This window comes from Neobacillus sp. MER 74, assembly GCF_023714155.1.
Genome location: NZ_JAMAUV010000024.1, coordinates 1 through 52289 on the forward strand (window position 1 = coordinate 1; position 52289 = coordinate 52289).

A 52289-nucleotide genomic window follows, 5' to 3' on the forward strand; every position below is an offset into this window, starting at 1 on the left:
ATTAAATAGTCTGGCAGCAATGGCGAGAAGGTCACACCCGTTCCCATACCGAACACGGAAGTTAAGCTTCTCAGCGCCGATGGTAGTTGGGACACGCGTCCCTGTGAGAGTAGGACGTTGCCAGGCATATCAAAGACAACCTGAAAAGGTTGTTTTTTTGTGTTTTCTTAATAAGGACAATAACAATAGTAAAAAGTACGAAGTGTTTTTAAAGAAATTACGAATAGACATACACCCAATCGTGAACTGTTACATACTATATTAATTAAGATGGCGCGAAAAGATTATTCGAAAAATTGCATACAATTAAAATTTTCCGGGCAGAATGGATGTATGGAGGTGGAGGGATTGAGTTCATTTTTAGCACAGAAATATCATCAGGAAATGTGTGTTATATGTGAGAATTTAAAACCAAAAGGCATACATCTATATACTTCATTTATTTGTACAGAATGTGAAAATGATTTAATACAAACAGATACAAAGGATCCAAAATATAAATATTTTCTTAAACAGCTGAAAAAAATAACCACGCCAGAAATTTTTTCATAAAAGTCCATTATGGGCTTATTTTTTTTCAGTCAAATGAGAAAGGGGATCGTTTTTTTGTTAGAATAAATTAGACACTAAGAAGGAAGTAAATGAATGAATAATCAATCAAAAACACCATTATATGATGCTTTGAGTCAACACATAAATAAAAGACCAGTTTCCTTTCATGTTCCTGGACATAAATATGGGGAAGTGCTTCAACCCAAAGCTCACCGCTATTTTCAGAAAATCCTAGAAATAGATGCGACTGAATTATCGGGATTAGATGACTTGCACTCACCCGAAGGGGCGATTCTAGAGGCAGAAGTACTATTAGCGGACCTCTATCAAACGAGAAGAAGTTATTTTCTTGTGAATGGTTCAACTGTCGGAAATCTAGCAATGATTATGGCAGCATGTGAGGAAGGGGCAAAAGTTCTCGTCCAAAGGAATTGTCATAAGTCTGTTCTGAATGGTCTAAGTTTGGCGAAGGCCAATCCTATTTTTCTAGAGCCTGAATATAACCAAGAGTGGAAAATTCCCTCTGGAATCAGTTTAGGAACAGTCAAAGAATCTATCAGTCTATATCCTGATGCGAAGGCACTCATTCTGACCTATCCCAACTACTATGGTTTGGGATATGCATTACAAGAAATAATAGATGAAGCGCATCGGCACAATATCTTGGTACTAGTGGATGAGGCTCACGGGCCGCATTTCATCCTTGGCGATCCCTTCCCGTCTTCCGCTCTTCAATTAGGTGCAGATATTGTGGTTCAATCCGCGCATAAGATTCTCCCAGCAATGACAATGGGCTCCTACTTACATATTAATAGTGATTTAGTTAATCGCAATAAGCTGGAGGAATACCTCGCTATGTTCCAATCAAGCAGCCCGTCCTATCCAATTATGGCATCTCTGGATTTGGCGAGGAATTATTTAAGTGCCTATACGCATGAAGATGTAACCTTTCTTTTAACGGAAATCAGACGTTTTAGGGACGAGTTGGTGAAGATTCCGGCCATTAGGGTGCTTGACTATCCTAACGAGAGCGGCGACCCTCTAAAAATAACGATTCAGTCCCGGTGCCATTTAAATGGATTTGAACTTCAACGAAGGCTGGAAGAGGCAGCGATTTTTACAGAATTAGCTGACCCGAATAATGTGCTCCTTATTTTACCTTTACTTAAAGAGGGGCAAAGGTTCCCTTTTGAAGAAACACTTTTGAAAATAAAAAAGGCACTGGCTGGCTTGCCAGTACATACTCCTCATGAGATATTTGAAACAGTCAGGCAGAAAATCTCCACTTTAGCCATTCCCTTTAAAGAAATGGAGAATTTAGAGATAAAGGAACTACCAATAACTAAAGCGCTAGGAGAGGTATGTGCCGAAACCATTATTCCATACCCGCCAGGTATCCCTTTGCTATTAAAGGGAGAAAGAGTCACAAAAGAAAGGCTCAGGCAGCTTAGCCTCCTAATACAAACCGGGGCAAGGTTTCAAGGAGAATCTTCGTTAAAAGAAGGTTACATAAAGATTTATTGCACAGCCTAAAAGAGCAAGATACAGTTTTGGAGGATTATATAAATGAACAATGGATTATTTATTACATTTGAGGGACCGGATGGTGCAGGTAAGTCTACGATTATTGATATGGTAGCAAATCAGCTTGGAGATGTCCTTCTTACCCGTGAACCAGGTGGTATTGATATCGCAGAACAGATTCGAACAGTCATATTAGCAAAAGAGAATACGGCCATGGACCCTCGGACGGAAGCGTTACTCTATGCTGCTGCTAGAAGACAGCATTTAATAGAAAAGGTAAAACCGGCACTAGATGAAGGGAGAATCGTTTTGTGCGACCGGTTCGTTGACAGTTCTTTAGCATATCAAGGTCATGCACGCGGATTAGGGATTGATGAGGTGTTTGCGATCAATCAATTTGCCATTAAAAATTTGATGCCAGAGTTAACTATCTACTTTGATATCGAGCCAGAGTTGGGTCTGCAGCGGATCAATAAAAATAAAGGCCGGGAAATCAATCGTTTAGATTTGGAAAACTTGGAGTTCCATAAAAAGGTAAGTGAAGGATATCATCTATTAATTGACCGTTTTCCAGAGAGAATACGATGCATTGATGCTTCGGGTACGGTGGAAGAAGTTTTTCAGCAAACGATAAAGGTCATTGAAGAAACACTAACAACAAGGAAGCCTTCACTGTAGGGCTTTTTTTTATCCTAAAGAATCTGTCATTACGAATGTAAGGAGCTCTGTTACCTGTTATAATATAAGAAACGAAACTAGTAATAAAAAAGGAGAGGGTGGTTCGGATGAAAATGATCATAGCTGTCGTACAGGACCAGGATAGTAATCGATTATCAAAGGCACTAGTAGATAATAATTTTAGAGCAACCAAATTAGCTAGTACAGGTGGATTTCTTAAGTCAGGTAATACGACCTTTATGATTGGTACAGAGGATATCCGCGTGGACCGGGCCCTCCAGATTATTAAGGATAACTGCAGGGCAAGAGAGCAGTTAGTTGCCCCAGTATCGCCCATGGGCGGGAACGCTGACTCCTATGTTCCTTATCCAGTAGAAGTGGAAGTAGGCGGAGCCACCGTATTCGTCCTGCCAATCGAACAATACATGCATTTTTAAATATTTATAGCACATTGCTGATAATGACACTCTGTTGATTGGAGTGGAAGGCACGAAGACTCCTGCGGGAGAACGGACCAGGGAAGACCCCGCAGGAGCGAAGCGACGAGGAGGCTTCCCGGACCGCCCGCTAACCGCTTGTGCCTGGCGCGGAAGTCAACAGACAAATAACAGCGCTTTAATATTAAACAATAGATCCGTTATTATAATAAGGTTAGTGGGTGATGAACTTGGGAAAATCATGGGAGCAACTAGAAGAGCTTCAGCCAACTGTATTAAAAATGCTAAAAAACAGTTTAGTGAAAAATCGAGTGGCCCATGCATACCTTCTTGAGGGCATCAGAGGGACCGGGAAGCGAGAAATCGCGTTGTTACTGACAAAATCGCTATTTTGTGAAGCAATCGTAGATCAGTACCGGCCATGCGAGGAATGCAGCAATTGCCGGCGCATCAACCATGGGAACCATCCCGACGTACATATTGTCGAACCAGAGGGGTTATCCATTAAGGTTGACCAAATTAGAAACCTACAGGTAGAGTTTTCTAAAAAGGGATTAGAATCTCTGAAAAAGGTTTATTTACTTGTCCATGCCGATAAAATGAGTGTTAGTGCGTCCAATAGTTTACTAAAATTCTTAGAGGAACCTAATCCCGGGACGGTTGCCTTTCTCTTAACAGAACAGCCGCAAAAAATATTACCAACCATCCTTTCGAGATGCCAAATACTTACATTTCATCCCTTATCACCACAAGTGATGATTAAACAATTGGTGGAAAACGGCGTAGAACCCCAAAAGGCTCCATTGCTAGCACAATTGACCAACAGTTTAGAAGAAGCCCAAAATTTAAATGTCGATGAATGGTTTGCACAAGCCCAAAAAATAGTGGTAAAATTATATGAGGTGTTGAAAAAAAATCCGCTAGAGGCAATGGTAACGCTTCAGGCTGACTGGTTCTCACACTTTAAAGAGAAAGAACAGATACATCGTGGTTTAGATCTTTTACTTCTTATTTTTAAGGATTTACTATATATACAATTAGATAGGCAGGAGCAAATTGTTTTTCGAGAGGAAAGTGAACGGCTGCGACAATTTGCCCTGCATACATCTGGACGGCGCATATCGGATCAAATGTCAGCTATCCTTGATGCAAAGAGGAAGCTGGAGAGGAATATGAATCCTCAGCTGATGATGGAACAGCTTGTGTTAAAATTGCAGGAGGGATCTTCATTTGTATGATGTTGTAGGAGTACGCTTTAAAAAAGCGGGGAAAATCTATTATTTTGATCCAGGAGAACTCTCCATTGAAAAAGACGACTTTGTCATTGTCGAGACAGTTCGTGGAGTGGAATATGGCAAAGCAGTAATTGCTCGCAAACAGGTTGAGGAGCATGATGTTGTCCTTCCACTCAAAAAAGTGGTTAGAATTGCCGACCCGAAGGATAAGATGATCGTTGAAGAGAATAAGCAAGCCGCCAAAGAAGCTTATGAGGTTTGTAATGAAAAAGTGAATGAGCATCAGCTGGATATGAAACTAGTTGATGTTGAATATACATTTGATCGAAACAAAGTGATTTTCTATTTTACGGCTGATGGAAGAGTTGATTTCCGTGAGCTTGTAAAGGATTTAGCAGCTATCTTCCGGACGAGAATTGAATTACGCCAGATTGGTGTTCGGGATGAAGCGAAAATGCTTGGCGGTATTGGTCCATGTGGCAGAATGTTATGCTGTTCCACCTTCTTAGGGGATTTCGATCCTGTTTCGATCAAAATGGCAAAGGACCAAAACCTGTCATTAAATCCTACAAAAATATCCGGATTATGCGGCAGATTAATGTGCTGTTTAAAATATGAAAATGATGAATATGAATCTGCAAAAGCATTGCTGCCGGATTTAGGAGAAATCATTGAAACACCGCAAGGTAAAGGAAAAGTAGTAGGATTAAATATATTAGAGCGGGTACTACAGGTGGAACTAAAGGAACAGGAACGTGTTCTGGAGTATACCTTGGAGGAAATCAATAAAGAAGGTGCCTTTTCTATACAATCCACAGATTAATGAGGTGGAAGACGTGGATAAAAAAGAAATATTTGAATCAGTAAGTAATATGGAAACACAAATTGGCCATCTTTACCAAAAGCTAGGAGAATTAAAGCAGCATTTAGCCGAGATACTAGAAGAGAATCATTATTTAAAGCTAGAAAATGAACATTTGAGACGCCGTTTAGATGTAACAACCGAAGAGGAAAAGAAAGAAGCAGAGAATAAAAAAGGGTCCTCTGTGCCTGAGGCTTCTGGTGTAAAGCCATTTGATGTAGGGGAAGGATATGATAACCTTGCCCGTCTATATCATGAAGGTTTTCATATTTGTAACCTTCATTTTGGAAGTTTACGCAAAGAAGGCGATTGCTTATTCTGCCTTTCCTTTTTAAATAAGAAATAACTTTAAGAGGCTGAAAATAATCAGCCTCTATTTTCATACACTTTGTTGGAGGATGGAAACCTTGGTTAACTTAAAGGAAGATGAACGGTTAGATTATTTGTTAGCAGAAAACTTACGGATTATTCAAAGTCCATCCGTTTTTGCCTTTTCCCTTGATGCTGTTTTACTTGCACGATTTGTCTATGTTCCGATTCAGAAAGGTAACTTAATTGATCTATGCAGTGGAAATGGTGTGATCCCTTTATTTTTAAGTGCACGTACGAAAGGGCAAATAACCGGTGTCGAAATACAGGAACGATTGTACGATATGGCCGTTCGAAGTATTGAATATAATCAGCTAGAGAATCAACTGAAAATGATTCATGGTGATATTAAGGAGATTCCTAAGCAACTGGGGTATGGCAAATTTGATGTTGTTACATGTAATCCACCCTATTTTACTACACCTTCTAAGGAAGAAATGAACCCGAATGAACATCTAGCCATTGCTCGCCATGAAATTCTTTGCAAATTAGAAGACGCGGTTAAAGCCTCGAGTCAATTAGTGAAACAAGGCGGAAAGGTCGCCTTTGTCCACCGGCCTGGACGACTGTTGGACATCATTACACTGATGAGAGAATACCGGCTTGAACCAAAACGGATTCAATTTGTCTATCCGAAGAAAGGAAAAGAGGCAAATACTCTTTTGATTGAGGCAATCAAGGATGGTAGTCCAGATTTGAAAATTCTTCCACCGTTATTTGTCTATAATGAAACTAATGAATATACTTCAGAAATAAAAGAGATTCTATATGGAGAAAAATGAACATTTTTTTTATGTGCTTACCTGTAAGGACGGTAGTTTGTATGGTGGATATACGAATAATCTGGAAAAGCGGATCAAGATGCATAATGAAGGAAAAGGCGCAAAGTATACACGGGGCCGAGGCCCAGTCGAACTTACATACTATCAATGTTTTGAAAATAAAGGGGATGCGCTCCGGGCAGAATATAATTTTAAGCGGCTAACAAGAAAGAAAAAAGATGAGTTTTTAAGTCGCGAAAAGGGTGATTATGATGTGGCAGCAAAAGAGCTTTGAAAATGAAGCAACAAAGGGGATCTTATATTTAATTCCTACCCCGATAGGAAATTTAGAAGATATGAGTTTCCGAGCAATTCGATTATTAAAAGAGGCAGATCTAATTGCAGCTGAAGATACAAGAAATACAAAGAAACTGTGTAATTACTTTGAAATTGGAACACCTGTGGTCAGTTATCATGAGCATAATAAAGAAACAAGCGGTGATAAATTGATTCAAAAGGTAAAGGAAGGGTTAAAAATAGCCCTTGTAAGTGATGCGGGTATGCCTGCAATTTCTGACCCTGGTTATGAGTTGGTACTAGCTGCTACACGGGAAAAGGTAACAGTCGTTCCTTTGCCAGGTGCAAACGCTGCATTAACCTCATTAATTGCTTCAGGTTTGTCGTGTCAGCCCTTTTACTTTTTTGGATTTTTAAATCGAAATAAGAAGGAGAAGCGTTTGGAATTAGAAGCTTTAAAGTGGCAGTCGGCAACGTTAATCTTCTATGAATCTCCGCATCGGTTAAAAGAAACCTTATCCATTATGGCAGATGTACTGGGAAACCGGAATATGGCCATATGCAGGGAATTAACGAAAAAGTATGAGGAATTTATTCGAGGAACAATCAATGAAGTAATCGCTTGGACTCAACAGGATGAAATCCGCGGGGAGTTTTGTTTGATTGTTGAAGGGACAGACCAGCTGCAGGAGGAAGCACCAAGCTGGTGGCAAAACTTAACGCTTGAAGAACATGTAAATCATTATATTTCTGAAAAAAATATACCTTCGAAGGAAGCCATTAAGTTAACGGCAAAAGACCGTGAAATGAATAAGAGAGATGTGTATCAGGCCTATCATGTCGAATAATTAAATCATCATATGAATAGTATAAAAGCTCCAGCAAATATGCTGGAGCCTGTTCTTATTTTACTAATTCAAAGTTGTTTTGGATTTCTTTAATTAATTGTTCTGCACCTTCGCGGCTTAGAATCAATTTACCGCCAGCAAGAGATAGATTATCATCTGATACTTCTCCTGTTACTTGGCAAGTCATATTTGGCTTGTATTTCTTTAAGATGATACGCTCGTCATCCACATAAATTTCAAGAGCATCTTTTTCTGCGATACCAAGAGTACGTCTTAATTCGATTGGAATTACCACACGGCCTAACTCATCAACTTTACGAACGATACCTGTAGATTTCATTTTTGTAGCTCCTCTCATATTATGAACATATTTTTCTCTATCTATTTATTCGTCAATATTCGACAAAATTTTCATAACCTTATAATACAAGATATTCCCATATCCGTCAATTACTAAATCTTGAAAAATAATACTGGTATTTTTTAGGCTAGAAAAGTGTTGATGTGGCGACGTTTTATCTGGCAATTATCTAAATTATACCAATAAATAGTATAATTAGCCTTTGAGGAATCGTTTGTTCATCCTGATGTTATTCGACAAATTCCTGCATATTTTGATACTATTGAACTACAAATACTTCGAAGGTAGTAAAGCGATTATGGGTGTAAGCGGTAATATTTTTATAAAACCGGAAGTGAACGACAGCGTGTCTCCTTGCACAAAAGTTGATTTTTAGGTATATTTTGATGATAGAGACGGGAAAAAACAGGCAATAATGGTTTAATAGGGTTGTGCGCTAGCCAACTATTGGAGGTATACAAATGGAGAATAAATTAAAGACTTTTTACCTGACAACACCAATTTACTATCCTAGCGGAAATTTACATATTGGGCATGCTTATACTACCGTTGCAGGTGATGCAATGGCACGTTATAAGCGGATGCGCGGCTATGATGTTATGTACTTAACTGGGACGGATGAGCATGGACAAAAAATTCAACGGAAGGCAGAAGAGTCGGGGATTACTCCGCAGCAGTATGTTGATGATATTGTTGATGGTATTCAAGAGTTATGGAATAAACTTGATATTTCCTATGATGATTTTATACGAACAACCCAGGAAAGGCATAAACAAGTTGTCGAAAAAATCTTCGCAAGACTCCTTGAACAAGGCGATATTTATCTCGATCAGTATGAAGGCTGGTATTGTACACCGTGTGAATCCTTTTTTACTGACAGGCAATTAGTGGATGGGAATTGTCCAGATTGTGGAAGACCAGTTGAAAAAGTGAAAGAAGAATCCTACTTTTTTAGAATGAGTAAATATGTAGATCGTCTCCTGCAATATTATGAGGAAAATCCTGATTTCATCCAGCCTGAATCTCGTAAGAATGAGATGATTAATAACTTTATCAAGCCAGGTTTAGAAGACTTAGCGGTATCGAGGACTACGTTTGATTGGGGAATTAAGGTGCCGGGAAATCCAAAGCATGTTATTTATGTTTGGATTGACGCTTTATCCAATTATATTACAGCGCTGGGGTTTGGGACAGAAAATGATGCCAAATACAAAAACTATTGGCCAGCTGATGTACATCTTGTTGGGAAGGAAATTGTCCGTTTCCATACCATCTATTGGCCAATTATGCTCATGGCTTTAGACCTTCCACTTCCGAAGAAGGTTTTTGCCCACGGCTGGTTGTTAATGAAAGATGGAAAAATGTCCAAATCAAAGGGGAATGTGGTTGACCCTGTTACTCTCATTGACCGTTATGGTCTCGATGCTCTTCGTTATTACTTATTAAGAGAAGTTCCATTTGGAGCGGATGGCGTCTTTACACCAGAAGGATTTGTTGAAAGAATCAACTTTGATTTAGCCAATGATTTAGGAAATCTGCTTAATCGTACCGTTGCAATGATCGAGAAGTATTTTAACGGGGTGATTCCTGATTACACTGGCTCTGTTAGGGAATTTGATGCGTCACTGCTGCAAGTGAATCAAGAAACCATTCAAAAATATGAGGAAGCGATGGAGAAGATGGAATTCTCTGTAGCGTTAACAGCGATTTGGCAGTTAGTCAGCCGAACCAATAAATATATTGATGAAACAAAGCCATGGACATTAGCGAAAGATGAGGCGAATCGTGAGGAGCTTGCTAGTGTAATGGTCCATTTGGCTGAATCATTACGACGGATAGCAATTTTATTACAGCCTTTTCTAACCCGTACGCCGAATGCAATCTTTACACAGTTGGGTATTCAAGAGGAATCGCTAAAAGCATGGGAAAGTCTTGCTGATTTTGGCTTGATACCAAATGGAACAAAGGTCGAGAAGGCTGCGCCAATCTTCCCAAGGCTTGAAATTGCTGAAGAAGTAGACTTTATTAAGACGAAAATGCAAGGCTCAGCGCCAGCAGAGGAAGAAAAGAAAGAAGAAAAGCCGGAAGAACAACCAGAAGAAATCGCTGAAATTGCGATTGATGATTTCATGAAAATAGATTTGCGTGTGGCGGAGGTCATTCAAGCAGAGCCAATAAAAAAAGCAGATAAACTCCTTAAACTTCAACTTGATTTAGGCTATGAAAAGCGTCAGGTTGTTTCGGGAATTGCTCAATATTATAAGCCTGAAGAATTAGTCGGCCGCAAGGTGATTTGTATTACGAATCTAAAACCAGTCAAACTGCGCGGCGAATTGTCACAGGGGATGATCTTAGCCGGCTCAAAAAATGGCCAACTTTCCCTCGCAACAGTTGATCAGACATTAGCAAATGGTGCTAAAGTAAAATAATAATTAAGGTTAAGGCGCCTGATAAGGGCGCTTTTACTTTTGGTTATATCCAGCTGCAAGCGCCTAGTGGCTCGGGGTCATAAGCCCCTGATCAAGGCGCTTCCGCTTTTAGATGTTCCACGTGAAACATTTTATCGGGACATTCCCTTTTTTTATTCGATTTTTTGACATTAGATGGCCGTAAGTGCACAATTTAGAGAAAAATAAGGAAACGAGGTTCTTACTTACTATGCTATTCGACACACATGCACACTTAAATGATACACAGTACAACGAAGACCTAGAAGAAGTGATTGGAAGGGCGAAACGAGAGGGAGTCACACATATGGTGGTTGTCGGATTTGATCGTCCAACCATAAAACGGGCTATGGAATTAGCTGAATCCTATGAGTTTATTTATGCCTGTATTGGCTGGCATCCAGTTGATGCGATTGACATGACGGAAGGAGACTTAGTGTGGATAGAGGAATTAACCGCCCATCCAAAGGTTGTAGCCATTGGTGAGATGGGCTTGGATTATCATTGGGACAAATCACCAAAGGATATCCAAAAGGAAGTCTTTCGGAAACAAATTAGGCTGGCTAAAAAGGTGAAGCTGCCCATCGTCATTCATAATCGGGAGGCAACCGCCGATATCGTGGGAATTTTAAAGGAGGAAGGAGCAGAAGAGGTAGGCGGGATTATGCACTGCTTTAGCGGCAGTCCTGAAGTGGCGAAACAATGTGTGGAAATGAACTTCTATATTTCGCTAGGTGGACCGGTGACCTTTAAAAATGCCAAAAAGCCGAAGGAAGTAGCAGCTGAAGTGCCTTTAGAGATGCTGTTAATCGAAACAGATTGTCCGTATTTAGCTCCTCATCCATACCGTGGGAAAAGAAATGAGCCAAGTTATGTAAAATTAGTTGCTGAACAAATTGCCGAAATAAAAGGGTTGACATTTGAAGAAGTAGCGGAAGCAACGACACGAAATGCTAAAAAATTATTCGCCATAAAATGATAGGGGAATTTGTCGAAAGCAGTGGAAGCTTGTCTTAAAATTTAATGAAAACTAAAAGTTCTACATGTCTCCTTTTCTACATAGGATAACCGTGTCGAGAAGTTTCTCTTTGCAAATATTCTAACTTTGTGCATAATTAAAAATACCCTCGCAGAGTATGCAAGGATAGACAGCCGACAGCATGGTTCATTAATCTCTCTAAGAGAAGGAGGCGTTTTTCATCGTATTCAAAAACATGAAAAACCTGTTTCCCAAGTCTTTGAGCCGGAAGACATTGACCATTGCTTTTGCTAGTTTCGTAGTTTTGTTAACATCTCTTGGAATTCTTTTTTATGAAGGGTCAAAGAAAACTGTTGCCATCACTCTTAACAATCAGCAAAAGGTCGTAAAGACACATGCGGATACAGTCAATGAATTATTGGATGAAATGGATGTATCCATCCGCTCACAAGATTATTTGCAGCCAAAAGCGAATTCAAAGGTGAAGGACCACCTAATGGTCGTATGGAAGCAAGCTAAACAGGTTCACATTGTCAAGGACAACGAGAAGAAAACGATCTGGACGACAGCTGATACATTAGCTGGACTCCTAAAAGAGCAGAAAATTGTTTTGAGCAAGCATGATGAAATCTCACCTAGTCCGCAAACAGCAATTAAAGATAAGATGGAAGTTGGAATAAAGAAGGCGTTTCATCTTACATATGTTGACGGCGGTAAAAAGCAACAAGTTTGGGCCACTTCGGCTACGGTCGCTGACTTTTTATCACAACAGGGCATTAAGCTAAACAAATTAGACCGAGTTGAACCGTCATTAACAGAAACCATTGCTAAGAATGGTGTTGTTAACGTCATTCGGGTAGAAAAAGTCACCGATGTAGTGGAAGAACCTGTTCAATTTGCTGTGATAACCAAAAAAGATGAAAGTTTAGAAAAAGGCAAGGAGAAAACCATCACCAAAGGTAAAAAAGGCCGCATTTCTAAACAATATGAAGTCTGGCTTGAAAATGGCAAAGAAGTATCGAGAAAATTATTAAGTGAGCAAAAGATTGCAGAGAAACAAGATCAAGTTGTGGCTGTCGGAACGAAGGATTTATCATTACAAGTTTCCCGTGGTGCTGCTAATGAGTCGGGAAAAGAGTTTTATGTGACTGCAACTGCCTATACTGCGTATTGCAATGGGTGTTCAGGAAGAACAGCAACAGGACTTAATCTCCGGGCGAATCCGAACATGAAGGTAATCGCGGTTGACCCGAGAGTCATTCCACTCGGATCAAAGGTATATGTTGATGGTTATGGTTACGCCGTGGCAGGTGACACAGGCGGTGCTATTAAGGGATATATCATTGATTTATTCATGCCATCAAAAAGTGATGCTTACCGCTGGGGGCGGAAAAAAGTAAAGATTAAAGTATTAGATTAATTTCCTTTATGCAGAGGGTCCTATCCTCTGCATTTTGCTTTTTTCGAAAATTTCTTTATACTAACAACGAATACATATCATTTCATCTGTTCCTTACACTTATTATATGAAATCGTTCAATAATATAGACGATTGACATTACAAAAATGTTTCAAGTTTTTTTCAATTTTTTATTTTTTTATTACGGAGTTACGGAGGCCTGCATTAACAAAATGAAGATTAAAGAGATTATTGTTGTTGAAGGCAAGGATGATACAACAGCGATTAAACGGGCAGTAAATGCGGATACGATTGAAACAAATGGGTCGGCTGTAAATGCGATTACCATAGAAAAGGTACGGCGTGCGCAAGAGACAAGAGGCGTAATCATCTTTACCGACCCTGACTTTCCAGGTGAGAAAATTAGAAAGACAATTGCTGAAGCTGTCCCTGGTTGTAAACATGCTTTTTTAACAAAGGAAGCGGCGATGGGAAAAGCAGGTGAAAGCCTTGGTGTGGAACATGCCAGTCCAGAGGCAATCCAAGAGGCACTAAAGGACGCCCAGGTTATGAGTGAGACGTATACAGAAGAAATCACTCAAGAGGACTTACTTACCGCTGGACTTGTTGGCGGCGAAGGAGCGAAAGAGAGAAGAATCATCCTGGGTGAATTTTTAAAAATAGGATATACAAATGGGAAACAGCTCCATAAGCGCTTAATGATGTTCCAAATCAGTAAACAAGAATTTTCAGAAGCACTAAGGATTGTACGTCAGGAGGAACTACATGAATAATAAAGATATTGCTACCCCGGTAAGGACAAAAGAAATTCTAAATAAATATGGTTTTTCATTTAAGAAGAGCCTCGGTCAAAACTTTTTAATCGATACAAATATTTTAAAAAAGATAGTTAGTTTTGCGGATTTAACAGAAGATTCTGGTGCGATTGAAATCGGACCAGGTATTGGCGCGCTAACTGAGCAGCTTGCCCGGACGAGTAAAAAAGTCGTTGCGTTTGAAATCGATCAACGGTTATTACCTATCCTAAAGGACACGTTATCTCCCTATCCAAATGTAAATGTCATTCATAATGATGTGCTAGAGGCAGACGTTGCCGAAGTCATCGCTGAAGAATTTTCTGAAACGAGCGATATCATGGTTGTTGCGAATTTACCGTATTATGTAACTACGCCAATCATTATGAAACTTCTTGAAGAGCATTTGCCAATCCGCGGGATCGTTTGTATGTTACAAAAAGAGGTGGCAGACCGTATTTCAGCAAAGCCTGGGACGAAAGATTATGGATCTCTTTCCATCGCTGTTCAGTATTACACAGAGGCTGAGACCGTCATGATTGTCCCGAAAACAGTGTTTGTCCCGCAGCCAAATGTTGATTCAGCTGTTATTCGTTTGACAAAGAGGGAACAGCCAGCAGTAAAAGTGACTGATGAAGCGTTCTTTTTCCAAGTGACAAGGGCAAGTTTCGCTCAGCGTCGAAAAACCCTGCTTAATAATCTAACAAGTCAGCTGCCAGATGGGAAACAAAAAAAGGAGGAAATCCTTCAAGCCCTGAGTGCCAGTGGGATTGATCCTACTCGAAGAGGCGAGACCCTTTCCTTAGAAGAATTTGGCCGCTTAAGCGAAGAATTATATCCGTTTTTCCAATAGACCCTCGCAAAGGGTCTATTTTTTTAGGCTCTTTCGTTTGTTGCTGTATTCGATTCGTGTCTAATTCGGACTACTTTCGTGATTTCAAAGTTTCAAAGTCAATCGTTCGTCTTCGGACAGCAATGGTGATTTTCAAGGCAATCATGTCCAAACATCGTCCGCCTTCGGACAGCAATGGTGATTTTCAAGGCAATCGTGTCCGAACATTGTTCGCCTTCGGACAGCGATGGTGATTTTCAAGGCAATCATGTCCAAACATCGTTCGCCTTCGGACAGCAATGGTGATTTTCAAGTCAAGTCATGTCCGAACATCGTTCGTCTTCGGACAGCAGAGGTGATTTTCAAGGCAATCGTGTCCGAACATCGGTCACCTTCGGACAGCGATGGTGATTTTCAAGTCAGTCGTGTCCGAACATCGTTCGCCTTCGGACAGCAATGGTGATTTCAAAGTCAATCGTGTCCGAACATCGTTCGTCTTCGGTACAAGCGGAAGGCACGAAGGCACCCCGTCACTCCCACGAACCGCACATGACCGGAGTGCCAATTAACAAACGAATTTAAATAGACCTTTTCACAAAAAGTTAGGTAGTTGCATAGCCTATGAGAGAAACCTTATTTAGGCCTATTTGCTGGTCTTATTGGAGTGACGACAGTGGATATAAAAATAAATGATATTGTCGGCAGGCGCTCGTATAACTGTGATATTCTCTTTCGAATAATTGATGTCCGAAAAATGAACGACCAGAAGTTTGCAGTCCTATATGGAGAGGATTTTCGACTCGTAGCAGATGCTCCATACGAGGATTTGGTTGTAATTGACCATAATCAAAGAGCCAAGCTGAAGAATGAATACCGGACATTGGAGGAGCAGTCATTTCGGCTGTTTACTCAAGATGTGGAATTAATTAAGCACCGGCAGGAATACGCGGCAACTGGCGGCTATGTAAAACCAAGTAATTATTTTCAAATGCCAGGGAAGGTTCTCCATCTAGACGGTGATCCATCCTATTTAAAGAAATGTATGACGGTATATGAAAAAGTGGGTATCCCTGTTATGGGCTTACACTGTAATGAAAGGGAAATGCCTGATCGAATTGGTGACCTGATTGACACGTATCGTCCTGACATACTCGTTATCACTGGGCATGATGCATATTCAAAAGTAAAAGGGAAGATGACAGATATTAACGCTTACCGGCACTCAAAGCATTTTGTTCAAACGGTTAAGGAAGCACGGAAAAAAATCCCCCACTTGGACCAGCTCGTCATCTTTGCTGGTGCATGTCAATCACATTTTGAATCATTGATTCACGCTGGGGCAAATTTTGCTAGTTCACCAGAAAGGATTAACATTCATGCTCTGGACCCAGTGTATATTGTTGCTAAAATTAGCTTTACACCATTCATGGAACGGATCAATGTATGGGATGTATTACGGAATACTTTAACAGGGGAGAAGGGACTTGGCGGGATCGAAACAAAGGGAGTGTTAAGGACAGGGATGCCTTATCGGCCAATCCAAGAAGAAGATGAAGATGAATAAGCCTTTCCAAAACGAAAAGGCTTATTTTTTTATTTTAATGGCTGGTACATAATCCCCTGCGATTTAAGGCAAGATAAAAATGTTGAAATTTAGAAGAAAAAGTAGAACAAAACATATTGACAATCTTTTTGTTTGACTGATATAATTTATGTTTTTGTTTGACATAACTATGTCAGTGTGTTATACTTTACACAGTGAGGTGGACCGAATGCCAAAAACCTTAGCCGATATTAAAAAGGCTCTTGACACAAATTTAGGGAAAAGATTACTGCTTAAAGCCAATGGTGGACGTAGAAAAACCATTGAACGTTCCGGTGTTTTAGCGGAAACTTATCCATCTGTTTTTGTTATTGAACTAGATCAGGATGAAAACTCATTCGAACGTGTTTCTTACAGCTATGCGGATGTGTTAACAGAAACAGTTCAAATCACTTTCTACGAAGATGCATCAGGACATTTAGCCTTAAATTAGTATATAAGCAATCTACAGCAGTGAACAAATGTTTACTGCTTTTTGCTATTTATTAAGCGGAAGTAATGAGCTGCTGGAAATAGAGAGCAGATCTATGCAATCCATCATAAATACCAATATCTTTCCCATACTAAGAATGCTGTAGTATGAAAGGGGTTGTTTAGATGGGCAGAAGAAGAGGAATCATGTCCAGTCACTTTAAAGAAGAGCTAGCAAAGGAACTTGGATTTTATGATGTTGTTCAAAAAGAAGGATGGGGCGGCATCAAAGCCAAAGATGCGGGGAATATGGTCAAACGTGCGGTTGAACTTGCACAAGGACAATTAGCCAATCGGAGTCCAAGAGGTTAACTTTTAATAAAGGACTTCCGCTTATTATTATAATCAATCACTTACTGCAGCAAGACCAGAGGAATATATTCCTTTGGTCTTTTTTCTCCAAAATAAAACCTTATTTATATAAAACATATAATAAATTATGAAATTTGAGAGGTTTTCGCATATCTCACGTCTTACTTTTATCATTTTGTGGTAAAATAGGACAAAATGTGGATTTTTCGGAAAAAGAAAAGTGGAAGCGCCCGTTTAGCGCTGAAACTGGACAAGAAATTTGAAGCGCCCGTAGCGCTGATCTGGACAATATAGAAGTAGGTGGACGTAGTGAAGCTTTTAGTAAAAGCACCGGCCAAAATAAATTTAGCATTAGATGTTCTACACAAGCGCCCCGATGGCTTTCATGAGGTGGAAATGATTATGACCACGATTGATTTGGCGGATCGAGTAGAGTTAGAGTTATTACATGAAGATAAAATACATATTCTTTCTCACAATCGCTATGTTCCTGATGACCAGCGGAATTTAGCTTTTCAAGCTGCTCAGCTTTTAAAAGATCGATTTCATGTCAAACAGGGTGTGAAGATTTCGATTGAAAAAACCATTCCTGTTGCAGCCGGACTCGCAGGGGGAAGCAGTGATGCTGCGGCTACTTTAAGAGGGTTAAATAAACTTTGGAATCTTGGATTATCAATGGATGAATTGGCCGAACTGGGCAGCGAAATTGGGTCGGATGTTTCTTTTTGTGTCTATGGAGGGACAGCCTTGGCAAAAGGGCGAGGAGAAATTATTACACAAATCCCTGCCCCGCCAACATGCTGGGTCATCCTGGCAAAGCCTTTTATAGGGGTGTCAACAGCTGAAGTATATCGCAGGCTGAATATTGCTGAAACAGTCCATCCTAATATCGCTGGTATGATTGAAGCAATCAATGCACATGATTACCAAGAGGTATGCGTCAACGTGGGGAATGTTTTAGAAGAGGTGACCTTAAACCTCCATCCCGAAGTTGCGCTAATTAAAGAACAAATGAAACGTTTTGGTGCGGATGCAGTCTTAATGAGCGGGAGCGGGCCGACAGTGTTTGGAATAGTTCAGCACGATTCAAGAATGCACAGAATTTATAACGGATTAAGAGGATTCTGTGATCAAGTCTTTGCCGTTCGCATGTTAGGAGAACGACACTCACTTGATTGAAGACGTACGAAAATGGTATCCTTAAGTTAGAATATTCGTGTTTTTGGGGGATTGTTATGAAATTTCGCCGCAGTGAACGCTTGATTGATATGACAAATTACTTACTGGATCATCCTCGACAATTAGTTCCGCTCACTTTTTTTGCTGAACGTTATGCGTCTGCGAAATCTTCGATAAGTGAAGATTTAGCAATCATCAAAGAGACGTTCGAAAATAGAGGAATTGGGACGATCCAAACTGTGCCAGGGGCATCTGGCGGGGTTAAATTCTTTGTAAAAGTAAGCCATGAAGAAGCAGCACCGTTTATCAATGAATTATGTGATTTAATTGCTAATCCTGACAGGCTCCTACCTGGAGGATATTTATATTTAACGGATATTTTGGGCGATCCGCAGGTGGTCCAAAAGGCCGGACGAATTATTGCCTCTGCCTATACCGAAGCAAAAATTGATGTGGTCATGACCGTTGCCACAAAAGGAATTCCACTTGCATATGCAGTAGCAAGTCAGTTAAATGTTCCTGTTGTGATTGTTAGAAGGGATAGTAAAGTGACAGAGGGACCAACCGTAAGCATTAATTATGTTTCTGGTTCAACGAAAAGAATTCAAACCATGCTCCTTTCAAAACGAAGTATGAAAGAAGGTTCCCGCGTCCTTGTAGTCGATGATTTCATGAAGGCCGGCGGAACCGTTATGGGAATGATCAGTCTGCTTGAGGAATTCAATGGTCATCTGGCGGGAATTGCTGTTTTAGTAGAGGCAGAAAGAATACAAGAGCGGCTCGTCGATGAATATACTTCACTCGTGCAATTATCTAATGTGGATTTGAAAGAAAAGAAGATTAATGTTCAAGCTGGCAATTATTTTAAAAAATAGATGGAGGGAATACATATGAAAGTAGTTCAAACAAATCAAGCACCGGCTGCAATCGGCCCATATTCACAAGGAATTATTGTTAATAATCTGTTCTACAGTTCTGGACAAATCCCATTAACAGCGGAAGGAACTTTAATAACAGGCGATATTAAAGAACAGGCGCACCAAGTATTCCAAAATTTGCAGGCGGTATTAACTGCTGCAGGTGCATCATTTGAAACAGTGGTAAAGACCACCGTATTTATTAAAAATATGGATGATTTCGCAGCATTAAATGAGGTCTATGGTGAATACTTCTCCACACATAAACCAGCTCGTTCATGTGTCGAGGTTGCTCGTTTGCCAAAAGATGTATTAGTGGAAATCGAAGTAGTCGCACTCGTTAAATAGGAAATTAGATTTTCCATTCCATAGTGTTCACGAATTTGCCTCAATTTTTCAAAAATATTTTGAAAATAAAGAAGGATTTTTGAAAAAATTGTTGAATTTATTTACTTAGCTTTTTATCTATTAGAAAAGGGTGTGAGCACATGGAAGTAACTGACGTAAGATTACGCCGGGTTAGCACTGATGGGAGAATGAGAGCGATTGCATCCATCACTTTGGACAATGAGTTTGTCGTTCATGACATTCGTGTTATCGATGGTAACAACGGTTTATTTGTAGCTATGCCAAGCAAACGTACTCCTGATGGAGAATTTCGTGACATTGCGCATCCAATCAATTCAGGTACACGCGGTAAGATCCAAGAAGCTGTTTTGGCTGAGTACCACCGTTTAGGTGAATTGGAAGTAGAATTTGAAGAAGCCGGAGCTTCCTAAGGATTTTTTACAACTAGGGCCTTTCTTCTATGAAGGCTCTTTTTACTGTGCAAAGGACAGACCATCATATGAAAGCTATAAATGTTCCTCTCAACAGCCTCCTACTTAACTCTCCATTATAAATTAACTCATTATTACAAAAATAGACACTTCCCTCACATACCTTGAAAAGAGCGCACAATTACGTTAATATTTTTAATGGATAAAAAGGTTAATTGGAGGACTGTCCATGTCTAATCGTTATGCTGTGATTTTAGCCGCGGGACAAGGAACGCGGATGAAATCTAAGTTATATAAAGTATTACACCCTGTATGCGGGAAACCAATGGTACAGCACGTGGTTGACCAAGTAATGAAGCTTAATATACAAGAAATTGTCACAATTATTGGTCATGGGGCAGAAATGGTTCAAGCCCAATTAGGTGACAGCAGTCAATATGCTCTACAGGATCAGCAGTTAGGAACCGCCCATGCTGTAAGCCAAGCACAGAGCATCCTTGAAGGCAAAGCTGGAGTAACAATTGTTGTTTGCGGTGATACCCCCTTAATCAGAGCCGAAACAATGGAATCTTTATTTAAACACCATGAGGAATTAGGGGCTAAAGCGACGATTCTTACAGCAAAAATTGGAGATCCGACTGGATATGGCCGAATCATTCGGAATGCAGACGGATTGGTAGAAAAAATCGTTGAACACAAAGATGCCTCTGAAGACGAGAGAAAAATAAATGAAATCAATACAGGGACATATTGTTTTGATAATACAGCCTTATTTGAAGCATTGAAGAATGTTTCGAATGAAAATGTACAAGGTGAATATTATTTACCCGATGTCATTGAAATTTTAAAGAAGCAAGGGGAAGTGGTCACAGCTTTCCAAACAGATGATTTTGAAGAAACACTAGGTGTGAATGATCGTGTCGCTCTTGCAGAAGCAGAGCGAATTATGCGCGCTCGCACGAATGCGGCTCATATGAGAAACGGGGTAACCATCATTGACCCTGCTAACACCTATATAGAAACGGATGTCGAAATCGGACAGGACACGGTGATCTATCCAGGAACAATGATCAAAGGCAAAACCGTGATTGCCTCAGATTGTCAGATTGGGCCAAACTCCGAAATTGCTTCGTGTGAAATTGGTGCGGAAACGGTTGTCCGTCAATCCGTTGCACATAATAGTTCTATCGGTGCTCACGTTAATATTGGGCCATTTGCTCATATTCGCCCAGACTCAACTATTAAGGATGAAGTGAAAATAGGCAACTTCGTTGAAATTAAAAAAGCCGTCTTTGGAAAAGGAAGCAAAGCCTCCCATCTAAGTTATATTGGTGACGCAGAGGTAGGTGCAGATGTGAATATCGGCTGCGGCTCAATCACGGTTAATTACGATGGTAAAAATAAATTTTTAACCAAGATTGAAGATGGAGTCTTTATTGGCTGCAATTCAAATCTAGTTGCCCCGGTTACCGTTGGCAAGGGTGCGTATGTGGCGGCCGGTTCGACAATTACAAAAGATGTACCAGGTGATGCCTTATCAATTGCCCGGGCACAGCAAGTAAATAAGGAAAATTACGTCCAAAAGCTGAATCTAAAGAAATAAGTGAATGATTTTAGGAGGCTATCATGTCGAATCAATATTTAGACCCAAATCTTAAGGTGTTTAGTTTAAATTCAAATCTACCGCTTGCAAGAGAAATTGCGAAATTCATCGGTGTTGAATTAGGTAAATGTTCGGTTACAAGATTTAGTGATGGAGAAATTCAAATTAATATCGAGGAAAGTATCCGTGGCGGTGATGTTTATGTCATCCAGTCTACTAGCCAGCCAGTGAATGAAAATATCATGGAATTATTGATCATGATTGATGCGTTAAAGAGAGCTTCAGCTAAGACCATTAATATTGTTATGCCTTATTATGGTTATGCACGTCAGGATCGTAAGGCCCGTGCCCGTGAGCCAATTACAGCTAAATTAGTGGCTACTCTGCTTGAAACGGCGGGAGCAACCCGTGTGATTTGTCTTGATCTGCATGCACCACAAATTCAAGGATTCTTTGATATTCCTACCGATCATTTAATGGGTGTACCGATCTTATCAGATTATTTTAAAGCGAGAGAATTCGAAGGGGAGATTGTCATTGTTTCTCCGGACCATGGCGGTGTGACAAGAGCTCGAAAGTTGGCTGAACGTTTAAAAGCTCCAATTGCGATTATTGATAAACGTCGTCCAAGACCAAATGTAGCAGAAGTAATGAATATTGTTGGTAACATCGAAGGTAAAATCGCCATTTTAATTGATGATATCATTGATACAGCCGGTACAATCACATTAGCTGCAAATGCCTTAATCGAAAACGGGGCATCTGAAGTATATGCCTGCTGTACCCATCCTGTACTCTCTGGACCTGCAATTGAACGGATTCAAAATTCGAAAATCAAAGAATTAGTTATTACTAATTCGATTTCACTTCCAGAAGAGAAAAAGATTGATAAAATTATTAACCTATCCGTTGCCCCGCTTCTTGGTGAAGCAATTATTCGGGTTCACGAAGAGCAATCTGTAAGTACGTTGTTTGATTGATGAAAAGTTTAAGGATCTGGCCAGTAAGGCTGGATCCTATTTCTGTTATCGGCATTCTCCTGTTTTGGATAGACGATTGAATTTAAATGTTTAGACCTCCCTGTTTTGGGGCATTTTTATATAGACGGTTTTTGATAAAATAGGAGGGTGTTAAACATGAGTACAGTTTTACAAGCAAAGGAACGGAAGGAATTGCGCCACTCAACACTAAAACAAATTAGAACGGGTGGAAATATACCAGCCATCATTTATGGGTCAAAAGTTGATAGTAAGCCAGTGTATGTCAGTGCGGCGGACTTAACAAAAACAATTCGTCAAGTGGGCAGAAATGGAGTCATCTCCTTGGATGTTGATGGGAGCAAGCAAGATGTAATCTTAACCGATTATCAAGAGAATATGATTAAAAGAGAAATCATTCATGTGGATTTCTTAGCAGTCGATAAATCCTCGAAGATTAATGTAGATGTAAGACTTGTTTTAGCTGGGGATGCAGCAGGTGTAAAAGATGGCGGTGTCTTACAGCAACCGCTCCATCAATTATCGATTACGTCGACACCGGATAATATCCCGCAGCAAATTGAGGTCGATGTGACGAATCTGCAGGTAGGTGAAACGCTAACCGTTGCAGACATTCTCAATCAAGGATCTACTTTCCAAATTAACCATGAAAATGATGAAGTGATCGCTTCCATTCTTCCTCCGCAACAAGAAGAAGAAATTAATGCAGGAGAACAGCAAGATGGCGGACATCCTGATAATGAAGAAGGCCGAGAGACCACTCCAGAATAAAAAGACCTGTATCTTAAGCTAGACAATCTTCACTGTTCACTGTTAAATTAAAGAGTAGCAACAAGGCGTAATCTTTACAAGGTTACGTCTTTTACCTCATTACACTCTCATGGGAGAATAAAGATGTTTCAAAAAATTATTAAAAGGTTGGCTAAAACGGATTGGTGGGACCCAGAATGAAATTAATAGTTGGTTTAGGTAACCCTGGAAAACAATACGAACATACAAGACATAATATTGGATTCGAAGTCATTGATGCCCTATCAAGTACTTTTTCAATTCCACTTAACCAGTCAAAATTTAAAGGATTGTATGGAATGGGCTTTTATAATGGCGAAAAGGTCATTTTGTTAAAGCCGCTAACCTATATGAATCTATCCGGGGAATCAATCAGAGCTGTCATCGATTATTATGAAGTTGCTGAAGAAGATCTCCTTGTAATCTATGATGATCTTGACTTGCCTGTCGGAAAGATTAGACTAAGGCAAAAAGGGAGCCCAGGCGGACATAACGGAATTAAGTCAACCGTTGCTCATCTTGGTACACAGGTGTTTAATCGAATTAGAATTGGGATTGATCGCCCTCAAGCAGGAATAAGCGTCCCTGACTATGTCCTTGGCCGTTTTCGCCCAGAAGAAAAGGGGCCAATGGAAGAGGCTGTCAAAAAAAGTGCAGAAGCTTGCTCAGCGTGGCTTGAAAAGCCTTTCTTGCAGGTCATGAATGAATTTAATCAGTCGTGATGATTCATGAATTAACTATTTGTTTCATACAATAAAAGCAATAAAAAGATACGATGGGTCGTGATGATAGCGGTTTCTAATTGAATAAGTTCCTCCCAAAAGGTTCATACTATGAAGGAATCCTAGATTAGGGAGGGACAGGCGTGGCCATCCATTACCATTGTCGTCATTGTGGTACGAACCTTGGGTCGATTGAAAAAGCATCCATACACAGCGAAGCACTCGGTCTTCATAAATTATCTGATCAAGAAAGACTGGAAATGGTTGCGTATGACTCATCTGGCGATATTCACATCACAGCCATTTGTGAAGACTGTCAAGAAGCTTTAGAACGAACACCAGATTACCACCAATACGATTTCCTTATTCATTAACCAGCTTTGGAGCTCCGTCCAAAGCGTTTTTCTATTTATAATTTACTAATATAAGAATGAAAATCTTATGATTTTTGATGGAAGAAGGAGGGAGGAGAAATCTTGAATGCTTTAACATCGTTATTCCTCAAGCAGGAAGATGTCCATTCCGTGATTGCCGGAGTGGAAGAGGGCCTAAAGGAACAGCTGATTGCTGGGTTATCAGGATCGTCTAGAACCGTGTTAGCCGCATCTATTTACGAACAAATGCAAAGGCCGATCATGCTCGTCACACATAATCTACTACAAGCACAAAAACTTTATGATGATATTGTCAATCTATTAAGCGAAAAGGAAGTTTTTCTTTTTCCTGCGAATGAGTTAATTGCTGCCGAAATGAGTATTGCCAGTCCTGAATTAAAGGCACAAAGAATAGAAGCCTTGAATTACTGGAGTAAACATAAAAAGGGAATATTAATTGTCCCCGTTGCAGGATTAAAGAAAATTGTCCCACCTAAGTCAATCTGGGAGAAATACCAGCTCTCATTAAAATTAGGAGAAGATATAAATATTGACCAAACCTTAAACACATTTATCAAAATGGGGTATGTTCGAGCAGAAATGGTAACAACACCAGGGGAATTTAGTGTAAGAGGCGGGATTATTGATATTTATCCGCTAACGGAGTCAAATCCGCTCCGAATTGAATTATTCGATACAGAAATCGACTCGATTCGTTCCTTCTCTTTAGAAGACCAACGTTCGAAGGAAAAGGTTTCAGAGATTCAGATTGGACCGGCAACAGAGGTATTACTGGAAGCAGAGAATTATAGCCAAATGGTTGAGAAGCTTGAAGCAGGGTTAGGGAATAGCCTTCGAAAGCTGAAGGATGATAAGGCCAAAATGCAACTGTCACAGAATATCAGTTTTGAAATAGAGCAATTAAAAAATGGACAGAAGCCTGACCAAGTATTTAAATACCTATCACTAGCGTACGATCGTGCTAGTAGTCTACTAGACTACCTGCCAAGAAATGGACTTGTATTTGTTGATGAAATAAGCCGAGTTCAAGAAATGAATGATTCATTAGTAAAAGAAGAGGCAGAATGGTATACAAGTTTACTTGGCACTGGTCAGATTATCCATGATTTACATATTTCCCATGACCTAACTGTACTTTTGCATAAAAAGGAATGGCCAATCGTTTATATGTCCTTATTTTTGCGGCATGTGGCAAATACCAGCCCGCAAAATATTATTAATATATCCTGCAAGCAAATGCAAAACTTCCACGGTCAGATGCATTTGTTAAAAGCAGAGGTGGACCGTTGGAAAAAAAGCAATTATTCTATTTTATTTTTAGGACCTGATGAAGAACGGGTTAAAAAGCTAGAGCGTGTCCTCGAGGATTATGAGATCAGTGCGAGTGTAATCAAAAGCGGACAACAGCTGATGCCTGGTAAAGTTCAAATTATGCATGGGAATCTGCAAACAGGTTTTGAACTGTCCATTCAGAAAATAGCGGTGATTACTGAGGAAGAACTATTTAATAAACGTGTCAAAAAATCTACTAATCGCCAAAAACTATCAAATGCTGAAAGAATTAAAAGTTACTCTGAGCTAAAAATCGGTGATCTTGTAGTTCACGTCAATCATGGAATCGGTAAATATCTAGGGATTGAAACGCTTGTCATTAACGGAATTCATAAGGATTATCTCCATATCCGTTATCAAGGAACAGACAAACTATATGTCCCTGTCGAACAGATTGACCTAGTCATGAAGTATGTTGGTTCGGAAGGCAAAGAGCCAAAGATCTATAAGTTGGGCGGAACGGATTGGAAAAAGGTCAAGAAGAAGGTTCAATCTTCTGTTCAAGATATTGCTGACGATCTAATTAAATTATATGCAGAGCGGGAAGCAGCGGTTGGCTATGCCTATTCACCTGATGGAGATTTGCAGAAAGATTTTGAAACGTCTTTTGCTTACCAAGAAACTGATGATCAATTGCGCTCTATTCATGAGATTAAAAAAGACATGGAAAGACCGCGTCCGATGGATCGTCTTCTTTGCGGGGATGTTGGCTATGGAAAAACAGAGGTAGCCATTCGTGCCGCCTTCAAGGCCATCGCTGACGGCAAGCAGGTAGCTTTTCTGGTTCCAACTACCATCTTGGCCCAGCAGCATCATGAAACATTACGGGAAAGGTTTCAGGATTATCCCATTAATATTGGCCTGTTGAACCGCTTCCGTTCGAAGAAACAACAAACAGAAACAATTAAAGGATTAAAGGCAGGGACGATTGATATTGTCGTAGGAACACACCGCCTGCTATCCAAAGATATTGTTTACCGGGATTTAGGCCTGTTGATTATTGATGAAGAGCAGCGTTTTGGAGTGACTCATAAGGAAAAGATCAAGAAACTAAAAACAAATGTTGATGTCTTAACCTTGACTGCAACGCCAATCCCTCGAACGCTGCATATGTCTATGCTTGGTGTCAGAGATTTATCGGTCATCGAGACGCCGCCTGAAAACCGATTCCCTGTCCAAACGTATGTGATGGAATATAATGGATCATTGGTGCGGGAAGCGATCGAAAGGGAACTAGCCCGAGACGGACAAGTTTATTATTTATATAACAGGGTGGAAGATATTGAGCGAAAAGCGGAAGAAATATCGATGCTTGTGCCGGATGCACGCGTGGTATGTGCTCATGGTCAGATGACAGAAAATGAATTAGAAACGGTGATGATCGGCTTTTTAGCGGGTGAATATGATGTTCTTGTTAGTACCACCATCATTGAAACCGGTGTGGACATACCGAATGTAAATACCTTAATCGTTTATGATGCGGATCGAATGGGTCTGTCTCAGCTTTATCAGCTCCGCGGCCGCGTTGGTCGTTCAAACCGTGTCGCCTATGCCTATTTCACTTATCGAAAAGATAAAGTCTTAACGGAGGTCGCAGAAAAGCGTCTTCAAGCTATTAAGGAATTTACCGAGTTAGGTTCTGGTTTTAAAATTGCCATGCGTGATTTATCGATCAGGGGAGCGGGTAATTTATTAGGTGCCCAACAGCATGGATTTATTGACTCTGTTGGTTTTGACCTTTATTCCCAGATGTTAAAAGAGGCGATTGAAGAGCGAAAGGTAAGCATCGGCGTACCTGGAACAGCTGTAAAGAAATCAGTCGAAATTGACCTTGAAATTGATGCTTATATTCCTGATACATATATTAAGGATGGGCATCAAAAGATAGAGATGTATAAACGGTTCAGGGGTGCTGAGTCCCTCGATGATATTGAGGAACTTGAATCAGAAATGCTCGACCGTTTTGGGGAGTATCCGGAAGAGGTTGCCTCTTTATTTCAGATTGCTGAAATGAAAGTTTATGCTCTATTAAATGGCGTGGACCAAATTAAACAATCGAAACAAGAAGTAACCATTTTAATAAATGAAGAGGTGACCAACACCATTGATGGAAGTAAGATTTTCCAAATTGGCAGTCAGTTTGGGCGAAATGTTTCTCCAGGAATGGAAGGTCCTCGACTGAAAATTGTTATTAAAATCAAGGATTATTCTGTTTCAGAATGGTTGAATATTACCTTTGAAATGGTTAAGGGTGTATCCAAAGCCAAAAAGGTTCATGAAAATCCCGTGAATTAAGAGGAATTGGCCAACACAGAGTTACTCTAACCAAGTTAATCCGTTTGAGCGAATCATTCCAAAGAAATGAAGCATTATCCAATTTGGGATAATTCTAAGATATTTGAAAAAAAATTACGTTTATGTATATAACTTTCCAGATGAAAGATACTAAGTTCAAAGTTGGTGATGATTGGCAAGAAAGGCGGAAGCGACCGAATTATCTAATTTGGAAAAGCTAGTCTATTTCTTACCTCTCAAGGATCATTACCAAGTTGAATAATCATCAGATGAAAGTGAGGCAACATTGGATGAAAGCAACTGGAATAGTTCGTCGAATCGATGATTTGGGTCGTGTTGTCATTCCCAAAGAAATACGCAGAACTTTGCGTATACGCGAAGGGGATCCGTTAGAGATCTTTGTGGATCGAGACGGAGAAGTCATCTTGAAAAAATATTCACCTATTAGTGAATTGGGTGATTTTGCCAAAGAATATGCTGAAGCGCTTTTTGATAGCCTTGGAAACCCTGTATTAATTTGTGATAGAGACTCTGTTATCGCAATGGCCGGGGGTTCTAAGAAGGAATACTTAAATAAAAATATTAGTGATGTCATTGAAAAGTCCATGGAAGAGCGAAATTCAATTTTGAACACGCAAAAGGGCGATATTGCCTTAGTGGATGGAAATGAGGAAGCAGTAACTTCCTATACGATTGGACCTATTATTGCAAATGGTGACCCAATCGGAGCAGTCATTATTTTTTCTAAAGAAGGAACTCTTGGCGAGGTGGAACAAAAGGCGGTAGAAACCGCAGCTGGGTTCCTCGCTCGACAAATGGAATCATAAAAAAGGCAGCGACAGCTGTCTTTTTTATTTAGCTTAAAAACGGCTGTTCGTGTGCTATAATAACCTTCGAGTTTGTATTTTAATGTCTAGCTCCAGCGCCCAGCGGCTAGTGTACTTCGCCCTTTTCCTGTCGATAAGTCAACTTCGAATCGCTACGCTCTTCGTGTTTCCTTTATCTCAGTCAAAGTGCTCCAGTCCATACGCCGCTAAACGGGCGCTTCCGCTTTTCTATTTAGTAGGTGAATGAATGAAGTCTGTGAATCAGTCTAGGGCTCTGTTTAGGGGGGCTTTTATTTTAATGCTAGCGGCACTGGTTACAAAAATTTTAAGTGCCTTTTACCGAATTCCTTTTCAAAATATTGTCGGTGATATCGGTTTTTACATATACCAACAGGTGTACCCGTTTTATGGAATGGCCATCGTCCTGTCGACGACGGGCTTTCCGGTGGTTATTTCTAAGCTGTATGCGGAGCAGAAACTAAAAGGTGACGATATCAAATCTCGTCTTTTGTTATTTTTCTCCTTTATTTATTTGCAATTATTTGGTTTTCTTTGTTTCTTGGTTCTTTATTTTGGGGCAGGCAGCATCGCGGTTTGGATGAATGACCCGCATCTAGCGATTCTTTTACGGGTTGTCTCAATCGTGTTTTTGATGTTTCCACTGATATCAATCCTACGCGGGTATTACCAAGGCAGCGGCAACATGGTTCCTACCGCCTTATCCCAGGTGGGGGAACAATCAACCAGGGTGGTAACCATCCTCTTTCTAGCATATCTTTTTATGGAAAAGGGCTATTCACAGTATCTTGTTGGCGGAGGGGCCATGTTTGGCTCGATTACAGGCAGTATGGTCTCAGGAATCATCTTGTTTATGTTTTTGTGGATTCGTAAAGAATGGAAGGTAATAGCACCCGGTCCAGGTATGTTTCAAAACTATGCTGGCGAGGCCAAAAAGATCCTAAAGGCACTGATCTTCCAAGGTCTAACGATTTGTATCAGCGGGATGCTGATGATTTTTATCCAGTTAGGGGATTCGTTAAATCTCTTCTCCCTTCTTGTCTCAAGTGGAGTTGAAAAAGACATGGCAAAGGGCCTTAAGGGGATATTTGATCGGGGGCAGCCGCTTATTCAATTAGGTACCATTGCTGCGACCTCGATGTCATTAACACTTGTTCCTTTAATTACAAGAGAGCGTTTATCAGCCAAACCGGAATTTTTGCAACACAAAATTCAAGTAGCTCTTAAGGTAAGTGTGATCATTGGTGTCGGGGCATCGGCTGGACTATGGGCAATTATTGAACCAACCAATACGATGCTGTTTGAAAATAACGCAGGATCTGAGGTCATCGGTGTGCTTGGCTTTATGATTCTATTTACATCGATTACATCAACGATTATTGCCATTATGCAAGGGCTTGGAGTCATGCTTTTTCCTGCCATCGCGGCAGCCCTTGCCTTTCCGGTGAAATATATACTAAATGGTGTGTTCGTTCCCTTATATGGAACAATGGGGGCAGCCATTTCTTCACTGCTTTCACTATTTCTCGTCACAGTTCTGTTATTCGTTCAATTTAAAAAGATCACCAGGATTTCGCTATTTTCTCTGCGCTTTTCGTGGACGGTGGTCATGGCGACAGCAACTATGGTCGTCTTTTTAAAAGTTTATTTATATTTATGGGGCACAGATGATGTTGGACGAATCGAGTCCGTCTTTCAATCGCTAAGTTCCGCTCTATTAGGTGGATTCCTCTTCTTATTGGTGATGATTAGGGGGAGAGTGTTTCTTGAAGAAGAACTATCATTATTTCCATTTGGAAGTAAATTAATAAAATTAATGGCACGAAAGGATAGGAATAGATGGTGAAAAAGATTGAGATTCTTGGTTTAGGTGCAGGGGATTTAGCGCAGCTTCCCGTTGGAGTATATAAGAAATTAATGAACGCAGGAGAGGTATTTTTACGGACGAAGGAGCACCCTGTCGTCGCTGAGTTAGAGAAAGAAGGATTTACTTATCTTTCGTTTGATGCGATTTATGAAAAACATGATCAATTTGAGGATGTGTATGAAGAAATTGCTCAGACACTATTGGATAAGGCCGGCCGCGAGGCGGTGGTTTATGTGGTCCCCGGACACCCGCTAGTGGCGGAGCAGACCGTACAGCTCCTTTTAGAGTATGGTCCAAAGCGAGAGATTGAGATTACGATTGGCGGCGGTCAAAGCTTTATTGACGCCTTATTTACGTCGTTAAAAATTGACCCCATTGAAGGATTCCAATTGCTTGATGGGACATCACTAAGCAAAGAGCTGCTGCAGATTCAACAACATATGATCATTGGCCAAGTTTACGATCAATTTGTTGCTTCGAACGTGAAACTAACGTTAATGGAAAAATTACCTGATGATTATTTGGTGTATATTGTAACGGCCGCAGGAAGCAGTGCTGAGATTATCGAGAAGATACCTTTGTATGAGTTGGATCGAAATGTATCAATCAACAATTTAACGTCCGTTTATATCCCTCCAGTTAAAGAAGAACAAATTCTATTGAAGAATTTTTCAAAACTCAGGGAAATTATTGCCGAACTCAGGAGTCCGACAGGCTGTCCATGGGACCGGGAGCAAACACATGAATCCTTAAAGAAATACTTAATTGAAGAAACCTTTGAAGTGATTGATGCAATAAATAGTGGAGATATTGATCATTTAATTGAGGAACTTGGCGATGTACTGCTGCAGGTCATGCTCCATGCACAAATTGGTGAGGATGATGGTTATTTTTCGATAGATGACATTATTGAGGGATTATCAGCAAAAATGATTCGACGCCATCCCCATGTCTTCGGAAATGTTGAGGCAGAGAATGCGGATGAAGTCGTTCGAAATTGGCAGGAGATTAAGAGACAGGAAAAGGGTGAAGAAGCACCCAACTCTTTACTTGAGGGGGTGTCAATGGCATTACCCAATCTGTTAAGAGCCTATGAACTGCAAAAGAAAGCAGCCAAGGTTGGCTTTGATTGGCAGGAAATTACCCCAGCTTTGGAGAAAGTGAAAGAAGAGCTCGAAGAATTTGTGCAGGAGCTTGATGGAACAGAAGAAGGAATGAAACGTGCGAAAGGGGAATTCGGTGATTTATTATTTGCGTTTGTAAATGTCGCCAGATTCTTAAAGATTCATCCGGAAGAAGCTTTGTTTGAAACCAATGAGAAGTTTACACGCCGGTTTCAGTTTGTCGAGGAAAGGGTAAAGGAAAGCAGCAGGACATTTGAGGAACATACACTTGAACAACTTGACCAATATTGGGATGAGGCAAAAGTTAAGGGATTATAAAAGAGGAGGACAACTACATGCGTCTTGATAAATTTTTAAAAGTATCTCGTTTAATTAAAAGAAGGACCTTAGCAAAAGAAGTATCGGATCAGGGACGAATTGAAATTAATGGGAAAGAGGCTAAGGCCAGCTCAACGGTAAAAGTCGGTGATGAATTAACCATTCGTTTAGGGCAGAGGAAGGTAACAGCGAGAATTGACCGAATTCAAGATACCACACGCAAGGAAGATGCAGCAGAAATGTATACTATCATCAATGAAGAAAGAATTGGTTCCACCGAATCGCCCTTTTAGTAACCGGGTTCTAATTTTTTCATCCCTCACATAAATATGTATCAAAAAGGTTGTACAAAGATTGTGAGGGATGTTAATGAGCCAATTTTATGAGAATAATCCATCAAAGAGCACCGTTCCAGAACATGATGTCATCATGAGGGGCAGAAGGCTGCTTGATATTACAGGGGTTAAACAAGTTGAAAGTTTTGATAATGAGGAGTTTTTACTCGAGACCACCATGGGGTTTTTAGCTATCAAAGGGCAGAACCTGCAAATGAAAAACTTAGATGTAGAAAAGGGTCTTGTTTCGATCAAGGGGAAGATCTTTGATCTAGTTTATCTTGATGAGCAGCACGGGGAGAAAGCTAAAGGATTCTTTAGTAAGTTGTTCCGATGAGCCTCTCGACTCAATTTTTCACCCTGCTTTCGATGATTGGAATGGGCACCTTGTTTGGTGCCATGTTCGATACTTATCAACGGTTTTTAAAACGGCCGAAACGAAAGCAATGGATAGTCTTTTTGAATGATTTACTCTTTTGGATTATCCAAGCAGTGATTATTTTCTATACCCTATTTTTAGTCAATAATGGCGAGCTTAGATTTTATATCTTCCTCGCTCTTATTTGTGGATTTGCTGCTTACCAGAGTCTATTTAAAGGGATCTATCTTCGCTTGCTCGAATTTGTGATAAAATCTGTGATTGCGATCAGCCGCTTCTTGAAAAAGACCTTCCAGCTATTGATCTATAAACCAATTGTTGGGCTTGTTCAGTTTATTATCATCATTATCATTGCGATTGGCAGGGGCCTTTTCACCCTTGTAAAATTTATTGGTAAGGTTTTATTATTAATAGTCAAAATTATTGTCGTTCCGATGCAAAAAATCCTGTTGCTCTTTTGGAAACTTTTGCCGAAAAGTATTAAAAAATCCGTCGAGAAGTTATATAATAAAACGGCAGGAAATTTTCAGAGAATCAGGAATTATATTACTAAGTTTATAGATAGATGGAAAAAACGAAATGAGTAAGGCGGTGAGGGAAATGGGAGCAGAACAAAAGAGTAGTGTATCAAAGATTCAGACAACCTTTGTAAAGCAGCAAGAATATGCAGAAATTGCTTCAGCTAGGAAAAAGAAGTTATTAGCAAGAAGGCTGACAATGTTTCTGGTATTTGCGAGCATTCTCTCTTACTTGATGATTTCCAGTAACATTTCCCAAACGGCAAAGCTCAATGCTAAGATTGCACAGAAGAAGCAGCTGGATCATGAGTTAAGGCAATTAAAAGGGCAGCAAGATATTCTAAATGAAAATATTATTAAATTAAATGATGATGATTATATTGCAAAGTTGGCAAGAAAAGAGTACTTTTTCTCCAGTAAAGGTGAAATCATTTTTAATATTCCAGATGAAAAGAAGGGTAAATGAACCATTTTATAGTCATATTGACACTGATTTTTTTCTTTTTGTATAATATAGAGTAAGATTGATTTTTTAAACTTTTAAGGAGGAACATTCTTTTTATGTCAATTGAAGTAGGCAGCAAGTTACAAGGAAAGGTAACCGGGATTACTAATTTTGGAGCGTTTGTGGAGCTGCCGGAGGGCTCAACAGGACTCGTACACATCAGTGAGGTCGCAGACAATTATGTGAAAGATATTAATGACCATTTGAAGGTTGGCGACCAAGTAGAGGTAAAAGTCATTAATGTTGAGAAGGATGGGAAGATTGGGCTGTCGATTAAAAAGGCAAAGGATCGCCCTGAGTCACAGCAAAGATCCCACTCAAACTCACACTCACAACGACCTCGTCAGGGTAGAAACAACGATCGTAATAATTTTAAGCCGGAAAATTTTGAAACCAAAATGGCCAAATTTTTAAAAGATAGTGAAGATCGTTTATCTTCCTTAAAAAGGAACACAGAGTCCAAACGTGGAGGAAGAGGAGCTAAGCGGGGGTAACTTGCTGCTAAACTTTTAATAGGATAAAGAGTGGATTCACTTCATATCTATAGGTAAAGACAGGTCGAAAATGACCTGTCTTTTTTGTACTTTAAACGGAAAATGGGTGTCAGGCACCATGTGAATTTATTCACATGGTGCCTGACACCCATTTTGTTTCGACACTAATTAATATTATTTGAATGATAATAGTGAAAACAGTCGAACGATTTTTTTTGCTAGTTCACTAATTTGACAAACTTCTGTGTCTATTAATTTTATAATTATCTGAACAATGAAAGAATAGGGAGTGTGATTTATGGAAAAGACAAATGCTAGTTTCATAGAACCGGTCAGTGAAGTTAATCTTCAGCCATCCAAATGGGCTTTGCAGAGTGGATTGAAAAAAATTCAACTAATGCTGGAGTCCTTTTTCATAAAAAAAGGGTTCTTACTATTATTGGTTGGTTTTTTACTTGGACGGGCCTTGATCTTGGCGAAGCTGACCCCTTTTTGCCTTCCCTTTTTTGCTTCTGTTTATTTAATTAAGCGAGATCGGGCACCGCTTGCCTTGATCGGACTGGTTATCGGGGCAGTGACCATTTCCTTATCAAATGCTGCCAGTACCTTTATCATTACCCTTTGCTTTATCGTTGTTTTTCGTATTAGCAAGAAATGGCTAACAAATGAGTTGAAGGCAGCGCCGTTTTTTGTCGCCATTGTGCTTGGACTGGGGAAACTAGCTGAAGCATTTATCCTTTCAACACAATTGACACTATATGATTTCATGATGGTAGGGGTACAAACAAGTCTAGCTTTTATATTGACGCTTATCTTTTTACAAAGTATTCCCTTGTTAACCTTTAACAAACGAAGACAATTGTTAAAGACAGAAGAAATCGTCTGTTTAATTATCATGCTTGCTTCCATCATGACAGGGACGATCGGCTGGAAGGTATATGATTTATCGGTGGAACATATCTTGTCGAGATACTTAGTGTTAGTGTTTTCATTTATTGCTGGGGCAACTGTCGGCTCCACTGTTGGGGTGGTTACGGGGTTGATTTTCAGCCTTGCAAGTGTTTCAAGTTTTTATCATATGAGTCTACTAGCTTTTTCAGGTGTTCTGGGCGGCCTTATGAAGGAAGGGAAGAAAATAGGTGTTTCGATTGGTTTATTTATTGCCACGCTCCTCATTGGCATGTATGGGGAAGGTGGCGATGGTTCGATTCTGATGACCGTTTTGGAAACATCGGCGGCTGTTTTCTTATTCCTGCTGACACCTCAAGTATTAACCTCAAGATTAGCGAAGTATATCCCTGGTACGCCGGAATACACTGCTGAACAGCAAAAATATATGCGGAAGATGCGCGACGTCACCGCGCAGCGGGTGTCACAATTTTCGAATGTCTTCCATGCCTTGTCCAAAAGCTTTTCACAGATGGAGGTTCAACCGCGGGAAGATGAAAATGAGCGGGAAATGGATTACTTTATGAGTAACGTGACTGAAAAGACCTGCCAAACCTGCTTTAAGAAAGATCAATGTTGGGCTAGTAATTTTAATACAACCTATGCTTATATGGAAGAGATTATTCATGAAATGGATCAAAACGGTGGGAATATTTCTTCTAAACTAGCAAGGGATTGGGAAAGAATTTGTACACGTTCCAAAAAAGTCTATGAATCAATTGGCCAGGAATTAACCTTTTTCCAAGCCAACCAAAAGCTGAAGAGACAGGTTCAAGAGAGTCGTAAGTTGGTAGCTGATCAATTGTTAGGTGTATCAGAGGTAATGGATAATTTCGCAAAGGAGATTCAACGGGAAAGGGAAAATCACCACAAACAGGAAGAGCAAATTATGGAGGCGATGCAATCGTTCGGTATTCACATTGAGCAGGTGGAAATTTATAGCCTTGAACAAGGAAATGTCGATATTGAAATGTCCCTGCCATTTTGCAATGGCCATGGTGAATGTGAAAAATTAATTGCCCCGATGTTATCAGATATTCTTGGTGAGACAATCGTTGTAAAACTGGAAGAATGTGCAACCGTTCCGACAGACTTTTGTCATGTGACATTCAGGTCGTCAAAGGCGTATACAGTGGAAACAGGTGTAGCTCATGCAGCAAAGGATGGCGGACTGGTTTCAGGTGATAGCTATTCGACGATTGAACTAGGATTTGGTAAGTATGCGATTGCCATCAGCGATGGGATGGGAAATGGAGAAAGAGCACATTACGAAAGTAAAGAAACCTTGCTTCTTTTACAAAAAATCCTGCAATCGGGCATTGAGGAAAAGGTGGCGATAAAATCTGTTAATTCCATCCTTTCACTTCGGACAACGGATGAAATTTTTTCTACGTTGGACTTAGCCATGATTGACCTGCAAAATGCATCAGCGAAGTTCCTTAAGATTGGATCCACACCGAGTTTTATAAAGAGAGGAAATAAGATTATTAAAATCCAAGCCAGCAATTTGCCAATTGGGATGATCCAGGAATTTGAAGTGGACGTGGTAAGTGAGCAATTGAAGGCCGGAGATTTACTCATCATGATGAGTGATGGGGTATTTGAAGGACCCTTGCATGTAGAGAACTATGATTTATGGATGAAACGGAAACTACAAGGATTAGAGACAAACGACCCACAAGAAGTAGCTGATTTAATCCTAGAGGAAGTGATTCGCTCGCGTTCTGAGATTATCCATGATGATATGACAGTAACGGTTGCAAAAATAAACCATAATACACCAAAATGGGCGTCCATTCCTGTTCAAAAATTAAAGCGCCAAGCATGAACAAGTTATTTTATGCAGCTTCTATGTTAAATATGTATAAATCACCTTCTTCCCGTCGAAAATGGTACCAATACATGTAGTGAAGGGAGAAGGTTATGTATACAGGGAAGATTCGCCAAATTTTACTTATTACAGATGGATGTTCCAATCAAGGAGACGATCCAATTGCCATGGCTGCACTCGCTAGAGAACAGGGAATCACTGTTAATGTTATTGGAGTGATGGAACAGGATACCATTGATGAAAAAGGGATGACCGAAATTGAAGGGATTGCCATGTCAGGCGGAGGAGTCAGTCAGATTGTCTATGCCCAGCAATTATCGCAAACCGTACAAATGGTTACCCGCAAAGCCATGAATCAGACGATTCAAGGAGTGGTAAACAGAGAATTGCAGCAAATTTTGGGACGCTCACAAACGATGGAAGATCTCCCGCCCGAAAAACGAGGCGAAGTTATGGAGGTTGTGGATGAATTAGGAGAAACTGTCGAATTAGAAGTGTTGATTCTTGTCGATACAAGTGCCAGTATGAAACACAAACTGCCGACAGTAAAAGAAGCACTCCTAGACCTCTCTCTAAGCTTGAACGCCCGTACAGGTGATAATCAATTTTCAGTTTATGTATTTCCCGGGAAAAAGAAAGATGTCGAAATGCTGTTGGATTGGACACCGAAGCTGCAAACATTGACAAGTGTATTTTCCCAATTGTCTACGGGAGGAATAACCCCGACAGGACCAGCGTTACGGACAGCGCTATCCTCATTTGATCAAAAACAATCCTTAAGGAGCCTTCTTTCACGTGATGATGAATCATACTTTGAAGAGTCAATGTAAGGTAAGCCCAGGAACGGTTATTTCAGGGAAATGGCATTTGAACAAGTACACGATTATAAGGGAACTTGGATTTGGAGCAAACGGGGTGGTCTATCTTGCCAAACATTATAACACTCAAGTAGCGCTGAAAATGAGTGATAATGGGATGTCGATTACTTCAGAAGTAAATGTTTTAAAATCCTTAGCAAAGGTCCAGGGAACCCCAACCCTTGGACCTTCTTTGCTTGATGTTGATGATTGGCAAAGTAATCAAGGACGGGTTTCATTTTATGTCATGGAATACATTGACGGCCCAGACTTCTTATCCTTTTTACAACAAAAGGGAAAGTCGTGGACGAGTGTATTATTTTTGCAGCTGTTAAATGATTTAGACAAGCTTCATGAAAATGGCTGGGTATTTGGCGACCTTAAGCCAGAAAATTTAATTGTCACAGGACCACCTCCCAAAATAAGATGTATCGATGTGGGCGGTACAACCATACAGGGGAGAGCCATTAAGGAGTTTACTGAGTTTTATGATCGCGGCTATTGGGGGCTGGGTTCAAGGAAGGCCGAACCTTCGTATGACTTGTTTGCAGTGGCCATGATTATGATTAACACAGCCTATCCCAAACGATTAACGAAAACAACAGGGGGGATTGTGCAGTTAAAGGAAGCGATACGTCAGAAAACAGAGTTAATAGCTTGGGAAAAAGTCATTTTAAAAGCACTTCAAGGCGAATATAGCAGCGCGAAGCAAATGAGAGCAGACCTATTAGATCTGATGATTGATAAAAAAAGTCCCGATTCAGTTCCCAAAAAGACGGGCGGGACGAGCAAATTAGCATCAAAACAACAACCACAGCCGGGGTCAATGGGAAGTAAATCGATGACAAGGCAGCACTACCGCAAAAAAAAGAAAAAAAGCGGTTGGATGGAATTCTGGTTAATAGCCATTGTGTTAGGCCTATTATACGCATGGTATACATTTAATAAATTACTATAAATGTTTGAAACTTATTATGAAGTCATTCGTATAACATTTAATACACGAAAATTTCCATAAATGAATAGGAAATATTTCTAGGCTATTTGTAATATCAATGCTTTGATACTTTATTCTTAAAAGTGGTAGACTAAGGTTATTCTTACTATTTAAAGTTCTAAACATTGTTTTAAGGAAGAGTGCAATATTATGTTGGAAACAAAGGTCAAGACCTTTCTTCATCACCAGGCATTTAGTTTAACATCAAAAAAAATTGTCATTGGTGTTTCAGGAGGTCCGGATTCGTTAGCGCTGCTGCACTATTTGCTTTCGGAAAAGGAGAAGCAAAATATGCTCCTTGTTGTTGCTCATGTAGACCATATGTTTCGTGGTCAAGAGTCCTATGAGGATGCGATTTTTGTTCAAAAATTTTGTGAACAAAATAGCCTGCCTTTTGAAATGACTCGGGTCAATGTTCCGAAAATCATCGAATTAACGGGTAAGAGTTCGCAAATTGCGGCACGCGATGCGAGATATGAGTTTTTTTTAGAAATTATGGAAAAGTATCAGTATCCATTTTTAGCGCTGGCACATCACGGCGATGATCAAATGGAAACAATGTTAATGAGAGTAACAAGGGGCAGTACGGGGCTTGCTCGTGCAGGCATTCCATTTATCCGCCCATTTTACAGCGGTACCATTTTTCGTCCGTTCTTAGGGTTGGAAAGAGCTGACATAGAGGATTACTGTCAAAGGCATCATCTTAACCCAAGAATAGATCCAAGTAATGAAAAAGGAATTTATAGCAGAAATCGGTTTCGTAAAGAAGTGATTCCCTTTTTAAAAAAGGAAAACCCGCATGTCCATGAACATTTTCAACGGTTTAGTGAAGAATTAACCACCGATGAAATCTTCCTTCAGGAATTAACTGTTCAACAAATGAATACAGTAATGACAAAAAAGGAAGAGTGCAAAATTACCATTGACATTCACCGGTTTCGTGAAGTGCCTTTACCTTTACAAAGGAGAGGGATTCAACTAATATTAAACTATCTTTACAAAGAAAAACCAACATCTTTATCCGCTGTACATATCGATCAAGTATTTTTGTTAATTCAGCATCCTCTGCCATCAGGTAAGCTTGATTTTCCTAATGGTTTAAAAGTTATCCGTTCCTATTACTCCCTTACATTCCAATTTCAATCGAATGAGGTACCATCATATCATTTTGAATTGAGAGAACCGGGTGTGATTAACTTGCCGAATGGCGGGGAAATTAATTGCAGATATGTAACGGAGAAAATTCTGGATGCAGATGTAAACACGGCTTTGTTTAGTGTCGGCACGATAAAGTGGCCAGTTATTATTCGTTCTAGAAAAATTGGCGATCGAATGACGATCAAGGGATTGAATGGTTCCAAAAAATTAAAGTCCATATTTATTGATCAAAAAGTACCAATGCAGGAACGAAATATGTGGCCAGTACTAACTGACAAAGAAGGTAATATTATTTGGCTGCCAGGTTTAAAAAAGTCTTCATTTGATGGTATAGATTGCAAAGCTAAACAATATATACTATTCACATATCAAAAGTAGGGATCTTCTAGGAGGCACATTTAGATGAAACAGGACATTGAAAAAGTATTAGTATCAGAGGAAGAGATTCAAGATAAAATCAGGAGTCTAGCTGCACAATTAACGGAAGAGTACCAAGATAAATTCCCGCTTGCTATTGGGGTGTTAAAAGGTGCGATGCCGTTTATGGGTGATTTATTAAAACGGATGGATTGCTATCTAGAAATGGATTTTATGGATGTATCGAGCTACGGAACCGGACTTGTTTCTTCGGGCGAAGTAAAAATTATTAAGGATTTAGATACATCTGTAGAAGGAAGAGACATCCTTATTATCGAAGATATTATCGATAGCGGTTTAACGCTTAGCTATTTGGTGGATTTGTTTAAATATCGGAAAGCAAAATCCATTAAGATTGTCACACTGCTTGATAAACCAACAGGCAGAAAAAGCGCAATTCAAGCGGATTATGTAGGTTTTATTGTGCCAGATGAATTTGTTGTCGGTTATGGCTTGGATTATATAGAAAAATATCGAAACCTTCCATACATTGGCGTATTAAAACCTGAAGTATACACAAATGATCTCTAAGCATCCTTACCGTTAACTTGGAGGTAGTAAGCCCTATCAAAGTGTAATTTCTTGAATTTGTAAGATTTTCTATGATACCATTTACTATAGTTTGTCTATCGCGGGAGGAGGTAAGAGATGAATCGGATTTTCCGTAATACCATCTTTTATTTATTGATATTTTTAGTCATTATTGGTGTGGTAAGTTTCTTTAATGGAAGTAACGAGTCGACAAATCATATTTCATATGATAAGTTTGTTGCCCAACTAGAAAGCGGCGATGTAAAATCGTTCTCCATGCAGCCTGAACGCGGAGTTTATGAAGTCCGTGGTGAGTTAGATTCGAAGAAAAAATTCATAACGTATGTACCAAACAGTGAAGAAATTATTAACAAAATTAATAAAGCTGATTCAAAAGTGGAAGTAATGCCTGCGAAGGAAACAAGCGGATGGGTGACTTTCTTTACATCGATTATTCCGTTTGTGATTATTTTTATTTTATTCTTCTTCTTATTAAACCAAGCTCAAGGCGGCGGCAGCCGTGTTATGAACTTTGGTAAATCCAAAGCGAAGCTTTATAACGATGATAAGAAAAAAGTGCGTTTTAGAGATGTAGCTGGTGCTGATGAAGAAAAGGCAGAATTGGTGGAAGTGGTTGAATTTTTAAAGGATCCACGAAAATTTGCTGAATTAGGAGCCCGCATTCCAAAAGGTGTTCTCCTTGTCGGACCTCCAGGTACTGGTAAAACATTGCTTGCTCGTGCTACAGCGGGTGAAGCAGGTGTACCGTTCTTCTCGATTAGTGGTTCTGATTTCGTTGAAATGTTTGTAGGGGTCGGGGCTTCCCGTGTCCGTGATTTATTCGAAAATGCAAAGAAAAATGCACCATGTATTATCTTTATTGATGAAATTGATGCCGTTGGACGTCAGCGTGGCGCAGGCCTAGGCGGCGGACATGATGAACGTGAACAAACCTTGAACCAATTGCTTGTTGAAATGGACGGGTTTGGGGCAAATGAAGGAATTATCATTATTGCTGCTACCAACCGTGCTGATATTCTAGATCCTGCGTTATTACGTCCAGGTCGTTTTGACCGGCAAATTACTGTCGACCGTCCGGATGTTGTTGGACGTGAAGCAGTCCTTAAAGTCCACGCACGTAATAAACCATTAGATGACTCTGTTAACTTGAAAAATATTGCGATGCGTACACCAGGATTCTCTGGTGCAGATTTAGAAAACTTATTGAATGAGGCAGCATTAGTTGCAGCCCGAAGCAGTAAGAAGAAAATCGATATGGAAGATATTGATGAAGCAACAGACCGTGTTATTGCTGGACCAGCTAAAAAGAGCCGAGTGATCTCTGAAAAAGAACGTAATATTGTTGCCTTCCATGAGGGCGGCCATACAGTGATTGGTTTAGTGCTCGATGAGGCTGACATGGTCCACAAGGTTACAATTGTACCTCGTGGTCAAGCAGGCGGATATGCTGTCATGCTTCCTAGAGAAGACCGTTACTTTATGACGAAGCCGGAATTACTCGATAAAATTGTTGGTTTATTAGGCGGCCGTGTCGCTGAAGAGATTGTCTTTGGTGAAGTAAGTACAGGGGCGCATAATGACTTCCAACGTGCAACTAGTATCGCTCGTAAGATGGTAACCGAATATGGTATGAGTGATAAACTTGGACCACTTCAGTTTGGTCAAGGTTCAGGCGGTCAAGTATTCTTAGGCCGTGACATTCATAATGAGCAAAATTATTCAGATGCGATTGCGTACGAAATCGACTTGGAAGTTCAACGCATTATTAAAGAATGTTATGAAAGAGCCAGAGTCATTCTCACTGAAAATCGTGATAAACTTGACCTCATTGCGAAAACATTGCTTGAAGTGGAAACACTTGTGGCTGAACAGATTAAATACTTGGTTGACCATGGCCATATGCCAGAGCCTAATCAAGCTTTAGAAGCTGTGAAAATTGGCCCGAAAAAAACAGACGATGTAAAGGTTAATATTAATAAGAAAAAGGATGAACTCGAGCCAGAGAATCCTTCTGATGAATTAGATAAATAATAAATGTGTAAAGAGTGCTTCGTGAGAAGCACTAAGCTGTCGGAAAACTTTCGACAGCTTTTTTTTATCTACTTATACAACTCATAGCGTTAATTTGTTTTTTGAGTTGCTGACATTTATTCCTAAACCTGTTGATTGGAGCGGAAGGTGCGAAGACTCCTGCGGGAGTACGGGGCAGGGGAGACCCCGCAGGAGCGCAGCGACGAGGAGGCTCGCCGGCATGCCCGCGAACCGCACGCACCTGGAGCGCGCAAATCAACAGACCTATCGCAAAGCCAGAAATAAAGAAAAATACTCAATTTTGACAACTTGAGTGATACGTATAAAGCACTCTTTTTTTTCATGATTAATCAAATCTATGGTATTATGTTTTCAGTAAAGAAGAGAATAATCTGAAAAGTGAGTGATAGATTTGATTTTCGTATTTGATGTAGGGAATACTAACATTGTTTTAGGAGTTTACGATGGTGAGGAGCTTAGATATCATTGGCGTGTTGAAACCAATCGAAACCGCACAGAAGATGAGTTTGGAATGAACATTAAAGCTTTGTTCGATCATGCAGGACTCTCTTTTTCAGATATTGACGGCATCATTATTTCTTCAGTCGTTCCACCAATCATGTTTGCGCTCGAAAGAATGTGCCAAAAGTATTTTCACATTAAGCCGTTTGTTGTGGGACCTGGAATCAAAACGGGTCTGAATATTAAATATGATAACCCAAGGGAAGTCGGAGCTGACCGAATCGTCAATGCTGTAGCTGCCATTCATGAGTATGGCAGTCCGCTGATTATCGTCGACTTTGGAACAGCGACGACCTATTGTTATGTGAATGAGGAACGTCAATATATGGGTGGTGCAATAGCTCCAGGAGTGGGTATTTCAACTGAAGCGTTGTATTCACGTGCGTCAAAATTGCCTAGGATAGAGATTGCCAGACCTGAAGGGGTAATCGGTAAGAATACAGTAGCGGCAATGCAGGCAGGAATTGTCTATGGGTATGTTGGTCAAGTAGAGGGGATTGTCAAGCGGATGATGGAACAAGGTGAGAAAAAGCCTACCGTTATTGCAACAGGCGGTTTAGCGAATTTAATTGCTCAAGAGTCCACCATTATTGATATTGTTGATCCATTTTTAACTTTAAAAGGTTTACAGCTTATCTATAAAAGAAACATAGGACAACCTAAGGAATAACAGCTAGAAAGGGGTTTATCAATGAAGGATTATCTTGTTAAAGCACTTGCGTATGAAGGGAACATTCGCGCTTTTGCCGTTCGGACGACAGAAACTGTGACCGAGGCACAAAGACGCCATCAGACATGGCGGACAGCTTCTGCTGCATTGGGCAGGACGTTGACTGCAGGAGTCATGATGGGGGCTATGCTCAAGGGTGAGGATAAATTAACGATAAAAATTAATGGCGGCGGCCCGCTAGGACCAATTGTTGTTGATAGTAATGCCAAAGGGGAAGTTCGAGGATATGTAACAAACCCAGAGGTGGATTTTGAATCGAATGAACACGGGAAGCTTGATGTTCGTCGTGCGGTCGGGACAGATGGGATGTTAGCAGTTGTCAAAGATATCGGGCTGCGTGACTTTTTTTCTGGACAAGTTCCGCTTGTATCCGGTGAATTAGGCGAGGATTTTACTTATTATTTTGCTACTTCTGAGCAGGTTCCGTCTTCCGTTGGTGTGGGTGTTTTAGTGAATCCAGATGATACGATTCTTGCAGCAGGCGGATTTATTTTTCAATTAATGCCTGGCACACCGGAGCCGATTATTTCAAAAATGGAGGAACGGTTAAAAACAATTGAGCCGATTTCTAAATTAATTGAACGTGGACTAACACCAGAGCAAATTCTCGAAGAGCTTTTTGGAAAAGATCAGGTAAAGGTGTTAGAAACGATGCCGGTAGGGTTTGTTTGTAATTGCTCTAAGGAACGATTTGCGAATGCTATTGTCGGCTTAGGAGCAGCAGAGATTACGGCGATGATTGAAGAAGATGGTCAGGCTGAGGCACATTGTCATTTTTGCAATGAAAAATACCTTTTTACAAGTGAAGAATTAGAAGAGCTTAAAAAAGAAGCAAAATAACAGATCTTTGCTCTTTTCTGATTGGGGGAGAGAGGTTGGGAAAGAAGCAGCTTTGGATGGTGATTGGGGTCCTAATATTGGTGAATTGCCTAACGATCGCTTTTTCTCTTTCAAAGGCAAATACGGCTGGTGGGACCCTAGGAAATGACGAGACAGTAGCTACAATTGGGAAAAAGTCGATTCTGCGGCAAGATTGGCTTCATGAGCTTGAATCTAGATATGGAAAAGATGTATTAAAGGAAATGGTCGATCAAAAGGTCATTGAGGAAATGGCTGCGAAATACCATATCAACGTATCTAACCAGGATGTCGACCGCGAATTTAGAATGCTGCAATCCACTACGAATTCATTTACTCAGCAGAATAGTAAGGATGAAAAAGGCTGGAAGGAACAAATTCGCAGCAATCTACTATTAGAAGAATTATTAACAAAAGATGTTAAAGTTTCAAGCAGCGAACTAGAAAGATATTATCAAGAAAATAAAGAGCTATTTGATGTACCGCCTGCATTCCATTTATCACATATTGTTCTCCCTACACAGGAAGAGGCAGATAAAGCGGTGCAAGAGTTGAATCAAGGATCTGATTTTTCAACCTTAGCCATGGAACGTTCCATTGAAGAGTTTTCTGCAAATAATGGCGGCGATATTGGGTATATTAGTAAAGGGGATGAGCGTTATCCCGGGCAATATATTGAAGTAGCTAAGGAACTGAAGACAGGTTCCTATAGTATGCCTGTTAAGGTGGAAGAAGGCTATGCGATCCTTAAGCTAAACGGAGAGATCAGTGGGAAGAAATATTCATTTGCAGATGTAAGAGAACAAATCCGCAGGCAAATTGCTCTGGAACAAATGAAATCGCCCGCATCTGCTTCAACTTTTTGGGATGATGCAAAGGTCGAATGGTTCTATGGTCATAAAGAGAACTAAAGCACAGGGTATTAATCTGTGCTTTTTCTTATATATCAAGAGTATAAATGTTTAAATATTGTAAAAATACGCAAACAAAACGATTGACAAACTCGGTATAGAACTGGTAAATTTAATAATATAAATCCAATCAATTTACTCGGAATAGGGGTGCTCTTAATGGTTCGTGTTGCAAATTCAGTTGCCGAATTAGTCGGCCAAACGCCAATTGTTAAATTAAACAGATTAGTAGATGAAAATAGTGCTGAGGTTTATTTAAAACTAGAATATTTTAACCCAGGCAGCAGTGTAAAAGATCGTATCGCTTTATCTATGATTGAAGCGGCAGAAGAGCAAGGGTTAATCAAACCAGGTGTAGATACCATTATTGAGCCTACAAGTGGAAATACTGGTATTGGACTTGCAATGATTGCTGCAGCAAAAGGTTACAAAGCCGTGTTTGTTATGCCTGAAACGATGAGTTTGGAAAGACGGAACCTCCTTCGTGCATATGGAGCAGAACTTGTATTAACACCTGGTCCAGCTGGTATGAAGGGTGCAATTGCTAAGGCAGAGGAGCTTGTTAAGGAACATGGTTATTTCTTGCCGCAGCAATTTAAAAACCAAGCAAATCCTGAAGTTCATAAAAGAACAACAGGTAAAGAAATTGTTGAACAAATGGATCAATTAGATGCATTTGTTTCTGGAATCGGTACAGGAGGAACCATTTCAGGTGCAGGAAGTGTTCTGCGCGAAAACTTCCCTGAAATTAAAATTTATGCGATAGAACCAACAGATTCACCAGTTCTTTCAGGTGGAGCTCCAGGTCCACATAAACTTCAAGGTCTTGGTGCAGGATTTGTTCCTGAAACTTTAAATACTGACATTTATGATGAAGTAATCCAAGTTGGTACGGAGGAAGCATTTGCAGCGTCAAGACGTGCAGCCAGAGAAGAGGGGATTCTTGGCGGGATTTCTTCAGGCGCAGCGATTTACGCAGCCTTAGAAGTTGCTAAGAAATTAGGTAAAGGTAAAAAGGTATTAGCAATTATTCCTGATAATGGCGAGCGTTATTTAAGTACCGTACTTTACCAATACGATGCTGAATAAAAATAGCTAAGAGGCGTCGGCTTTGCCGATGCTTCTTTTTTTGTATTCTAATAAAGATTTCATGTATGATAATAGAAGTATAAAAAGGCTGGATAAGGAGGAAAGGTATGAAAACATCTCATGAACTAATCCAATGTGGACCCTATACCTTGGATAGTAGTAGAAAGACCATTATTATGGGCATTTTAAATGCTACTCCAGATTCCTTTTCGGATGGAGGTAAATTCAACCAGGTTGAAATGGCTGTTAATCGGGCAAAAGAAATGGTAGCAAATGGTGCGGATATTATTGATATCGGCGGGGAATCAACACGGCCAGGCTTTGCAGCTGTTCCTGCAGAGGAGGAACTCAAGCGGGTGATCCCGATTATTCAGGCAATCTCTGAACAAATTCAAGTGCCGATTTCGATTGATACCTATAAAGCAGAAGTGGCCAAACAAGCAATAGAAGCTGGTGCTCAAATCATCAATGATGTATGGGGGGCCAAAGCGGATGAAAAGATGGGACAAGTGGCGGCAGACTACGGTGTTCCGATTGTGCTCATGCATAATCGTAAAGAACGAAATTACAAGGTATTTATGAGAGATGTCATCAATGATCTTTATGAAAGTATAGCCATTGTAAAAAAGGCAGGGGTGAAGGATGAACAGATTATCCTTGACCCGGGTATTGGCTTTGCGAGGAATTATCAAGAAAATCTGCTAACCATGCAGAATTTAGATACGATTGTTAATTTAGGTTATCCAGTATTATTAGGGACTTCTAGAAAGTCGATGATTGGACAAGCATTAGATCTCCCTGTCCATGAAAGAATGGAAGGTACAGGAGCAACCGTTTGTTTCGGAATTCAAAAAGGCTGCCATATAGTCCGTGTTCACGATGTGAAAGAAATGAGCAGAATGGCTAAAATGATGGATGCCCTAATGGGGAAGGGTGAAACCATTGGATAAAATTTATGTCAATAGAATGGAGTTTTACGGCTACCATGGTGTGTTTTCAGAAGAGACTCGGTTAGGGCAGCGTTTTGCAGTGGATTTATCCGTTTCTATTGACTTAAAAAAAGCGGGAGAAACCGATGAACTGGAATACTCAGTGAATTATGCAGAACTCTACCAAGTTTGCAAGACAATCGTGGAGGGTCCTCCTTTTAAATTAGTCGAGGCGGTGGCAGAGCGAATTGCAGCAGGCGTACTGACAGGCTTTCCGCTTATATCAGAAGTAACTGTTACGGTGATTAAACCAGACCCACCGATTCCGGGTCACTACCGGTCTGTTGCAGTAGAAATTACAAGGAGAAGATAAAAGTGGAAAACACAGCATTTATTGCCCTTGGCTCGAATATAGGAAACCGTTATGATAATATAACGAGTGCCATTAAAAGATTAACCAGTAATTCTGGAATTCATTTGGTAAATTACTCCTCTATTTATGAGACAGATCCCATTGGCTATGAGGACCAAGATTTATTTTTGAATATGGTAATTGAGATTCAGACCGCTTTTTCCTCCATGGATCTATTAGATTTATGTTTAGAAATCGAACTAGAACTTGGTAGAAAAAGGGAAATAAGGTGGGGTCCGCGAACAATAGACCTTGACATTCTTACCTATAACCAAGAAAATATTCAAAGCGAGAAGCTCATCCTTCCACATCCCAGGATGTTAGAACGAGCGTTTGTAATTATTCCACTTTTAGAAATCTATCAGGACAAGAAATGTTCGGAGATAAATCAGTTACTTGAATCATCATTAGAAGAATTACCAAATAAAGAAGGAGTCCGAATATGGAAGCGGAAAAATGGGGAAGACGTATTCGAGCCTATCGGAAGTTAAAGGGCTTTACACAAGAGGGTTTTTCGAAGGAACTAGGTGTATCTGTATCAATCCTAGGCGAAATTGAAAGAGGGAATCGACTTCCTGCCAGTGATTTACTGGAAAGGATTGCGGATTCTTTAAAAATCACCATAGATGACTTAACGCCAAAAGATTAATAAACAGGCGCTGGCATAGATCGTATGATAAGTTCAATCCTAAGAATAATTGAAAGAAGGAGGGGAGGTAGTTTCATGTTGAAAATTGGCGATATAGAATTGAAGAATCCAGTTGTCCTGGCTCCGATGGCTGGGGTATGTAACTCGGCATTCCGTTTAACGGTAAAAGAGTTTGGCGCTGGATTAGTTTGCGCAGAGATGGTAAGTGATAAAGGCATCATTCATAAAAATGAAAAGACAATGAATATGCTTTATATCGATGAGCGTGAAAAGCCATTAAGCTTGCAAATCTTTGGCGGAGAGAAAAAAACGCTTGTCGAAGCAGCTAAATTCGTTGATCAGAATACTAATGCAGACATTATTGATATTAATATGGGTTGCCCTGTTCCTAAAATCACCAAATGTGATGCCGGGGCAAAGTGGCTGCTTGACCCTAATAAAATTTACGAGATGGTTTCAGCTGTGGTAGCAGAGGTTGAAAAACCTGTAACTGTAAAAATGAGGATGGGCTGGGATGATGAGCATATTTTTGCTGTGAAAAATGCCCAAGCTGTTGAACGTGCTGGAGGGAAGGCGGTATCCCTGCATGGACGAACACGTGTTCAGATGTATGAGGGCAGTGCTAACTGGGACATCATTCGTGAAGTTAAGCGAAACCTAAATATTCCGTTGATTGGTAATGGTGATGTTCATACACCGGAAGATGCCAAACGTATGCTTGAAGAAACTGGTGCAGACGGGGTAATGATCGGAAGAGCGGCTTTAGGTGATCCTTGGATGATCTACCGTACGGTTCAGTATTTAGAAACTGGTATCTTGATGCCTCAACCATCTGTTAGAGAAAAGATTGATGTATGCATCCTTCATCTAGACCGCTTAATCGCGCTTAAAAGTGAATATGTTGCTGTTCGTGAAATGCGTAAGCATGCTGCTTGGTATTTAAAAGGGGTACCCGGTAACGCCACGGTTCGTAATGCGATCAATGAATGTGATACTAGGAATCAATTAGTAACACTACTAAACGAATTGGTCACAGAAGTCGAAGCAAAAGAACAAAGTCAGTTAATTGTAGGATAAACCTGTCACTTAAAGTGTCTTTCTATACTAAATTGGATGCTGCCAGTGAAAAAACTGGCAGTTTTTATTTTAATAACATCTTTTTTGATGTCTGAAAGTATAAGTTTGTGTAAAATAATAAAGTATGTAGAAAAATGGGATCGCCTTATTAATAGCATTTTACATAATAAAAGATTATTGGAGTTGATTTTATGAGTCAGGAAGATTTGAATGACCAATTAATGGTCAGACGTGAAAAAATGAATACCATGCGTGAAAATGGTCTTGATCCATTCGGGAAACGTTTTGACCGCTCACACAACACAAAGGAATTAGTTGAGCAATATGCAGAATTAGAAAAAGAAGAGATCGAAGCCAAAAATGTTTCCGTTTCTTTAGCAGGTCGGATTATGACGAAGCGTGGAAAAGGAAAAGCAGGCTTTGCGCACCTTCAAGATTTAACAGGTCAAATTCAAGTCTATGTTCGTCAAGATGCAGTCGGTGAGGAGAATTATAAACTATTCGATTCTTCAGACCTAGGAGACATAATTGGTGTATCCGGAACACTATTTAAAACAAAAGTAGGCGAATTATCAGTTAAAGTGGAAAACTTTGTGTTTTTAACAAAGGCGTTACGCCCGCTTCCTGATAAATTTCATGGACTTAAGGATGTTGAACAGCGCTACCGTCAACGGTATTTAGACTTAATTATGAGTCAAGAAAGTAAGGCTACATTTATTTCAAGAAGCCGTATTATTCAATCAATGCGTCGGTATTTAGATGACCACGGCTATTTAGAAGTTGAAACACCAATGATGCATTCCATTGCTGGCGGTGCATCTGCACGTCCATTCATAACACATCACAATGCTTTGGATATGCCATTATTTATGAGGATTGCGATTGAACTGCACTTAAAACGATTGATTGTGGGCGGTTTGGAAAAGGTATATGAAATTGGCCGTGTTTTCCGGAACGAAGGTGTCTCGACTCGTCACAATCCTGAATTTACAATGATTGAACTCTATGAGGCTTATGCGGATTACCGTGATATCATGAGTCTGACAGAGAATCTAATTGCTCATATTGCCCAAGAAGTAGTTGGCTCAACTACGGTTCAATATGGCGATTATGAGGTAGACCTTAAACCTGAGTGGAAAAGACTTCACATGGTAGATGCCATCAAAGAATACACTGGTGCAGACTTTTGGAAAGAGATGAGTGTAGAAGAAGCTCGTGACCTTGCGAAAGAACACGGGGTTGAAATTAATAACAACATGCTTTATGGCCATATTGTTAATGAATTCTTCGAACAAAAGGTAGAGGAGAAATTAATCCAGCCTACTTTTATTTACGGACATCCTGTCGAAATCTCACCACTTGCGAAGAAAAATGATGAGGACCCACGCTTCACAGACCGTTTTGAATTGTTCATTGTTGCTCGTGAACATGCGAATGCATTTACAGAGCTGAATGATCCGATTGATCAAAGAGAACGGTTTGAAGCGCAATTAAAAGAACGTGAACAAGGAAACGACGAAGCTCACATGATGGACGACGACTTCGTTGAAGCGTTAGAATATGGTATGCCGCCAACGGGAGGATTAGGAATTGGAATTGACCGTTTAGTTATGCTGCTTACTAATTCTCCATCCATCCGTGACGTACTATTATTCCCGCTTATGCGTCATAAATAATACGTAAAAAAGTGCCATGTTACTGGCACTTTTTTTATATTTATAACGAGGAAGAGTAAGAATATTATTACTTTGGATATTTTTAAGGGAAAATCGTAAAATACTATTGCACCTGTTCTCGAATGGTGGTATATTAATATCTGTTGCTGCGAGACAGACGCAGTGAGAAAAACAAATTAAAAAAGTTGTTGACTTTCAGTGAATAACTTGATAAGATTATAAAGTCGCCTTAAGGCGATTGGGTAATTGATCCTTGAAAACTAAACAAACAAAATCGTGCAAACAAACAATTTATTTTAGCTTCTTTTAAGAAGCTAAGCCAACGTAACAAATGAGCTAATTAACTTTCTTGGAGAGTTTGATCCTGGCTCAGGACGAACGCTGGCGGCGTGCCTAATACATGCAAGTCGAGCGAGACTCTTCGGAGTCTAGCGGCGGACGGGTGAGTAACACGTGGGCAACCTGCCTG

General features: G+C 40.1%; 53 protein-coding genes and 2 rRNA genes. 54 read left to right on the forward strand and 1 reads right to left on the reverse strand.

The features are described from left to right. Positions 1-9 precede the first annotated feature (9 nt). The 11 genes from rrf to rsmI all read left to right on the forward strand — a co-directional run bounded on the left by rrf (position 10) and on the right by rsmI (position 7563). Positions 10-126 (forward strand): 5S ribosomal RNA (rrf, locus tag M3610_RS23350). A 207-nt stretch (positions 127-333) separates the two neighbouring features. Beyond that, positions 334-552 (forward strand): sigma factor G inhibitor Gin, encoded by a 219-nt coding sequence (locus M3610_RS23355; RefSeq protein WP_098576744.1) that lies wholly within the window; start codon positions 334-336, stop codon positions 550-552. Positions 553-645: 93 nt separating this feature from the next. Next, entirely contained in the window at positions 646-2085 is a 1440-nt protein-coding gene (locus M3610_RS23360; protein ID WP_251463017.1) for an aminotransferase class I/II-fold pyridoxal phosphate-dependent enzyme, read from the forward strand. Between the two features lie 33 nt (positions 2086-2118). Continuing rightward, entirely contained in the window at positions 2119-2754 is a 636-nt protein-coding gene (gene tmk, locus M3610_RS23365; protein ID WP_098576746.1) for a dTMP kinase, read from the forward strand. Between the two features lie 107 nt (positions 2755-2861). Beyond that, on the forward strand, positions 2862-3191 hold the full coding sequence (locus M3610_RS23370; RefSeq protein ID WP_026565487.1) for a cyclic-di-AMP receptor: 330 nt from the start codon (positions 2862-2864) through the stop codon (positions 3189-3191). A gap of 230 nt (positions 3192-3421) precedes the next feature. Then, positions 3422-4429, forward strand: a complete 1008-nt coding sequence (gene holB / locus M3610_RS23375) for a DNA polymerase III subunit delta' (RefSeq protein WP_251463019.1) — start codon at positions 3422-3424, stop codon at positions 4427-4429. Further along, positions 4422-5249: a PSP1 domain-containing protein gene (locus M3610_RS23380; RefSeq protein WP_098576747.1), complete on the forward strand. Its 828-nt coding sequence runs from the start codon at positions 4422-4424 to the stop codon at positions 5247-5249. Before holB ends, M3610_RS23380 begins: the two co-directional genes overlap by 8 nt. Positions 5250-5262: 13 nt before the next feature. Then, on the forward strand, positions 5263-5634 hold the full coding sequence (gene yabA / locus M3610_RS23385) for a DNA replication initiation control protein YabA (RefSeq protein ID WP_098576791.1): 372 nt from the start codon (positions 5263-5265) through the stop codon (positions 5632-5634). Between the two features lie 61 nt (positions 5635-5695). Next, entirely contained in the window at positions 5696-6439 is a 744-nt protein-coding gene (locus tag M3610_RS23390; protein WP_251463021.1) for a tRNA1(Val) (adenine(37)-N6)-methyltransferase, read from the forward strand. After that, complete coding sequence (locus M3610_RS23395) at positions 6426-6713, forward strand: GIY-YIG nuclease family protein (RefSeq protein WP_251463023.1); 288 nt, start codon at positions 6426-6428, stop codon at positions 6711-6713. Before M3610_RS23390 ends, M3610_RS23395 begins: the two co-directional genes overlap by 14 nt. Continuing rightward, a complete protein-coding gene (rsmI, locus tag M3610_RS23400) occupies positions 6691-7563 on the forward strand; it encodes a 16S rRNA (cytidine(1402)-2'-O)-methyltransferase (protein WP_251463071.1) in 873 nt (290 codons plus the stop codon). Before M3610_RS23395 ends, rsmI begins: the two co-directional genes overlap by 23 nt. Positions 7564-7618: 55 nt before the next feature. On the opposite strand, the gene M3610_RS23405 is transcribed toward rsmI, so the two are convergent. Next, positions 7619-7903, reverse strand: a complete 285-nt coding sequence (locus M3610_RS23405) for a transition state genes transcriptional regulator AbrB (RefSeq protein WP_098576751.1) — start codon at positions 7901-7903, stop codon at positions 7619-7621. 482 nt (positions 7904-8385) lie between these two features. Here M3610_RS23405 and metG point away from each other — a divergent pair, with 482 nt between their 5' ends. From metG to M3610_RS23620, 43 genes are all read left to right on the forward strand, one after another. Further along, positions 8386-10353 (forward strand): methionine--tRNA ligase, encoded by a 1968-nt coding sequence (gene metG, locus M3610_RS23410; RefSeq protein WP_251463024.1) that lies wholly within the window; start codon positions 8386-8388, stop codon positions 10351-10353. A 229-nt stretch (positions 10354-10582) separates the two neighbouring features. Further along, the gene (locus M3610_RS23415) at positions 10583-11350 is read left to right on the forward strand and encodes a TatD family hydrolase (RefSeq protein WP_251463026.1); all 768 of its coding nucleotides are present in this window, start codon (positions 10583-10585) and stop codon (positions 11348-11350) included. Between the two features lie 235 nt (positions 11351-11585). After that, complete coding sequence (locus tag M3610_RS23420) at positions 11586-12770, forward strand: G5 and 3D domain-containing protein (protein ID WP_251463028.1); 1185 nt, start codon at positions 11586-11588, stop codon at positions 12768-12770. Between the two features lie 212 nt (positions 12771-12982). Further along, entirely contained in the window at positions 12983-13543 is a 561-nt protein-coding gene (gene rnmV, locus M3610_RS23425; RefSeq protein ID WP_251463029.1) for a ribonuclease M5, read from the forward strand. Beyond that, on the forward strand, positions 13536-14417 hold the full coding sequence (gene rsmA / locus M3610_RS23430) for a 16S rRNA (adenine(1518)-N(6)/adenine(1519)-N(6))-dimethyltransferase RsmA (protein WP_251463031.1): 882 nt from the start codon (positions 13536-13538) through the stop codon (positions 14415-14417). Before rnmV ends, rsmA begins: the two co-directional genes overlap by 8 nt. Before the next feature lie 652 nt (positions 14418-15069). Next, positions 15070-15960 (forward strand): sporulation peptidase YabG, encoded by an 891-nt coding sequence (yabG, locus tag M3610_RS23435; RefSeq protein WP_251463033.1) that lies wholly within the window; start codon positions 15070-15072, stop codon positions 15958-15960. A gap of 208 nt (positions 15961-16168) precedes the next feature. Further along, the gene (gene veg, locus M3610_RS23440) at positions 16169-16432 is read left to right on the forward strand and encodes a biofilm formation stimulator Veg (RefSeq protein ID WP_066249244.1); all 264 of its coding nucleotides are present in this window, start codon (positions 16169-16171) and stop codon (positions 16430-16432) included. Between the two features lie 164 nt (positions 16433-16596). Beyond that, on the forward strand, positions 16597-16782 hold the full coding sequence (locus tag M3610_RS23445) for a small, acid-soluble spore protein, alpha/beta type (RefSeq protein ID WP_098576757.1): 186 nt from the start codon (positions 16597-16599) through the stop codon (positions 16780-16782). Between the two features lie 309 nt (positions 16783-17091). Then, a complete protein-coding gene (ispE, locus tag M3610_RS23450) occupies positions 17092-17961 on the forward strand; it encodes a 4-(cytidine 5'-diphospho)-2-C-methyl-D-erythritol kinase (protein WP_251463035.1) in 870 nt (289 codons plus the stop codon). A 56-nt stretch (positions 17962-18017) separates the two neighbouring features. Beyond that, complete coding sequence (purR, locus tag M3610_RS23455) at positions 18018-18836, forward strand: pur operon repressor (RefSeq protein WP_251463037.1); 819 nt, start codon at positions 18018-18020, stop codon at positions 18834-18836. A 15-nt stretch (positions 18837-18851) separates the two neighbouring features. Further along, positions 18852-19226, forward strand: a complete 375-nt coding sequence (locus M3610_RS23460) for a RidA family protein (RefSeq protein ID WP_251463040.1) — start codon at positions 18852-18854, stop codon at positions 19224-19226. Positions 19227-19366: 140 nt separating this feature from the next. Beyond that, entirely contained in the window at positions 19367-19657 is a 291-nt protein-coding gene (gene spoVG, locus M3610_RS23465) for a septation regulator SpoVG (protein WP_026565468.1), read from the forward strand. Positions 19658-19886: 229 nt separating this feature from the next. Then, on the forward strand, positions 19887-21260 hold the full coding sequence (gene glmU, locus M3610_RS23470) for a bifunctional UDP-N-acetylglucosamine diphosphorylase/glucosamine-1-phosphate N-acetyltransferase GlmU (protein ID WP_251463041.1): 1374 nt from the start codon (positions 19887-19889) through the stop codon (positions 21258-21260). 23 nt (positions 21261-21283) lie between these two features. After that, positions 21284-22240, forward strand: a complete 957-nt coding sequence (locus tag M3610_RS23475) for a ribose-phosphate diphosphokinase (RefSeq protein WP_251463043.1) — start codon at positions 21284-21286, stop codon at positions 22238-22240. Positions 22241-22396: 156 nt separating this feature from the next. Then, positions 22397-23029 carry a 50S ribosomal protein L25/general stress protein Ctc gene (locus M3610_RS23480; protein ID WP_251463045.1) on the forward strand — a complete coding sequence of 211 codons (633 nt, stop codon included), beginning with the start codon at positions 22397-22399 and terminating at the stop codon, positions 23027-23029. Between the two features lie 176 nt (positions 23030-23205). Further along, positions 23206-23769, forward strand: coding sequence for an aminoacyl-tRNA hydrolase (gene pth / locus M3610_RS23485; RefSeq protein WP_098576764.1), 564 nt, complete (start codon positions 23206-23208; stop codon positions 23767-23769). A 143-nt stretch (positions 23770-23912) separates the two neighbouring features. After that, positions 23913-24143 carry an anti-sigma-F factor Fin gene (gene fin / locus M3610_RS23490; RefSeq protein ID WP_098576765.1) on the forward strand — a complete coding sequence of 77 codons (231 nt, stop codon included), beginning with the start codon at positions 23913-23915 and terminating at the stop codon, positions 24141-24143. 102 nt (positions 24144-24245) lie between these two features. Next, on the forward strand, positions 24246-27791 hold the full coding sequence (mfd, locus tag M3610_RS23495; RefSeq protein WP_251463047.1) for a transcription-repair coupling factor: 3546 nt from the start codon (positions 24246-24248) through the stop codon (positions 27789-27791). A 290-nt stretch (positions 27792-28081) separates the two neighbouring features. Further along, complete coding sequence (spoVT, locus tag M3610_RS23500) at positions 28082-28618, forward strand: stage V sporulation protein T (RefSeq protein ID WP_098576767.1); 537 nt, start codon at positions 28082-28084, stop codon at positions 28616-28618. A 247-nt stretch (positions 28619-28865) separates the two neighbouring features. Beyond that, a complete protein-coding gene (locus M3610_RS23505) occupies positions 28866-30482 on the forward strand; it encodes a putative polysaccharide biosynthesis protein (RefSeq protein WP_285851465.1) in 1617 nt (538 codons plus the stop codon). Then, positions 30476-31945, forward strand: coding sequence for a bifunctional methyltransferase/pyrophosphohydrolase YabN (yabN, locus tag M3610_RS23510; protein ID WP_251463051.1), 1470 nt, complete (start codon positions 30476-30478; stop codon positions 31943-31945). Before M3610_RS23505 ends, yabN begins: the two co-directional genes overlap by 7 nt. Before the next feature lie 17 nt (positions 31946-31962). Further along, positions 31963-32238, forward strand: a complete 276-nt coding sequence (locus tag M3610_RS23515; protein ID WP_098576770.1) for an RNA-binding S4 domain-containing protein — start codon at positions 31963-31965, stop codon at positions 32236-32238. Between the two features lie 76 nt (positions 32239-32314). Then, positions 32315-32617, forward strand: a complete 303-nt coding sequence (yabP, locus tag M3610_RS23520; RefSeq protein ID WP_098576771.1) for a sporulation protein YabP — start codon at positions 32315-32317, stop codon at positions 32615-32617. Continuing rightward, a complete protein-coding gene (gene yabQ / locus M3610_RS23525) occupies positions 32614-33246 on the forward strand; it encodes a spore cortex biosynthesis protein YabQ (protein ID WP_251463053.1) in 633 nt (210 codons plus the stop codon). The genes yabP and yabQ overlap by 4 nt, the downstream gene beginning before the upstream one ends. 13 nt (positions 33247-33259) lie before the next feature. Continuing rightward, positions 33260-33643 carry an FtsB family cell division protein gene (locus M3610_RS23530; RefSeq protein ID WP_098576793.1) on the forward strand — a complete coding sequence of 128 codons (384 nt, stop codon included), beginning with the start codon at positions 33260-33262 and terminating at the stop codon, positions 33641-33643. A 95-nt stretch (positions 33644-33738) separates the two neighbouring features. Further along, the gene (locus M3610_RS23535; RefSeq protein WP_098576773.1) at positions 33739-34176 is read left to right on the forward strand and encodes a S1 domain-containing RNA-binding protein; all 438 of its coding nucleotides are present in this window, start codon (positions 33739-33741) and stop codon (positions 34174-34176) included. Positions 34177-34474: 298 nt separating this feature from the next. Further along, positions 34475-36952, forward strand: coding sequence for a stage II sporulation protein E (gene spoIIE / locus M3610_RS23540; protein WP_251463055.1), 2478 nt, complete (start codon positions 34475-34477; stop codon positions 36950-36952). Between the two features lie 95 nt (positions 36953-37047). Beyond that, entirely contained in the window at positions 37048-37785 is a 738-nt protein-coding gene (locus M3610_RS23545; RefSeq protein ID WP_098576775.1) for a VWA domain-containing protein, read from the forward strand. Beyond that, the gene (locus tag M3610_RS23550; RefSeq protein ID WP_251463074.1) at positions 37754-38770 is read left to right on the forward strand and encodes a serine/threonine protein kinase; all 1017 of its coding nucleotides are present in this window, start codon (positions 37754-37756) and stop codon (positions 38768-38770) included. Before M3610_RS23545 ends, M3610_RS23550 begins: the two co-directional genes overlap by 32 nt. 189 nt (positions 38771-38959) lie before the next feature. After that, positions 38960-40345, forward strand: coding sequence for a tRNA lysidine(34) synthetase TilS (gene tilS / locus M3610_RS23555; RefSeq protein ID WP_251463057.1), 1386 nt, complete (start codon positions 38960-38962; stop codon positions 40343-40345). Positions 40346-40369: 24 nt separating this feature from the next. Then, positions 40370-40915 carry a hypoxanthine phosphoribosyltransferase gene (hpt, locus tag M3610_RS23560; protein WP_098576778.1) on the forward strand — a complete coding sequence of 182 codons (546 nt, stop codon included), beginning with the start codon at positions 40370-40372 and terminating at the stop codon, positions 40913-40915. 117 nt (positions 40916-41032) lie between these two features. Beyond that, complete coding sequence (ftsH, locus tag M3610_RS23565; protein ID WP_098576779.1) at positions 41033-42967, forward strand: ATP-dependent zinc metalloprotease FtsH; 1935 nt, start codon at positions 41033-41035, stop codon at positions 42965-42967. A gap of 412 nt (positions 42968-43379) precedes the next feature. Then, entirely contained in the window at positions 43380-44159 is a 780-nt protein-coding gene (locus tag M3610_RS23570) for a type III pantothenate kinase (RefSeq protein WP_098576780.1), read from the forward strand. Positions 44160-44180: 21 nt separating this feature from the next. Next, positions 44181-45059: an Hsp33 family molecular chaperone HslO gene (gene hslO, locus M3610_RS23575; RefSeq protein WP_251463059.1), complete on the forward strand. Its 879-nt coding sequence runs from the start codon at positions 44181-44183 to the stop codon at positions 45057-45059. A gap of 35 nt (positions 45060-45094) precedes the next feature. After that, entirely contained in the window at positions 45095-45988 is an 894-nt protein-coding gene (locus tag M3610_RS23580; RefSeq protein WP_251463061.1) for a peptidyl-prolyl cis-trans isomerase, read from the forward strand. A 159-nt stretch (positions 45989-46147) separates the two neighbouring features. Beyond that, entirely contained in the window at positions 46148-47077 is a 930-nt protein-coding gene (cysK, locus tag M3610_RS23585; RefSeq protein ID WP_251463063.1) for a cysteine synthase A, read from the forward strand. A gap of 107 nt (positions 47078-47184) precedes the next feature. Next, a complete protein-coding gene (folP, locus tag M3610_RS23590; protein ID WP_251463065.1) occupies positions 47185-48027 on the forward strand; it encodes a dihydropteroate synthase in 843 nt (280 codons plus the stop codon). Further along, entirely contained in the window at positions 48020-48379 is a 360-nt protein-coding gene (folB, locus tag M3610_RS23595) for a dihydroneopterin aldolase (RefSeq protein WP_098576785.1), read from the forward strand. The genes folP and folB overlap by 8 nt, the downstream gene beginning before the upstream one ends. Before the next feature lie 2 nt (positions 48380-48381). Beyond that, positions 48382-48909 (forward strand): 2-amino-4-hydroxy-6-hydroxymethyldihydropteridine diphosphokinase, encoded by a 528-nt coding sequence (gene folK, locus M3610_RS23600; RefSeq protein ID WP_251463067.1) that lies wholly within the window; start codon positions 48382-48384, stop codon positions 48907-48909. Then, positions 48861-49067: a helix-turn-helix domain-containing protein gene (locus M3610_RS23605; protein ID WP_098576787.1), complete on the forward strand. Its 207-nt coding sequence runs from the start codon at positions 48861-48863 to the stop codon at positions 49065-49067. The genes folK and M3610_RS23605 overlap by 49 nt, the downstream gene beginning before the upstream one ends. A 75-nt stretch (positions 49068-49142) precedes the next feature. Continuing rightward, positions 49143-50144 carry a tRNA dihydrouridine synthase DusB gene (gene dusB / locus M3610_RS23610; protein WP_251463069.1) on the forward strand — a complete coding sequence of 334 codons (1002 nt, stop codon included), beginning with the start codon at positions 49143-49145 and terminating at the stop codon, positions 50142-50144. A 191-nt stretch (positions 50145-50335) separates the two neighbouring features. Continuing rightward, positions 50336-51820: a lysine--tRNA ligase gene (gene lysS, locus M3610_RS23615; protein ID WP_098576789.1), complete on the forward strand. Its 1485-nt coding sequence runs from the start codon at positions 50336-50338 to the stop codon at positions 51818-51820. A gap of 346 nt (positions 51821-52166) precedes the next feature. Continuing rightward, positions 52167-52289: ribosomal RNA gene (locus M3610_RS23620) — 16S ribosomal RNA — on the forward strand; the annotation flags it as partial.

Bases quoted from the DNA above. Each gene is read 5' to 3' on its own strand.
- M3610_RS23355 (WP_098576744.1), top strand. From the start codon at position 334: ATGGAGGTGGAGGGATTGAGTTCATTTTTAGCACAGAAATATCATCAG.
- M3610_RS23360 (WP_251463017.1), top strand. From the start codon at position 646: ATGAATAATCAATCAAAAACACCATTATATGATGCTTTGAGTCAACAC.
- tmk (WP_098576746.1), top strand. From the start codon at position 2,119: ATGAACAATGGATTATTTATTACATTTGAGGGACCGGATGGTGCAGGT.
- M3610_RS23370 (WP_026565487.1), top strand. From the start codon at position 2,862: ATGAAAATGATCATAGCTGTCGTACAGGACCAGGATAGTAATCGATTA.
- M3610_RS23395 (WP_251463023.1), top strand. From the start codon at position 6,426: ATGGAGAAAAATGAACATTTTTTTTATGTGCTTACCTGTAAGGACGGT.
- rsmI (WP_251463071.1), top strand. From the start codon at position 6,691: ATGTGGCAGCAAAAGAGCTTTGAAAATGAAGCAACAAAGGGGATCTTA.
- M3610_RS23405 (WP_098576751.1), bottom strand. From the start codon at position 7,903: ATGAAATCTACAGGTATCGTTCGTAAAGTTGATGAGTTAGGCCGTGTG.
- metG (WP_251463024.1), top strand. From the start codon at position 8,386: ATGGAGAATAAATTAAAGACTTTTTACCTGACAACACCAATTTACTAT.
- M3610_RS23415 (WP_251463026.1), top strand. From the start codon at position 10,583: ATGCTATTCGACACACATGCACACTTAAATGATACACAGTACAACGAA.
- M3610_RS23420 (WP_251463028.1), top strand. From the start codon at position 11,586: ATGAAAAACCTGTTTCCCAAGTCTTTGAGCCGGAAGACATTGACCATT.
- rnmV (WP_251463029.1), top strand. From the start codon at position 12,983: ATGAAGATTAAAGAGATTATTGTTGTTGAAGGCAAGGATGATACAACA.
- rsmA (WP_251463031.1), top strand. From the start codon at position 13,536: ATGAATAATAAAGATATTGCTACCCCGGTAAGGACAAAAGAAATTCTA.
- veg (WP_066249244.1), top strand. From the start codon at position 16,169: ATGCCAAAAACCTTAGCCGATATTAAAAAGGCTCTTGACACAAATTTA.
- M3610_RS23445 (WP_098576757.1), top strand. From the start codon at position 16,597: ATGGGCAGAAGAAGAGGAATCATGTCCAGTCACTTTAAAGAAGAGCTA.
- purR (WP_251463037.1), top strand. From the start codon at position 18,018: ATGAAATTTCGCCGCAGTGAACGCTTGATTGATATGACAAATTACTTA.
- M3610_RS23460 (WP_251463040.1), top strand. From the start codon at position 18,852: ATGAAAGTAGTTCAAACAAATCAAGCACCGGCTGCAATCGGCCCATAT.
- spoVG (WP_026565468.1), top strand. From the start codon at position 19,367: ATGGAAGTAACTGACGTAAGATTACGCCGGGTTAGCACTGATGGGAGA.
- glmU (WP_251463041.1), top strand. From the start codon at position 19,887: ATGTCTAATCGTTATGCTGTGATTTTAGCCGCGGGACAAGGAACGCGG.
- M3610_RS23475 (WP_251463043.1), top strand. From the start codon at position 21,284: ATGTCGAATCAATATTTAGACCCAAATCTTAAGGTGTTTAGTTTAAAT.
- M3610_RS23480 (WP_251463045.1), top strand. From the start codon at position 22,397: ATGAGTACAGTTTTACAAGCAAAGGAACGGAAGGAATTGCGCCACTCA.
- pth (WP_098576764.1), top strand. From the start codon at position 23,206: ATGAAATTAATAGTTGGTTTAGGTAACCCTGGAAAACAATACGAACAT.
- spoVT (WP_098576767.1), top strand. From the start codon at position 28,082: ATGAAAGCAACTGGAATAGTTCGTCGAATCGATGATTTGGGTCGTGTT.
- M3610_RS23505 (WP_285851465.1), top strand. From the start codon at position 28,866: ATGAAGTCTGTGAATCAGTCTAGGGCTCTGTTTAGGGGGGCTTTTATT.
- yabN (WP_251463051.1), top strand. From the start codon at position 30,476: ATGGTGAAAAAGATTGAGATTCTTGGTTTAGGTGCAGGGGATTTAGCG.
- M3610_RS23515 (WP_098576770.1), top strand. From the start codon at position 31,963: ATGCGTCTTGATAAATTTTTAAAAGTATCTCGTTTAATTAAAAGAAGG.
- yabP (WP_098576771.1), top strand. From the start codon at position 32,315: ATGAGCCAATTTTATGAGAATAATCCATCAAAGAGCACCGTTCCAGAA.
- yabQ (WP_251463053.1), top strand. From the start codon at position 32,614: ATGAGCCTCTCGACTCAATTTTTCACCCTGCTTTCGATGATTGGAATG.
- M3610_RS23530 (WP_098576793.1), top strand. From the start codon at position 33,260: ATGGGAGCAGAACAAAAGAGTAGTGTATCAAAGATTCAGACAACCTTT.
- M3610_RS23535 (WP_098576773.1), top strand. From the start codon at position 33,739: ATGTCAATTGAAGTAGGCAGCAAGTTACAAGGAAAGGTAACCGGGATT.
- spoIIE (WP_251463055.1), top strand. From the start codon at position 34,475: ATGGAAAAGACAAATGCTAGTTTCATAGAACCGGTCAGTGAAGTTAAT.
- M3610_RS23545 (WP_098576775.1), top strand. From the start codon at position 37,048: ATGTATACAGGGAAGATTCGCCAAATTTTACTTATTACAGATGGATGT.
- M3610_RS23550 (WP_251463074.1), top strand. From the start codon at position 37,754: ATGATGAATCATACTTTGAAGAGTCAATGTAAGGTAAGCCCAGGAACG.
- tilS (WP_251463057.1), top strand. From the start codon at position 38,960: ATGTTGGAAACAAAGGTCAAGACCTTTCTTCATCACCAGGCATTTAGT.
- hpt (WP_098576778.1), top strand. From the start codon at position 40,370: ATGAAACAGGACATTGAAAAAGTATTAGTATCAGAGGAAGAGATTCAA.
- ftsH (WP_098576779.1), top strand. From the start codon at position 41,033: ATGAATCGGATTTTCCGTAATACCATCTTTTATTTATTGATATTTTTA.
- hslO (WP_251463059.1), top strand. From the start codon at position 44,181: ATGAAGGATTATCTTGTTAAAGCACTTGCGTATGAAGGGAACATTCGC.
- cysK (WP_251463063.1), top strand. From the start codon at position 46,148: ATGGTTCGTGTTGCAAATTCAGTTGCCGAATTAGTCGGCCAAACGCCA.
- folP (WP_251463065.1), top strand. From the start codon at position 47,185: ATGAAAACATCTCATGAACTAATCCAATGTGGACCCTATACCTTGGAT.
- M3610_RS23605 (WP_098576787.1), top strand. From the start codon at position 48,861: ATGGAAGCGGAAAAATGGGGAAGACGTATTCGAGCCTATCGGAAGTTA.
- dusB (WP_251463069.1), top strand. From the start codon at position 49,143: ATGTTGAAAATTGGCGATATAGAATTGAAGAATCCAGTTGTCCTGGCT.
- lysS (WP_098576789.1), top strand. From the start codon at position 50,336: ATGAGTCAGGAAGATTTGAATGACCAATTAATGGTCAGACGTGAAAAA.